Genomic DNA, 57671 nt, shown 5'->3' with positions numbered 1-57671 from the left:
ATCTCCTAGAGTGTCCGAAGTGCATCTTCCAAGGCAGTTTTTTGCTGGGTTTGGGCATCAATTTCCTTTATCACACGCGCAGGAACTCCTGCAACCACTACATTTTCAGGAACATCCTGGGTCACAATGGCACCTGCCGCTACAACAGAGCCACTACCAATCTGCACTCCTTCAATTACCACGGCATTGGCACCGACTAGGACGTTATCTCCTACACGAACAGGCTCTGCGCTCGCAGGCTCAATCACACCAGCCAAGACAGCACCCGCACCGATGTGGCTATTTTTCCCGACTGTAGCACGTCCACCGAGGATAGCTCCCATATCAATCATGGTTCCTTCACCGATTTCCGCACCGATGTTGATGACCGCGCCCATCATGATCACAGCATTGTCGCCAATGGTTACTTGGTCACGGATAATGGCACCTGGTTCAATGCGGGCGTTTATCGAGCGTTTATCGAGCAATGGCACCGCCGAATTCCGCGCATCTTGCTCTACTACATAATCTTTGTTTTCTGTCAAGTTAGCAAGAAGCGGCGCAATATCTTTCCAATCACCGAAAAGGACATTGCCGAGTTTGACCACCGTTTCAGGAACAGCAGTTGCTAATTTTCCCTCAAAGGTAACCTTGACGGTAGTCTTTTTCTCTGCTTGGGCAATAAATTGAATAATCTCTTGGGCGTTCATTTTTGTCGCTGTCATAACATCTCCATTTCTCAAATACATAATACAATTCCTATTCTATCAAATTTTCAGAATATTTGGAAATAATCTTTGTTTTTCAAGCTGCCTTTTCTTCAAAAAAAGACTGAGAAACGGATTTCTCAACCCACTTCTTCAGTCTTCCTATACGTTAACGCTTATTTTAGCATAGACTGAGCTTGTTCTCTGGCTGTGGCCATAGCTTGTTTTAATTGGTCACGAGCTGTTTTCAAGGCTGTCGTCATGCTTTCGCGACCTTCTGCTGGAATTTGAGTGCTATCATCCCCAAGACTCGCGAATTGAGTCGCAATCGTTTCTTGCTGTTTGTCCATCATTTGGGTCAACTGCTCACGAAACGGTACAAGTGCGTTCTTGCCTGATTCTGGTAGTTGAGCAATCAATTCATCAAAATCAGCCACATAGGCGTCTGACAATGATTTAAAGGCTGTCTTCACATCACCCAAGGTTTGGATTGCATCAATCTCTTGATCTGAGAGATAAACGATGGTGGATTCTTTCAATGTTTTCGCCTCAGACGAAGAACTAGTTGATGTTGATTCTTCTACCTTAGACGATTCTGCCGTCATCGAAGATGACGAGCTGTCGCTTTCTGTAGCCTTATTCGTTGAACAAGCTGTTAAAGCTGTTACCGTCAACAGACCAACTAAAATAGGGAATAATTTCTTTTTCATGATAGTCTCCTCTTTTTTCTATCTCCATTCTGCCCTAATCTCCCCAAATTGTCAAGAGTTATACTTATTTTCTCTTCTTGAATGGAAAGAGTTTCGGGACTTGTTGGACAAGGGTGGGCAGCTCTAGCTTCTTGTTTTTGGCATGGCGGAGCTTTTCTTTGCTCTCTCGTAATCCTACCTCTGTCAAATAGTACAATTTGACAAAACTGCCCTTGGGGACAGCTGTAACCAACATATTGGGCTTGGGTTGCATGTCTAAAACGGTCTCTGTTTGCTGATACGCATGCCTTGATTGCCCCTTCACAGGTATGGCAATTGTTCTCAAGCCAAGCTCCTGCAAATGCTGCTGCGCTTCTTCAAGCGCTAGACCGATGACATTGGGTAGGGAAATGGTTACATCACTCGCTGCAATCACCTCTGGGGTCACATAGTAGAGTTTGACCAGCGTTCCTGGCTCGAGATTGCCTGATTTAGGAACCATTGCCACCACTTCGCCAGCTTGCTTGTTGGCATAGCGTTGATGGGGCTTGGCAAGAATCCGTGTGACCACAAAGCCTAACTCTTCCAGATGGTTCTGGGCTTCTGCGATATCCATGTCCACCATATTGGGCAGGCGCACAAGACGATTTTTCTTCTGGTAATTCTGCTCCAAGACCTTATCCACCAGCGGAACAACTGCATGGACAGCCTCACCAATCATCCGTGTTGTATCTGGAATCACATCAAAAATCTTTGCGACTTCCCCAATCATTTTTCCGTTGACTGGTAATTTCTTTTTCGCCATTTACTACCTCTTTTTCCTAATCTATCTCGTCAGTATCAGCGGTGGAAAAAGCCGATCTTCTTGCTTTCTGCCACTACTTCCTTATCTACATAATAGAGCTTAACCAAGCCTTTTTTCTCTACCCAACCTGGATTGTAATCGACCACTTCACCAGCGCGTTTCTTGGCGTATTTGCGCTCGGGTTTGACCAAGACCGCACTCACACGAAAGCCCATGTCCGTTAAGTGTTTCTTGGCTTCCGCTACATCCAACTCAAGGACATTTGGACTTCTTTTTTGCCGATATGGCCAATCCCATTTAAGATGGCACTTCCTACCAGCTACAACCATGATTCCAGCATCGCTGTTCTCCTCATTCTTTCTCTATTATCATTATAAGGTTTTCAAACTAAACTTTCAAGAAAGAGCAAGTAGGGTAGAACGTGCGTTTTCTTCGCGTGGTTCTATATTCAACAAACTATGAAACCAAAAAGGTCGTGACAACACTATCCCGACCTATTGATTCATCAAACCTGTTTCCGCCCAAACGTTTCGTCCCAATCTCTCTTAAAATCCGCCACTGCCTTGTCAATGGAAGGGTGGGCGAGCAATTGATCCAAGACATCGGTGCTTAGGGTGACAAAGCCTGCTCCTGCATGGACAGCATCCAACACCTGTCCGACCTGCTTGAAGCTCGCAGCTAGAAGTTGAGTAGAAGATTGAGTGCGCTCAATTTCCTGTTGAACATGGGCAATCAGTGAAGTGGCGTCCCCATTTAAGACCGAGATACGATTGACATAGGGAGCTAGGAAATCCGCGCTGCTTTCAAGGGCTAAAAGAGCCTGCATTTCTGTGTAAATCGCCGTCGCAGTCACCCCTAACTTGGCTTTTTTAAGAGTTTGTATCACCTGCAGTCCAGCCTTCGTGACAGGCACCTTGATAAAGATTTGATCATCAATACCTTCAATAAGACGGTGGGCATCGGCCAACATTCCCTCATAATCTTGAGCAACGACTTGGACATGGAGACTCCGCTCAAAACCAATCAACTGGCGGAGGCCTTTCATGTGTTCAAAAAAGTCCAGTTCCCCTTCTCTCTTGAGGATACTGGGATTGGTCGTCACACCTGACACCGGAAGATAGGTCAAATACTCTTTGATTTTTTTCCTGATTGACGGTATCTAATAGTAGTTTCATCGTTTTTTCCTTTCAAAACAACATATAAAACAAGATAGAGGCTGGCACAACGTCCAGCCTTGTTAGCATCATTTCGTTTCCTTTTAGTACTCGCTCCAATCGTCTGGAAGACTGTTGGAGGTTGGAAATAAAACGAGTGTAACCCGTGTCAACGAGCTTTTGTGTCTTAGTAATTGAATTCGGGCTAAAAGCTCGGAAAATAGATAGGATCTGTTTCGGCTTTAGCCGATTACAGCTGAGAATCCCTTTAGTGGATAGGTAGCTGTTCTCGCTTTAGCTAGTTACAGCTGTGGCTACCTTTAGGTGTAAACTAAATGACGATATCTTTTGTGGTAGTGTTTGTGAGACATACAGTAAGTGACGTTTGATGGCTAGGCCACCAATTCAATCACGCTGCCTTCTTTGAGCGCAGGGATTTCTCCAGCTTCCACATGGAGGGTACCTGGAAGAGAGCCTTCGCAAGAACCATCAAAAGCAATGGTAATGTGTCCTAGGGCTGACAAATTTTGCTCCACGACATTCCCCACTGCTGTGACGGGATAGACTGCGCCGTCAATGACCAAGCGCACCCCCGGGACGATAGACCCTGACAAATCCTTGTTACTAATCTTGTAGCAGTAATCAGCCAAATCAGCTGGTGCTTCCATCCCGAATAAAATGAGCATATTTGCTTCTTCAATCATGTTTGGAGCCTGTTCTCCGATACTTACAATCTTTGTTTCAAAAATTTTTGTCATTCGTCTATCTTCCTATTCTAATTCTATTATTTGTCGTTCACTATAGAAGTCTATCTTCTATAAAGTCAATAGCTGACGCGTATTAGCTATACAAACCAAAACTTGCCAACCAAGCTACAATCACACGTGGCACACCGTTCAAGAAACGAGAGTAGAGAACAGATGGTACCCCTACCTCAACGGTTTCTGCTTCTGCCTCTGATAAGCCAAGGGCAACCGGGATAAAGTCACAACCATTTTGCGTATTGATGGCAAAGAGCGCTGGAAGAGCCATTTGTGGAGGGATATTTCCTTTTCCGATTTCCACACCGATCAAGGTACCGATGATTTGGCTGATAACCGCACCAGGGCCTAAGAGTGGAGAGAGGAATGGAAGTGAACAGATAAATCCGATAATCACCAAGCCCCAGACATTTCCTGCGAGTGGTACCATGAGTTTTGCAAGCCAATTTCCGACACCTGACCCTTGAATAATCCCGATTAAGAGAGATACAAAGGCCATGAATGGCAAGATGGTGTTGAGCATGGTTTGAATCGCTTCACGGGCTGCTTGGTTAAAGGTTGCAACGACCTTACCAGCTCCCATACCGATACGGGCGATAAAGCTCGATTCAGCGCGCTGTTCCGTAATCTTTTTAGAGGTGTCATAGCTAGGCTTTTTGACCTCAGTTGCTTGAGGAGCTACTGCAACAGCTTCTGAACCGTCTGCTAGGCTAATCTGATCCACACCGACATTTGATACGTAGATGTCTTCGGTGATGTATTGGGCCAAAGGACCACTTTTTCCTGTTGGCACCACGTTGATGGTTGGAATGCCTTTCTTTGGATAAATGCCACAGCGAAGCGTTCCACCACAGTCAACAATCGCAAGGGCAATTTCTTCATCTGGAATCGATGTTTTAAAACCATTGACTGGCTCCATACCTGTCAATTCTGCAATCTTGTCCACAATGGCTGGCTTTTCACCGCCACCTGTAATATAGATAAATTTGTGCTTTTCTTCTGTCGGGGTAATCACCAAGGGACCACCATAACCGCCACTACCTTTTACAACTTTAATGCTCTTGTATGTCATTGTCTCATCCTCTTTTCTTAGTCAAATGTCTTTTTAAGGGTAATTCCTTGTTGTTTTGCAACATAGGCAGTTGTAAAGTCTGTCACCCAACCACCGATAAAGTTCATCACCAAACCAACCAATAGATAGCGGATGGCTAATTCTGTCTGGTTGAGACCAAGCGTTTGGATACCTGTTGCAATACCGAGATAGACAAACAATTCACCCGGATTGATATGAGGGAAGACCCCATTTGAGGTATGGCAGAATTGCATTTGCGCTGCGACAAAACCTGGTTTGTAGTATTCAGGCAAAAAGCGTCCCATGCTGATGGCCATTGGATTTCCAAGCATAAAAGCGGAAATAAATGGCAAAATCATGTAGCGAGTGACTGGATTTTTCGCAGAAACCTGTGCCAAGCGATGGACTTTTTCTTCCCCAAGAAGCGCAATCACCGTATTCATGGCTACCAAGAGCATGAGTACCACAGGGACAATTCCTGTCATCCAGCTAATGAAGGTCTCACCACCCAATTGGAAGAGTTTGATAAACCCTTCAGCAAATTTTACAACATATTCCATAATAAACTCCTCTGTTTATTGATTATTATTTTTTAAATTGAAATTTGATTCGTGCCGAAAGCATTTTTAAGCGAGTGCCGAGGTCCATGACAGGGGCGAATTTTGGGACATCCCGATAATCACCCGCTTCAGACCGGACAAATACTTCCCGCGTATCTTCAATCGCGATTTGTAATAGTTTATTTTCTTTTCGCACAAGAGGGTTGTGGCGATCCAGATAATGAATATCTTGCCCCACATAGTCTGGCATCTCCTTAAAACGAGCTGCAACCGTTACGCCTTGCATTCTACGAGCGGCAAGGACCTGCCCTTTTTGATCCACCGCCATCATGACAATGGTGCCTGCCTTGATACGACCGCTCCTACGACCGATGGCCACCCGTCCTTTTTTTCTCAGTTCTGAATAGGTCTGATTGAAGTGCTTGATTTGGCGCAAGCCAAAGATGATTTGGAAGATGTAAGCCGCAATCACAACCGCCCCTAAGATATACACACTATCCATTGTTATTCCTTTCTTACTTGCTCAAACGAATGGTGTCAGACGAATGAGACAATCCTAGCCGTTCCTTGATATGGGTTTCGCTACTCATGCGGAAGGTATTGTCAAAGATTTTAAAGAGTAAATCCTGATTAAAATCATCCAACTCCATCGGCACAAATAGAAGAATGAAATCCCGAATGGTCTGACCAGATCTGGTTTTTACTGAAAATGGAAAATCCGCTGCTACGATCACAATCAATTGATTCAGACTGGCGTCTGTCAGATGCGGAAAGGCATAGCCGTCTTCTGAAATGGCTGGATTTTTGGCCTCCTTGACCTTCAATTTCTCAACTGCTTCGCTTGAGATAAGGCCTTGAGTTTCCATCACTTTCAGTAAGGCCTCAATATTTTCCTCGTAGGTCGCTTGCTCATCAAAGGCAAGATCGATGACACGACTATACATCTCAAGCTTCCGCCCCAAAACCGTCCGCTCCAAGGCTTCCCGCTCGGCTTGATTCTCCTTGGTCACAAGCGAAAGAGACAGGAAAGGCTGAAAGAGCGTTTGGCTGTACATCAGATTATCCGTGAAAATTAGGTCATAGTGCTTGTTTAATTCTTCGTAGGGAAGATGATTGACAAAGTCGAGAAAATCAAGCTGCACCGCCTCCCCAAAAATCTGACGAATCTGCGTTTCAACCAGATAATTGAACGATTGTCCCGACTGCGTAATGACCGCAACCCGACCGATTAAGGGCTTGCTTTTTCGTGCCATGAGCAATTCCATCCAAGCTGCTAAGAGGACCACCTCTTTTTCGGAAACAGCCACTCCTGTTAGCTCCACCACACGGTCGACAAAGAATTGAGACACGATTTTTGAAAATGAGCTTTGAATCAACTGTTCCCGCAGGCTGACTTCTTCAAATCGCCATTTCATGACACTACGATTGAGCATGTAGACCAAATGTCGCTGCAAGACTTGACCGCTTTCACGAATATCCAGAGTGATGCCAAATTCTTGAACCGTCTGACGCAGAATGGTTTCTGCCATCTCCAGAATTTCGATTCGCGCAATTTCTGCTGGAATCAACCCCAACTGCATGGGAAAGGTCAAAAATATCTGCTCTGCCTTGGTCAATGGCCGCTCCATAAAGTACAATAAAATATCGTAGAAAATAGCTGGCAAATCAAGGGATTGCTGGCTGGTAAACCAAGTAAAATCCGCTTCGTCCAAGGGATGATGACGGCGTAACACCGTCAAAAGCAAGGTCGCATGAAAGGTTCGCTCGACATCAATGGGAAAACGATGATGCTGCACAAAGTCTGTATAGGTTTCCATGAGGTCTTTGGGAAGCTCTAGCTTAGTTTCCAAATAATCCATGACCTCGTAGAGGTAGAGCAAGCGCTTTGCCAGCTCCGACCCCACCAGCTGGATGCCAACACCCGTCTTAGACACCAATTTCAACTGATAGGCTTCCAAGACCATTTTCATTCGATTGATGTCACGGCTTAGACTGCGCCGACTGATACCGACTTCGTCTGCTATCGTATCTGCCGATACATAGCCATCTGCCTCTAAGAGAATCCGAAAGAAGATTGCCTGGCGTTTATGGAAAGAATTCAAATCTGTAGAAAGGAGCAAGTCCTCTGTGACCAAGACCTTAAAGGCCTCTTCATCATGAATCCTAAGCGATAGCTTGCCCCCTACTTCTTGTATCGAAAAGATATGATCATAGCTATATAATAAGGCTTCGATGAGTAATTTAAGGGTACGTCTAGAACATTGAAGCCGATCACTCAACACCTCATAGCTGACACTTGCATGAGATGATAATTGATATAATAATGCCTTTTTGTTTAATTCTAGACTCATAATCCCTCTTTATCCTCTTGTTTTTCCGCCTGCTACGTTTGTGGTGACACCCGTGATATAGCTTGCTCGATCAGACAAGTAATAGCATACCAAGTCCGCCACTTCGCTCAAGCGACCACTGCGTCCCAATGGAATGGTACTGGTGTTGCTGTAACCTGCGCGTAATTCCTCAACCGTTTTTCCACGTGTATAGGCAAGAGCTTCTTCATAAGAAAGAGTACGCAGTCCCGTTGCTTCCATGATTCCTGGAGCAATGCCCACCACACGGATACCATGTTTGGCCAATTCTTTTGCCCATGAACGAGTGAGAGAATAGACCGCACCCTTTGTCGCAGCATAGATACTTTGTCCTTCACTACCTTCTAAACCTGCTTCTGAAGCCATGTTGATGATGACACCTGCTTTTTTCGCCGCAAGGATACGAGCCACTTCTTGCGATACAAAGAACAAGCCCTTGAAGTTGATATTGACCATCTTGTCAAACTTTTCTTCATTGAGCTCATACTGTCCAGCTTCTTCAACCACATCGACCAACAAGCTCGGAATATTGATTCCTGCATTATTGACCAAACCATCTACGGTACTAAAATGTGCGACTACCTTAGCAACCGCTTCTTTGACCGCTTGATGACTGGTCACGTTAGTTTCCACAAATAGCAAATTCTCATGGCTCACATCTGAGTCACGAATATCGAAGTTTGCGACCTTAGCCCCTTGTTCCAACAAGCCTTTGACGATCGCAAGCCCAATCCCTGAGCTTCCGCCTGTCACTATGTACACCTTGTCACGAATCGTTAACCAATCCGACATTTTTTCAACCTCCGTTATCTTTTATTCCCTTTGAAAATCCCTATCAGCCTTCGTTTATCTGTCTGATATTGATTTTCTTTGAGTATTGACTACACACTTATTATAAAACGGAAGCGCTTTAAACTTAAGGACACGATTTTTTGAACCGCTTGCAAGATGTGTCCATAAGTTCAACCTGTCGGTCTGTTTTGAAATTATTTTCTTTTATTTTATCATGTCATGAAAGTTTTTTGACCCCTTGCGATCAAAAAAAGTCTGGGTCCTCTAAACTCGCCCTCACATTTTCTAGCTCGTGAAAAAGAGGTCCACTGGACCTCTTTTTTCATCTTATTTTGAATCGTATCTCTTACAATTCTTTGACTGTCTTCACGACATTTTCAACGGTAAAGCCATATTCTTCAATGACTTTCGCTGCTGGTGCTGACGCTCCAAAGGTATCAATACCAAGCACTGCACCGTCTAGGCCGACATATTTGTACCAGCTTTGAGTCGCCCCCATTTCAATGGCTACACGACGGCGAATAGCATTTGGCAAGATTTCTTCCTTGTAGGCTGCATCTTGCGCATCAAAGAGTTCTGTTGACGGCACGCTGACCACACGAACCTTAATGCCTTCTGCTGCAAGCTGTTTAGCAGCTGTGACTGCCAAGTTCACTTCTGAACCGGAGGCTAGAAGAATGGTATCAAAGCCTGCTTCTTCATAGACCACATACGCCCCTTTTGCGACCTTATCAAAATCTGTCCCTTCTTCTACCGTTAAGTTTTGACGCGTAAGGACAAGAGCAGACGGTGTTGACGGGCTTGTCAATGACAAGTACCAAGCTGCTTGTGTTTCACGCGCATCTGCTGGACGGAAAACGGTCAAGTTTGGCATGGCACGGAGGCCTGCTAGATGTTCAATCGGCTCATGAGTTGGACCGTCCTCTCCAACGGCAATCGAATCATGAGTAAAGACATAGGTCACTGGAAGCCCTTGAAGAGCAGACAAGCGAATCGCTGCTTTCAGGTAGTCTGAAAAGACGAAGAACGTTCCACCATATACACGAAGTCCACCGTGGGCTGCCATACCATTCAAGACCGTTCCCATAGCAAACTCACGCACACCAAATTGGATATTGCGGTTGAGGCGGTGACGATCGTCCTGCAAACCGTCCTCTTTGATATAGGTCATGTTTGAATGCGCCAAGTCAGCAGATCCACCCAAGAAAGTTGGAAGGACTTGCGCTGCCGCGTTAATAGCATCTTGACTGGAGTTACGAGTCGCTTGAGAGAAGCCTGCTTCATGAAGTGGGAAGTCGCTTGGTTTCAACTCCACTGGATCACGACCTTCTAAAATGGCAGTGACTTCTGCTGCCAATTCTGGATAAGCAGTCTTGTAATCTGCAACCATTTTTTCCCAAGCAGCATAAGCAACCTGACCACGGTCAGCGACTTTTTCCTTGAAATCGGCATAGACTTCAGCTGGAACCTCAAATGGGGCATAATTCCAATCCAAGGCCTTGCGCGTCGCTGCTGTTTCTTCTGCTCCAAGTGGCGCACCATGGACTGCATTGGTTCCTTGTTTATTAGGAGCTCCATGTCCGATAATGGTTTTCACTTCAATAAGAGCTGGCTTGCCTGCTGCTTTTGCCTTTTCAATGGCTTGGTTAATAGCTACTACATCTGTTCCGTCTGCTACGAAATCTGTATGCCAACCATAAGCCTCATAACGAGCGCGCACATCTTCTGTGAAGGAATCTTTAGTCTCTCCGTCTAAGTTAATATCATTTGAATCATAGAGAACGATGAGCTTGTCTAATTGTTGCAAACCAGCGTAAGAAGCCGCCTCAGCAGACACTCCCTCCATTAAGTCCCCGTCACCACAAATGACATAGGTATAATGGTCAAAGATGTTATAATCGTCCTTATTATACTTTGCTGCAAGGAAACGTTCCGCCTGCGCAAAGCCTGTCGCAGTCGCAATTCCTTGACCAAGAGGTCCAGTCGTAATGTCAACCCCAGCAGTGTGACCATATTCCGGGTGACCAGGTGTTTTAGAGCCCCATTGACGGAAGTTTTTAATTTCTTCCATGCTGACTTCTTCAAAACCTGAAAGATGAAGAAGGGCATAAAGCAACATCGAACCATGTCCTGCTGACAAGACAAAGCGGTCACGATTGATCCAGTTTGGTACTTGTGGATTGATACGCATTTGGTTGGTAAAGAGACTGTACGCCATAGGCGCTGCCCCCATTACCACCCCTGGGTGACCTGATTTCGATTGTTCAATGGCGTCAATACCAAGGAAACGAATCGCGTTGACTGATAAGTGTGACATAACTTCCTCCTCTTAAAAAAATTATTCTAGTTCTATTATAGCATAAAGCGTTTTCTTTGTTACATATACGTTCAATATTTGGACCAATTTTCAAATAAGAAGGGCGGAGAGCAAACGTTGTCCCCCGCCTATCCATGAAAAGCCTAACTTACAGTTCAATCCTCTATTCAAGATAGTTCTTGCGCTCTGCGTCACTGCTTTTTCACATAACCCCTAGTCCAACTTTGCTCTTTACGTACTTGTGTCTTGTGTCAATCCGAATTGTGTTCGAGCTAAAATTCACTATGAAAAAGATAGGCAGCTGTTCTAACTTTAGTTAGTTACAGCTGAGAATCCCTTTAGGGATAGATTGCTTTGTGTTCGTTGAACACGGCAGCAATCTCCTATTTTCATTAGGACTTTTTTCACGCTCTCACTACTTAAACGAACGCGGGCTACACCTCACTGACAATTAAACTAATCCAGTGGATTAGTTTAACCCGAGCTGAGAAATCGGAAAGCGAGGATAAAGCTCATTTGGTTGCAAGACAACCTGCTTCGCTTGCCTATTTTGTCTAGGAGTTGTTTTACGCCCTTGTATCTTAGTTAAAACTCCCCAGGGTTTGATTCAATCATGACTTTGAATTCTTTTCCACCCATAACTGCTTCAAACGCTTGTCTCCATTCCTCTAACGGGAACTTCTGAGTAATCATTTTATCAATATTGATGGCACCTTTGTTTAAAAGGTGGATCGCAATTGGCCAGTCAAATGGATTTTGTGAACGGCACCCTACGTATTCAATCTCACGTTGAATAATAGATTCTGTATCTAATTCAATGTACTTCTTCGCAAAAAGTCCTACTTGAACAAAACGACCACGTTTTTTGATGAGTGGCAATACCTGATTGACTGCCGGTGCAGCTCCTGAGGCATCGTAAGCTTTATCAACGCCATAACCGTCTGTATAGTGATGCACAATCGCCGCTAGATCTTCTTTTTGTGTATCTACGACTACGTCTGCTCCCAATTCTTTCGCAAACGCTAGGCGCTCTGCATCCTGAGTAATACCAGTCATGATGACAAAAGCACCAATGTCTTTGGCAATTTGTAATAAAAACAAGCCGATTGGACCAGGTCCCATAATGATGATTGTATCGTGCAAGCTGAGTTGGCTCTTTTGATACATGGCATGCACACAACAAGCAAGAGGTTCGGTCATCGCCGCTCCTTCATAACTGAGCGAATCTGGCAAAATGTGGACGCTTTCTTCACGAGTCAAGACATACGTGGCCATGGAACCATTCTGCTGGGTTCCAATCCCCTTACGCTTCATCGCCAAATTATACAATTTATCATGTGTATAAATATCTGTACTTGTTTCAAAGGTTGTCTCACTAGTGACACGATCGCCTACCTTAACCTTGGTTACTTGATCGCCTACCGCTACAACCTGACCGGAAAATTCATGTCCAAGAACGACAGGCGTCGCAGGATTATTGTACTCTCCTTTAAATGTATGGATATCTGAACCACAGATTCCTGTAAAAGCTACTTTGATGAGCACCTTATCTCCTTCTGCCTTTGGAACATCTAATTCTAAGAAATCCATCTTATCATAGCCGGGTTCTGTTTTAAAGACCCCTTTCATTTTAGCTGGAATGGTCATGTTCGCCTCCTTATTTATCCTCTCCAGGGAAAATCATCACTTTATTATAGGATTCTTCCCGATTCACTGTTAGGTTGAACGCTTTCTGAATCTCGTCCAGTTTAAATCGATGGGAAATCATCTCTTTCAGATTCATTTTACCTGCCTCAATAAACTCAACTGAGTGTGTCCACTCTTTACCAGGGAAGGGCGCAGAGTAAGAATTCCAGAAACCTTTTACTGTATATTCTCTTCTAAAGATATTTTCAAAGGCACGCTGACGCAATACGACATCCGTATAAGCGATCCCTTGGTAGCCAATCTGTCCACCTTTTCTGGTAATTAAGAGACACTGCTCTTCGGTTATCTTTGAGCCGGCACATTCTAAGGCAATGTCAACACCTAGGCCATTGGTCAATGTGGCAACCGCCTCCTCTAAGGATTCTTCTAAAGGATTAATCGTATCCGTCACACCATATTTTTTAGCTTCTTCTAATTTGTTCGGGTCAATATCGATACCAATAATCCGTTTAACCCCTGCTAGGCGAAGCCATTGAACACTTAAAATACCAATCGTACCTAATCCAAATACTGCTACTTGATCACCGACCTGTGGATCCAATCCCATGACCCCATGGGCTGCTACCGCAAGTGGTTCAATCATAGCAGCTTCTTCGTAAGAGATTTTTTCTCCAATATTCAAGACATTGGTCTCTGGTACTACCACGTATTCCTCAAAACCACCATAGTAGTGAGAACCAATCATTCGATAATCTTCACACAGTTGATATTTGCCCTCACGGCAATAGATACATTTATTGCAAGGTAAAAAAGGTACAATCGCTACACGATCTCCAACAGATACTTGCTCTACTTCGTCACCTACTGCTTCTACTTGGCCCGAGAATTCATGTCCCATGACCATGGGTAAGTCATACTTCCACTCGCTTTGCATTTTGTGAATATCAGAGCCGCAGATTCCTGCGGCTTTGACTTTTACTAAAACTTCATGTGAATGTGGAGTCGGCTTATCCATTTCATGGATTTCAAAATGGTTTAATTCTGTCAGCAATGCTGCTCTCATCGTTTTCCGCCTTTCCCTTTTATCACAATACTCACAGTCGCATCATTATCCTATTGACTAGATTACAAAGCTCCTGAGAATAATTGCGCAAATTTCAAGATAAGCCAGTTAAGGACGTTCCCACCCATATCAAGACTTGATACAAGAGTCGCCCCTGCTGGGAATTCATATACACCACGCATCATTTCTGTATGTTCTGGCGCAAAGTTTGTTGCCATATAGAGTGCAAAGGTAATAACGATAGCACCTGTAATCACAGATTGAATAATATTTCCTTTGCGGTTCGCTACGATGAGAGAGACATAGAAAGGAATGGTTGCCAAGTCACCAAATGGAAGAACCTTGTTTCCTGGCAAGATAATCGCAATCAACAAAGTGATTGGTACAAGCAACAAACCTGTTGCAAGGTTAGCAGGGTGACCAGTTGTAAGGGCAGCATCCATACCAAGGTAGATTGTACGGTCGCTGTTCCCGTTCCGTTTTTGCAAGAAGTCACGAGCTGCTTCTGAGATGGGAATCAACCCTTCCATCAAGATTTTAACCATACGAGGCATCAAGAACATAACTGCTCCCATGTTGATTCCCATTGTGATGATACCGCCGACATCATATCCACCAAGAGCTGCAATAGCTGCACCGATAATGATCCCCATCATCATTGGCTCACCAAAGATACCAAATTTTTCTTGGATCGTATCTGCACTAACATCAAGTTTATTTAGACCTGGGATTTTACCAACAAGGATTCCTACAGGAATACCAAGCAAACCAAAGGCATCCGTAGAACCAGTTGGAAGGCTGACACCTTCTAATCCATAGAATTTTTCAACCATTGGAGCTGTCCAGTCTGCAATCAGCAAGCAGGCAATTTCATAAAGGACACCACACAAGATTGAGAACCACCAGTTACCACCTGTTACGATGTAACCGGTTGCAGCCGCGGCGATAAAATGCCAGTAGTTCCACAAGTCAATATCGAGCGTCTTAGTGGTCTTCGTGAACAACATGATCAAGTTCACAACCACACAGATAGGAATCATGATGGCAGAAACTGGAGCTGCCCATGCTGCTGCCGCTGCTGAAGGCCAACCAGTATCAATAATATTCAATGATACCCCAAAGTTTTCAACCATTGCTTGTGCCGCAGGGCCCAAGTTGCTAGACAGAACACCGATAACAAGGTTAATCCCAATGAAACCAATCCCTACTGTCAAACCTGACTTCAATGATTTTCCAAACGGTAGTCTGAAAATCAACCCTACAATCGTCAACATGATTGGAAGCATAACAGATGCTCCTAATCCAAGAATATACTGAACAACGTCGTTAATAGCACTCATTGTCTCATCTCCTTTTATTTTGTTATTTTTATCCTAAAATTGAACGTGCAGCTTCTAAGACTTGTTCGTCTACTTTATCTGCATTAATACCTGTTAAGTATCCCATCGCTTTGATTGCTGGAATACTAAATTCACCTAGTAGAAGAGTTGTTGTGATCAACATGTCTGCATCTGCTTCTCTTGCTTTTGCTTCTGCGATCTTGATTTGAATAATATCGACATCAATGTTGTTCGATTTAAACAAATCTTCTACACGTTTCATTACCACTGTTGATGTAGCGATTCCTGCACCACATGCAACCAATACTTTAAGTTTAGCCATAAGCTGTTCTCCTTTATATGTTATAAATTATTATTTTTTACGATAGTCAGTAGCTGCTCTGTTGTTTCAGCAGCTAAGAGTTGAGCTAATACATCTGGATTTTGCAACAAGCCCATCAACGATTGAAGCATCTCTAACTGAGCATGAGGCTGGTTCAAGCCAAGCACAAATACGATATTGACTGCAACTGTTTGACTCAAGTCCTCCATACTCTTGAACTCAACTGGCTCTGTGTTGGTGATGACTGCCACAAATTCCTTATGGACACATTCAGCATCCGTATGGGGAATCGCCACTCCAAAATTCTCCAATTGAATCCCCGTTGGAAACGTCTCTTCTCGCCGTTGTACACGCTCTAAGAAATCTTCTCGTACATACCCTTTTTCAAAAGCAACCGTTGAGACTTCTGTGAACAATTCCTTGTTAGAAGAATAGTGTTTTTGTGTAAAAATCAACGACTCATTCAGATAATCAGATAACTTAATAGCTTCCGTCATTGTTTCAATCTCCTTTTTATATTTCTTACAGACAATCGATGAAATCAGCTTGATTTTCGATGGCATGCAAGGTATCAATGTAGTCTGTACTATCAATTTTTGAGTATAAACTGATCAGTGCTTTCTTATATAGTCCCTCATCTTTTTCTGCAATCGCTATCAGCACCACAACCTTCACCATATTTTGCCCCCATAAGATGGGTTTATCGAGGGTCATGATAACCAGTTGGGACTCTGCTACAAAAGCAGGATCAGCATGAGGTAAGGCAATTCCCGTATACACGCTGGTACTTCCCAGCTTTTCTCTCGCTAGGACTGATTCTAGGAAACGCTTGTTACGCTGATTTCGTAGCGATGTTTTTCCAACCATTTTCCGAATGCAGTCTTCCACAGATTGACAGGACTGATGAAGTAAAATATTGGTCTGTACCAAATCCCGAATCACTGACTTTGAGAAACTCTTGTTGTCGTGAATGGCAGACAACATGTTGCGGTTCCCCTTAGTCAAACTCGAGTAGGCGTGTTGGATAATCTCTAATTCCTCATCTGTCACAATTGGACTCACTTGAATATAGTCAATCGAAAATGGCTCTAAGTGGATGGAACTAATAATCAAATCCGCTTGCTGGAGCTTTTCTTCTGTCAATTCCCTCATATCCATGTTGATCAAATGATCAAAATTAGAGATTGTACGACGTAAGGAACTCATAATTAATTCAGAAGTCGCTAGACCATGCGGACAAATCACATAGATGGTCAACGGCGTCGTCATCTTCTCCACCGAAATCTCAAAATAGATGGTAAGAAAGGCAATTTCTGCATCAAAGAACTCAACAGCATACTTTTCTGATAGAGATTTCGATGCGAGCCAGACAATATAATAGAGAGCACTGTATCTCGTCTTTATATTTTCTGTAATCTGATTTTTGATGTTAATGCCACTCTTCAGACGATAAATCATCGGTTGTGTATGATTGACCAACATTTGAAACAGGTGCTCATCCGAGCGAAAATCAACACCAGATAGTTCAGATACTCTGGCAATAAACTGCTCAACCATCTTTTTAAGATCCGATTGCTGAACCATTTCCGTTTCATAGCCCACGGATAAAAGCGTGTAGCAAATGTTTCGAATCTCTGCATCTGTAATCAGATTCATGGCAATACCCGTTGACTGACTGAGTAATTCTCCTGCGATGATGTAGACTTCATATTGTTGAAGGTTTTCAACACCCACGCTCACATTCGACTCTACCATCGCATGTCCCTGAAGATACCGCTTGACACTAATCAGTAAATCTAAGACTAGATACACTCGATATTGTTCAGATGTTCTAAAATGATAGAAATTAGAAGATTTTTTGACACTTTCTACCACATTCCTAATCAGCTTAGAGGGGAAAAAGTGCGCAAGGCCTTCCTCATACTGCAAGCTACTCAAATCAAAATGTTGAATGATAAAATCTCGGAAAAATTTTCTAATATCCTCTTCTTGTCCAACCAGAGACACTCGACCACTCTTCTTCATCAGTGAGACCTGATAAGCCTTTAAATACTGTTCCAGTCGTTCTAAATCTCGGCGAATAGAGGCTTCGCTGATGAAATGACCTACAGACCAGTCCAGCACATCAATCGTGCCACTGCCTAGAATGAGTTCTTTTAATAAGTCGCATTCTCTATGAAATTGAGAATCTTCATCCATGCCATCATGATTACTTTGTTCCACAAACTCCAAGATTTTTCTCTTGTCATTTTGTCCAACCTGTAATCGAATACCACGGCGTGGTGTTTTTTCGATCGTAACACCAAAAGATGACAGTTCCTCGTTAATAATCTGTAAGTCTGCATAAGCTGTTTTGGTTGAAACGGCGTATTTAGATGATAAGTCCTGCGCTGTTACATAATCGTTCGCAGCCATGAGATCTCTCAGAATATTAGTTTGTCTAGGATTCAAGTCGAACCTCCCCCTGTTACATGTATCATTATAATGTAAGCGTTTTTAGTATCAAAGTCAACTTACTTCCACATTAATCTGGAAGTAATGATATTATATCGGTTGTTTTCAAAAACAAAAAATCTCAGACCTTGATATTTCAAATCTTTCCTTTCTTTTCCTTTTGTTTTCAAAAATGTTTTCAGGCTTTGACAGGGCTTTCATAAGATGATATAGTTATCATGTGAAATAAAATACAATAATAGATAAAGGAGACTGAATCATGACACATTTATTTGATTCACCAGAATATCTTGCTAAAGTGGACGCTTGGTGGCGCGCTGCTAACTATATTTCAGCCGCTCAAATGTACTTAAAAGACAATCCTTTGCTCAAACGCGAAGTAGTCGAAAACGATTTGAAAGCTCACCCAATCGGACACTGGGGAACTGTTCCGGGGCAAAACTTCATTTATGCCCACCTCAATCGTGCAATCAATAAATACAACTTGAACATGTTCTACATTGAAGGTCCCGGTCATGGTGGACAAGTCATGGTGGCAAATTCCTACCTTGATGGAAGTTATACAGAACTCAACCCTGATATTCCACAAACGGAAGAAGGCTTCCAAAAACTATGTAAGATTTTCTCATTCCCTGGAGGAATTGCCTCTCATGCGGCTCCTGAAACACCCGGTTCTATTCATGAAGGTGGAGAACTCGGCTATGCTCTCTCTCACGCTGCAGGATCTGTCTTAGACAATCCAAACATTATCGCAGCAACTGTCATCGGAGACGGGGAGGCAGAAACAGGGCCATTGATGGCTGGATGGTTTGCAAATACCTTTATTAACCCCGTCAACGATGGTGCCGTTTTACCGATCCTTTATCTCAACGGTGGAAAAATCCACAATCCTACTATTTTAGAGCGAAAAACAGATGAAGAATTGGCTCACTTCTTCAAAGGATTGGGTTGGAGCCCAATCTTTGTCGATGTGACAAGTTCAAACTTTGAAGCAGCCCATCAAGCAATGGCTAACACCATTGATAGCGCCGTTGAAATGATTCAAGCTCTGCAAGCAGAAGCACGCAAAGGAGCTGCTGAAAAAGCAACGATGCCTGCTTGGCCAGTGATTATTGCCCGTATTCCAAAAGGATGGACCGGTCCAAAAGCCTGGGAAGGTACTCCAATTGAGGGTGGATTCCGTGCTCACCAAGTACCAATTCCTGTTGATGCACACCATATGGAACATATCGATGCCCTCCTTGACTGGTTGCATAGCTATCGTCCTGAAGAATTGTTCGACGAAAACGGAACATTACTCCCAGAAATTGCTGAAATCTCACCTAAAGGTGAGCGCCGCATGTCAATGAATCCAATCACCAACGCTGGTGTTATCAAACCGATGAATACTGCTGACTGGAAAAAACATGCCTTTGATATTGAAACACCGGGTAGCATCCTTGCGCAAGACATGATTGAATTTGGGAAATATGTTGCTGATTTAGTGGAAGCAAATCCTGATAATTTCCGCGTTTTTGGACCAGACGAAACAAAATCAAACCGTCTCAATGCTGTCTTTACTAAAACCAATCGCCAATGGCTTGGTCGTCGCAAAGAAAGCTATGATGAGTGGCTCAGCCCAGTTGGTCGTGTCATCGACTCTCAATTATCAGAGCACCAAGCTGAAGGACTGTTGGAAGGATATGTATTGACAGGTCGCCACGGGTTCTTTGCTTCTTATGAATCATTCCTCCGTGTCGTAGATACCATGATTACGCAACATTTCAAATGGTTACGAAAATCCAAGACACACACAACCTGGCGTAAAAATTACCCTGCACTCAACTTGATTGCGACATCAACTGTATTCCAACAAGACCACAATGGCTACACCCACCAAGATCCAGGGATTCTCACTCACTTATCTGAAAAAACACCAGAATATATCCGCGAATATCTCCCAGCTGACACCAACAGCCTCTTGGCTGTCATGGACAAGGCCTTCAAAGATGAAGATGTCATCAACTTAGTGGTTACCTCAAAACATCCTCGCCCTCAATTCTACTCAGTAGCAGAGGCAGAAGAATTGATTGAAAAAGGGTATAAGGTCATCGACTGGGCATCAACAGTATCCGCAGAGGAAGAGCCTGATGTGGTATTTGCTGCTGCAGGAACAGAGCCAAACTTAGAAGCTCTCGCTGCTATTTCCATTCTCCACAAAGCATTCCCTGACTTGAAGATTCGCTTCGTCAACGTTGTGGACATCTTGAAACTTCGCCATCCAGAGCTCGATCCACGTGGTCTTTCTGATGAAGAATTCGATGCAGTCTTTACAACAGACAAACCTATCATCTTCGCCTTCCATGCTTACGAAGGAATGATCCGTGACATCTTCTTCAGACGTCACAACCACAATCTTCATGTTCATGGCTACCGCGAAAATGGTGACATCACAACTCCATTTGATATGCGTGTCATGTCTGAACTAGATCGATTCCACTTAGCACAAGACGCCGCTCTTGCTGCACTTGGACAAGAAGCACAAGCATTTGCAGAGAAAATGGATCAAACCGTTGCCTACCACAAGGAATACATCCGTGAACACGGTGACGATATTCCTGAAGTACAAAACTGGAAGTGGGAACCACTCAACCGCTAGGACTCTCACCGTTTGCAACGAACAACCTACCCAATAAGAAAAAAGGCTGGGCAAAAACTACCATTTTATACCCAACAAACATCAAAAGTAGCCCAGCTCAAGAGGTATGTTCTACCTTTTGCGCTGGGAAATAGAGCTAGCAACGCTAGCCCCCTTGAATACTGGCGGTCACCAAGCTGAGTTGACACGGTATTCGTTTGATTTTTGAAGAGCATTAGCCTTCCAATTATCATTTGAATAATAAAAATAGCTTAGAATCAACGTTTCTGATAACGCAATTCTAAGCTATTTTCTACTTTTAAGACTTTTACTCAGCCTCTTTTTTCCGTCTTATTCTTCAAGTTTAAAAAGAGAGACCGTCAACCAGCACCATGCTCCTTAAAAAGCAAACTCTGACCTCCTTCATTCCCCTTGCTGAACAGTCATTTATTAGGAGAGGACTAAGGCTCGGACTATCCTACAATTAGCAATTGTAAGGAACCGAGTGGTTCCTTCTGATAGCCCTTTACACCCTTACAATAAGCCGAAACAGACATGGCAAGCGTTGCACCTCTTACGCTATCAGTATACCAAATATCCAGACAAGTTGAGCCTGTCTGGATAAATCGTTATTTAGGCAATTTTTGATAGGCATTAGACTGTTGAATAGAAATCGAACTTCCACCAGTTAGTTTACTAGAAAGATTTCTGCTTTCAAAATACTAAACTTCGCCTTTTGAATAGGATGAGTGAGCAATCATTTCATCATAACGTCCTGCAAAGTCTCGCTCTGCTTCATTTTCAAATCCTCTAAAGACAACTGTTTCTACATTCTCCCTGTTGAAAAAGAAAACGTGTTCTGGTGTTACCATGCCTTGCGGGATAATCACAGCTCCATAATCATAATAGACTTCTCTGTCTTGTTCAAGAACAACGCTAGCGCGAGCTATCACCATCAACTCTGTTCCATCTCCATTGTTTAAAGAACCACACTACCTAGCGGTAAAATTTGTCTATTCATTTTGACTCCTCCCTTTAGTTGATTCAATATTATCGTTTCTCATATCTTTGCCCCACTTAATTTGCCGTTTCTGATACTTTTCAACGATATTGAAAAAGCGGATAGGATTGTTTTGCCAAATAAGAAGTATTAAACAAAATGGCATAATCCCCCACAAAAATATCATAATAATTTCACTTCCAATTTTCTCACCATTATTGATTAAAGGAAGAAGCATTTTCTGAAAAATAAGAATAAGCCCAACATTTGCTATTAGTATCATCAAAACAAATACCCATGCAACTATTTTTTTCCTACAGTCACCCTCTTGTCACTAAAATTATTCCAAAGAAGATTTCCGTAGACAGCTGACCTAAAATTTTGTTTGTCAGTCGGCTGAGCCTGTTTAACGTTTTTATATAAGGCTCTTTCTAAGAGCCAAACCATACCGATAAATTCAAAGATCCAAGCAAACACTAAGAAGATTAAAGTTTCATAACTATAATAGCCACTGAAAGGATTGGCAACTGTAAAAAAACCAAGCCCTGAACCTCCTACTATAAGAAACCCAACCAATATAGGAATAAAGTAATTGGTCAGACCTGCTTCATCCGTATTGAGTAACTTACTTTTAGGTGCTGAGAGAGCCAAATTGCGCTCTGTATCAAAGTAAACCGCACCTTCCCCAGATTCACCTATATAAATAATTTTTTTTAATATCATTACCATAATGCCCAATTATCTCCATCCCAATCATTACGGACAAAACCATCATATAAAGTATTCACTATCCCACCAAATACATATCCCGCAACAGCACCTGCAATTGTACCAACAACTGGTATTGGAATGATAGATCCTATCGCCGCTCCCACATACATAGCCCCTACTGCTGTTCCCGTATGTGCAACGCCGTCAATGGCAGCACTCGTAGCCCCATATTGATCTACGCGCTCAAAATAAGTAGTCACGCCATCTAGGACAGCCATTGTACCTCCAAAAAGACCGACACTCTTCGCCGCTCCCTTAACTCCACTTCCTTTTACAAATGAGCCTGTACCTGTTCAGCTCTATCTGACAGATAGACTAAATGTTTGAAGCGTTTGAGAGACAAGCCAACACTATCTACATCCAAAAATTCTAACTCTAGTGGCCAATCCCCGCGCACAATACTCGCTTGAACAGATGACATTGCTTGAAAACTCTCAAAAGATAACGTTTCAGGCATAATCGGTATACCTACTGGTACCGTTCCTGTCCAATCGCTAGCCATTTCCTTAGCCTCATACTGTATAGTCTGCACAAGATCACAAGAGTCTTTGGCATAAACTGGAAGGGCGACTTGGAAGATCTCAACTTCCTCAAGATGAACTAAACCACGACCTGGTGTTTCTTCCATCACATACTGGTGGCGACCAACAAGCTGACGAGACTCTGCGTCGTCTGCTAACTTCAAAGCTATCGCATACTGCCCTTCCCACAACGAGACAGCACACGTTTTCTAAACTCAATATAGGCTATAATTCTATTTTACCACGTATTTTAAAGCAAAACAACTATATTTTTGTTTGCTTTTTATTGTGACTACTTTTGAGTGGTTTGTCAATTTATTCTTGTAAAAACATGCTAATTATTTTTCTAAAAGCTGATATTATGCACCATTCAGCTTTACAAAAAAAGAAGGGAGTATGCCCCTTCTTTTAATTGCTATTTAGAACCGTGAATACCTAGATTCAAATGATTGTTTTCGCTCCTCTAGGAGTTTGACTGCATGGTAAAAATAAATGATGAAGACGAAAACAGGACACTAGGTACAATCACAACCCATGAATAAACGTGTCTACTACCCAATCTTATAGCAATGCCTTAAATTGGATATTGGAATCTTCTAAGAAGCAATCATCAAATCCGCGTGGGTGATGGTATTCAATACGATCTTGATCCATTGGATAGGTGTACTTACCACCGACTTCCCAGATGAACGGGTGGAATTGGTATTGCAGACGTTCTTTTCTCATCTTCCACAATTCTAGGATTTCATCAGTTGAAGCCATAAAGTTTGACCAGATGTCATAGTGAACTGGGATGATAACCTTAGCACGAAGATTTTCAGCCATGCGAAGAAGGTCAATTGACGTCATCTTGTCTTGGATTCCAAGTGGGTTCTCACCATAGTTGTTCAAGGCAACATCAATCTTAAAGTCACGTCCATGTTTAGCAAAGTAGTTTGAGAAGTGAGAGTCCGCACCATGGTATACTGTTCCACCCGGTGTCTCAAAGACATAGTTTACAGCCTTGCGCGCCATTTCTTCATCTGTCACCGCAAGTCCAGCCAATTCACCATCTTGGGCATCTGCACCTTCTACTGGAAGGGTCACCAAGCACGTACGGTCAAAAGATTCTACCGCATGAACCGTCATATCCTTGATTTCAAAGCTATCACCTGGTTTTACAATGATAATACGCTCTTCCGGAACCCCCCACTTCTTCCAGATTTCGCCACACTCGTAAGGGCCGACAAATTTCACATGGTCTAATTTAGGATTGTTCACAATAGCTGCTGCCGTATTGATGTCAATATGGTCACTATGGAAGTGAGACACAAGATAGTAGTCCAATTCATTGATGGCAAATGGATCAATAACCATTGGCTGCACGCGCAAGTTTGGTTGGAGTTTGCGAACGCCTGCCATATTTGCCATTTGGTGTCCACGAACCATGTCTTTTACTTTCTTCGTTGATTTACCACGCGCTGACCAAAGATCCATAACAATGTTTGCACCGCCCGGTGTTTTGAGCCAAATTCCACAGTTGCCCAACCACCACATCGAGAAGTTTCCTTCTGGAACCACTTCTTCTTCGATTTCCTCATTGAGCCATGTTCCCCATTCTGGGAATGTGCTTAAAATCCAAGATTCTCTTGTAATTTCATTTACTTTTGCCATAATAGTTCCTCCTGATAGCTTATGTATAGTCATAGTATAACGCTTTCATTCCTCCACAAAAAGACCAAATAAAACACAGGTATGTGTTCACAGCTGGACTGTCATAAAATACGAGGGCGTGAAAAAAGCGACTGAAAATTAGGAAACATGACGAGTGAAAAGCTCCCGTGGAGGTTTTCAGCCTAATCCCTAAAGGCATTTATTTATAACTGCAACTCGCTAAAGCGATAACATCTGCGTCTCTTTTTCGCACAGAGTTTAGCCCGTGTTCGTCTAAGTCGTGAGAGCGTTAAAAAAGTCCTAATGAAAATAGGAGATTGACGATGTGTTCGATGAACACGAGGAAATCTATCTTTTTCATAGTGACTTTTAGCTCGAATACAATTCCACACCACAGGATATGAAGGCGTGAAAAAGCGACTGTACCCTGTTTGAAGAAACTCTCCACCGGATTATTTTACTTTCCCCGACTAACCTCGCTCTCTTATTTCTAGGATCAGGTTCAACTAATCCACTGGATTCGTTGAATCCCCTGACTATTTCTACCCAACAAAAAACACCAGCCTAATAGCTGGTGCAGGAGATATTATGAAAAATTTTAGGGGTGAATACAGTGTAACATAGAGGAATACTGGGCACATCAGTCTAAAGGAGGAGATTTATGACCGATAGAAGTTGAAAACAAAAAATGCACTAGACAAGATAGCTAGCGCCAATCGATAGATTAGCATAACTGTAAACTGGTGCCCTGCACCTCGGATAGCTAGTACGCAGTGCGGCAGGAACCGTTCTGCCCTCAATGGCTCCACTTATCTATCATTACTATCATTCCTTGCCAAATTTAATAAATATCTTTACGATGACCGACCGTTATCGCTAGTACCACTAAGTCATCATCGATAATCTCACAAATAACACGATAATCGCCAATCCGATACCGCCATTGACCAGACCGATTAGCAGTCAATCCCTTTCCCTTTTCCCTTTGGTTATCCGTTCCGTCTACGTGTTTGTATAAGTATCTCACAATTAGGCCTGCAATACCCTTGTCCAGTTTTCGTAACTGCTTTTGTGCCTTTGGCGATAGTTTAACCCTGTAACTCAATACCTAGCTCCTCTGCCATTTCTTCAAGTGTTAATGCCCTATGACCATGTGCTACATCATCCAAATATTCCTGATAAGCTATTTCACCAACTCGTGCATCGTATTCATCTTCCAAAGCTTCCAGTGTTTTTGTACGGATAAGTTCAGACAATGATACTCCTTCAAACTTAGCCATAGCCTTCATAAACGTTTTATCGGCTTCAGATACTTTCAAGGTAATCGTAGTCATAACAAGTCTCCTTACTTTTTCAGTAACACCATTGTATTACGTTTAAAAACAGAAGTCAACTCCTTTACTTTACGAAAAAGTCACTTCCTATATTGCTCTAAGCGGGGGCAGACCACTTATCTACCTACTATCCATTAAAACAACGATTGAACCTCTTCATCAACAATCACGACCACCTTCAAGTTGAAAACTCTCCCTCTCCGTCAATCAAACTCCAATCTAAAAAAGCTGGACATTTCGTCCAGTTCTACACAGGGTTAATATAAGTCTTTTAGTCCGCCCTTTTCGACGGTGGCTAAAAAGAAGTCACTTTGGAATAATTCCTGTATTTTGTCCGCAGCTTCTCTCACATCTTCTTCTTTTGAAATATAGCGTGAAAGAAGGCGCTGTAGCTGAGGCTGCAACTGCTCAGCGTTATCCTTCATCGTATGATAGGTCAAAAAATAATTCAATTTCATGACGTCCTCATAGGTGAGGACAGGGCTAACCTGCAAGATCGGAAAAGAAGCTCGCAAAGTATCACTAGTGGAAATGAGCAAATCCACTTCCAAAATATCTTCCACGCTATGAAATTGTTCTGTTGTAAAGACTGCCTTGATACTATCTGTCGGTAGATAGGCTTGGCATTGTTTATACAATAACTTTTGGACACCTACTCCCTCATCACAGACCAGATAAATATTTCGGAATGTTTTTCCATTAATCGGTCTGTGTTTCAAGGCACCTCCGATATGAACAGTGAAATAAGAGATGTCATCATCATTCATCTGAATCAGCCACTCTGCTTCCAAAGTATACGAGGCAACTACTTTGACAGTGGCAAATAAATCCTTATATTTTTGTCTAATCTGACTCGTCAAGGGGTTTTTAGATAGAATCCCATAAGTCTTTCGAAAAAGCAGAGCCTTGGAGTGCATGACGAGATTGCGTATCAAGGTTTCACGATTATCAATTTCAAAGGCAGAACAGCGCAAAAATTCATCAACAAAACGCTCTAAGCCCTCCTTCATTTCTGCGAAGTCTTGACTATTGGTATGAATATCTTTATCCTTGCGATAGGAGAGGAGAAGCATGGCAATCAAGGAAATCTCAATCTCATCCAGCGCCACCTCAAACTGTTCAAAGAGGGAGGCAGCCAGATTCTGAGCAGCATGGTACTCAATCCGTTTGCGAATCAGCGCAAATTCCTGTAGGATTTCTGCTTGTTCAGTAGCTTCCAAGACCATATTGCGGTAACTTAAAAGCAAATAGGGTAGGACCTTCAGCATAAATTCAATCTCATAATGATTGATTTTTTTACCTAAGTCGATCTCTAGTTGCGTAACCTGCTCTGCTAAGAAGGCGACAATATCTGCGCTAAACAAGCGCTCACATCCTTCAAAACGAGGCACCTTTTTATTGAGAATGGTTAAAAAGCCTTCATTGGGATGTGAAAATACATCATAGAGCAGAGAGTGGATATACTGAATTTTATTGAGTGGATGGCATTTGAAAAAATAACCTTCCGACTTCGTCGCATAGAGGTACACCTGAAATGGCTCCAGAGTCAATTTCGCTCGAATTTCCCCCAAATCATTTAAAACCGTATTGCGTGATACATCGGTTAAATCCATGAGTTTTTCAATCGTCACACGCTCTGAGGTGATTGCAATATAAATGGTCATGAGCTGAATCCGCTCCTCCATGCTCATCACATAGCTGTAGGAATCCACACTATCCAAGAGAAGCTGACAGGCTACCTTTTGGCTGTCAGACAATAAGATACCCTCTCTTGGAATACTGACAATGGGCTCCACATCACTAGGAAGAGAATCATTGATTTTCTCAAGATGATAATAGATTTTTCGTCTGGACTGTCCCAGCGCCCGCGAAATGCTCATGACTGTTTCTGGATTTGTCAGCCGCATTACATACCTTAACAATTCATAGCTACTCTTATCTAGTAAGACCACTTCAATCATCTCCTTTTTCTTCTATAGATAGTATACCACTGTTTCAAGGTAATCTTAAAAAGAAGAAGAGGGAATTTTCCTTTATCCGTATCCCCTCTCTTTTATATACAGCTAACTCTTAATGCGCATCACCCTTTTGTCCATAATAGGCATTTGGACCATGTTTGCGAAGGTAGTGCTTGTCCATGATGTACTTAGGAGCAGGCTCCACACGCGGATTGATTTGCTCAGTGAAGCGGTTCATTTTCGCAACCTCTTCTAGCACGACAGAATGGTAAACTGCCTGTGCAGGATCTTTCCCCCAAGTAAACGGACCATGATTGCGTACCACAATTCCAGGAACTGCAACAGGATCAATCCCACGTTCCGCAAAGGTTTCAATGATGACACTTCCCGTTTCTTTCTCATAAGCTGTATTGACCTCATCAGCCGTGAGCGAACGAGCACAAGGAATGGGACCGTAGAAATAATCTGCATGAGTTGTTCCATAAAACGGAATATCACGCCCTGCCTGCGCCCAGCCAACTGCTTCGGTAGAATGGGTATGGACAACCGCACCGATTTCTGGCCAAGCCTTGTAAAGCGCCACATGGGTCGCTAGGTCAGACGATGGATTGAGGTCGCCTTCAACAACATTTCCGTCCAAGTCTGTTACGACCATATTCTCTGGGCTAAGTTTGTCATAGTCCACACCAGACGGCTTAATGACAATTCGTCCCAACTCACGGCAGACCTCAGAAACATTACCCCAAGTGAACTTCACCAGACCGTGTTCTGGCAGTGCTAGATTGGCCTCATAGACCCGCTTGCGCATTTCTTCTAGTGATTTTGGCATTTAGTTCAACCCCGCTTTCTCAATCAATGGGTAAAGGAAATCTTGGGCTTCTTTAATGGCTGCCCGTGTTTCCTCGACAGTTTCGCAATTTTCAGACCACATTTCAATCAGGAATGGTCCTTGATAGTTGGTTTTCTTCAAAATGGCAAAGGTCGTTTCCCAGTCAACGCAACCCTGTCCAAACGGTACATCACGGAATTGCCCCTTAGAGGTCTCCGTTACAGCATAGGTATCCTTCAAATGAAGGGCTGCAACCGCTTGATGACCGATGACAAATTCGCTATACAAATCATTGTGCCAAGCAGAAAGGTTTCCTGTATCTGGGTAGACAAAGAGATAGGGCGAGTTGATTTCATGAGCAACTGCCAAGTACTTTTCAATGCTGTTGATGAACGGATCATCCATGATTTCAATAGCCAGCATCACCTGAGCTTGCTCCGCCCAATCACAAGCCTTGCGTAAGTTCTTCAAGAAACGCTCACGGGTTGCAGGTGATTTTTCCTCGTAATAAACATCATAGCCTGCCAGCTGAATCACCCGTACTCCCAAGTCCTGTGCCAACTCGATGCACTTTTGCATGGTTTCAAGCGACTTCGCCTCAAGGACAGGATCATTTGAACCGAGCGGGTAGCGACGGTGACCAGAGAAACAAATGGTCGGAATGCGGATTCCTGTTTGGTAAATCGCCTTGACAAGATCCAAACGCTCTTCCTTGGTCCAATCAAGCCGTGCCAACCGGTCATCGCTCTCATCCACTGACATTTCTACAAAGTCAAAGCCTAGTTCTTTTGCAAACTCCAACCGTTCTAACCACGTAAAATGCTTAGGTGTTGCTTTTTCATAAATTCCAATCGGTCTTGCCATAGCCTACCCCCAAATGCGGCGGATTTCATCCTTGAAGGCACGCGCTGCTGCTGCTGGGTCGGGTGCTTCTGTAATACCACGACCAGCGATAAAGGTAAAGACATCTACTCCTTCAAAGAGTTTCAAGGTATCAATATCAAGCCCACCTGTGACAGATACACGGAAGCCCATGTCAACCAATTTTTTCACCTTATTTAAGTCTTTTTCACCCCATGTTTCACCAGCAAGAAGAGCGTCACGAGATTGGTGATAAATAGCTTGAGAAATACCCGCATCAAGCCACATTTGAGCATGTTCATACGTCCAGTCACCGTAGAGTTCCACTTGGATTTCTCCCTTGTCACCCCGAACTTCTTGGATGGCTTTCAAGGCTGCTTTCATGGTTGGAATGGTTGCCGAACAGATACAAGTCATCCAGTCTGCACCACGCACTGCATTGTTTTTCGCAACTGTACCACCAGCATCTGCACACTTGGTATCTGCTACGATGATTTTATCTGGAAACAGACTGCGCAACACTTCGACCAACTCGCTCCCCACTTGGAGCAAGCAAACCGTTCCAGCCTCAATCACATCAACTTCATGACCGACGGACACCGCCGCCTTAATCGCACCCTGCAAATCAGAATGATCAAGAGCAACCTGTAAATTTGGAATATGTTTTGTCATAAAAAATCTCTTTTCTAAAATAAGATACGAGGGCGTGAAGCAACTCCTAGACAAAATAGGAAATCGAAGCAGGTTGCTTGCAACCAATGAAATTTATCTTTTTGTCAGCGAGTTGTAGCCCGAGTTCAATTACATAAGATACAAAAGCCACTGACACGAGCAGAGCTCGTTCTATTTCCCACCTTCAACAGTCTATTCCTAGACTGTTGAAGCGAGCAAGATCGTAACAGACAGTGACGCCATTAGGATTCCAGATCCAATCCTTCAAGATATGGACTGTTCTTAGACTCTTCTACCATGGCAAGAACTTCTTCTTCTGACTGGCAGTTCACCAAGCGCTCGATTGAATTTTCCAATTCAAAGAGGGCGATGATTTGTGGAATGGCAACAGATGTATGAATGTCTGAACTGGTCGCAGCAAGCGTCAAGAGAACGCTAACCTCCTTGCCATCTGAAAAGACAACGGGCTTGGTCAAGGTAATAAGGGAAAAGGAATCACGCACGACCCCCGCTTCTGGACGGGCATGGGGCATCGCCATTCCCGGCATCAAAATATAGTAAGGACCGTATTCCTTGGTTGATTCAATAATAGCGTGGTAGTATTCCTCTGTAACCGCTCCGCTTTCAATCAAGGGAGCCACTGACAAGCGTACCGCTTCCTCCCACGTTTCTGCTGTCAAGCCCAGACGGATTGATTTATTTTCTGTAAAGGCTTTTTTCAAATTCATATCAGTTCTCCTTTCCTTCTCTATCAAAGAAGCTGGAATGACTCATCCCAGCCTCTCCATATCCTATAACCGATTACAAGGCTTCTTGCAATTTTGTTTTGATTTCGTTATCGTCCATGAGATTGTCAAGACCAACTAATTTTCCATTGGTACGCCCTTGCAATTCATCAATCAAATGAACAGATGCAATCACGATGTCATAACCTGCCGCAAGACCTTTTGCCTCACCCACACTACAAGAATTGACGGTAAAATCACTTTGACCAAGATTACGAAGGGCATTTTCTACCTTCATCTTAATCACCATAGATGATCCCATACCATTTCCACATGCTGTCAATACTTTAACCATTTTTGTTTCCTCCTAAAAGATTATTATTGTTTTATTACATAAGATAGAGAGTTGCTTACGCATCCATTTCGTTCATTATTCTTGAGCTTCCCCACGATAATAGGCTTCTTTATCTTTTGCTCTAGCAAACTGAATTTGCGGAATAGCAAGGAAGAAGACACACACCAAGACATAGCCGATAATGCCGAGCGCTTTGAAGAGGTAGCCAAATCCTAACCAAGGAAGTTCAAAGTCAATATTTCCATGGTAACCACCATAAGCTGCCAACTCAAGGAGGGCAACACAGGCAGCACCAAGTGCTACTTGAAGCACACCTGAGATAAAGGACAGAATAACTGCCGCTTTCCAACCTCCGCGTTTATCTGCATACACCGCAATCGCTGCATTGTCAAAGAATACTGGCACGAAACCGGTGATAATCAGAACTGGATTTTTAAAGACAATCAACAGTACAATGGTAACCAGTTGTCCGACCAATCCAATGGCAAAACCAGAAAGGACTGCGTTTGGAGAACCAAAACCGAAAGCAGCTGCAACGTCCACCGCTGGGAATGACCCTGGAAGCAATTTGTTTGAAATCCCTTGGAAGGCATTGGTCAATTCGCTGACGAACATCCGTACCCCCTGCATCAAGATAAAGAGATAGACAGAGAAGGTAAAGGCTGTTTGGATAATATACATGTAAAAGTCTTGTTTCTCTGGGTTGAAAGGAGTTCCTGAGGTGATGACTTCCTTATTTGCCATTACTTCTGGTCCTAAGACGAGGAGAATCGCACCAAAGAACACGAGCATCAAGGTTGCAGAGGCAACCACTGTATCGTGGAAGATAGACAGGAATTTGGGCAACTTCAAATTATCGAGGTTTTCCTCTTTTTTACCAAGTTTTCCGGCAACCTTATCAACAAACCAAATCGCAAACTGTTGTTGGTGACCGATAGCAAAGCCACCTCCGCCTGTCAAGCGCTGAGTAGCTTCTACAGTCATATTAGAGCTGACTGCCCAGTAAAGACCACAGATAATCCCAATCGCAGTGACGCCATACCCATTTCTCAACTGAGGAATCAGAAAGAGAACCATAAGCGAGATGGTGGCCGCTTGTTGTACCATGATATGACCTGTGATAAACAGTGTCCGAACCTTGGTGATTTTACGGAAAGCAACCAACAAAATGTTGACACCAAAACCAATCAAGAGCGCTGTTGTCGCCGCACCAACAAAATCAGGGAACATCTCCTGAATCTTGGTGTTGGCTGCTGTCAAACCGAAGTAGGGGTCAATAACGGCCGCACCGATATTGAATTTGAAGTTGAGCGCTGCAAGGATTGGGCGGAAGGTACTAACCAAGCCCCCTGCTGCTACGTTCAAAATCATATACCCAACTGTCGCCTTGACAAATCCTGCAAAGATGTCATGCCCGGGCTTTTTCAAGAGAGCATAGCCGACAAGGACTAAAAGTCCGACAAAGAAGGCTGGATTCTGCAAGATATTTTGCGAGAACCAATTCAGAATGTCTTTCAAAATCTCCATTCCAGTTTCTCCTTTTCTTTATTTTTTGTTTTCCTACTCTCATTATATTCTTTGTAAACGCATACAAAAAGACCAAATAAAACACAGGCATGTGTTCACGTTTGGACTGTATCGGCTTATCTTTCTCTAAGTACAAAAAAAACCAACCATTTCGGTTGGTCTCAACATATGACACCTTATTCCCCAAACACCGTGACCTGACACTTACGGACACGTTTCCGCGTTTTATCGTAGTCGACAAAATAGAAATATCCTGTGCTGCCGACCCCCAAGTCACCTGCGGTTACATCAACCAATTGGCTAGACCCAATCAAGGTGGCCTTGATATGACTATCACCATTCCACAAGGCGCGACGGTCACCATCTGGTAAATATTCCGCCGCATTCGGCCAAGCCTCTACGCATTTATAATGCTCTTCCCCAGGATAGATATACGTGTCTGCACTCGTATGATCTGGAATCATTTTTTCCAATACATGATTCAAATCGACTTGCAAGAATTCATCACCCTCATCGTTATAATCATGAACAAATTCTTCAAAAAAGACAGCACAGGTCGTATGGGGCGAAATCATGGCCAGTAGCCCATTTTCAACCCCGCTTTTTTTGACAATGTCTCTCAGTTGTGGCGTAATATTAACATAAGTCGCTTTGCCCGCCTCAGTTTCTACTGTAAAGGTTTCTTTGTAAATCTTCATCCTTTTTCTCTCCATGCCTTGTCTGCAGCTTTCACCATGTCTCGTAACATTTGATGGGGATTCTCTGCTTCTGTAATCCCACTCGTACAACCAGAACCATCTGCACCCAATTCAATCACACGATAGACATCCTCAGGTTTGCTGATTCCCGCCGCTTGCATGACGAGGGTCGTTGGCGAAATCGCCTTAATGGCTTCATTTGTCGCAGTAACGTAGGAAGCATCACTGGTATTGCCTGTTCCGATTAATTCTGTTGGTTCACAAAGGATAATGTCTGGTTCTAGGGTTGCAATGGCCTTTGCTTCCTTAAGTGAATTGGCACAAACAATCGTCACCATGCCCAACTCATCTGCCCTCACAACGGTTCGAACCAATTCATCAAAACTCAAAGGGCGTTCTGCATGATTCAAAAAGGTAGCTCTTGCTCCTGCTGCATAGACCGAATCCGCTAGCACATGCCCCATTCCACGACCTGGTTTGATCCCATCGATATGTTGAGCCGAGACAATCGCCTGATTTGTATGCGCTGCAACGCCACGAATATCTGCAAACGGACTCGTCATAAAGACCGAAACGTCTGGGTATTCAAGGGCCAATTCTTCTGCAACCTTTGCAAAACCTTCCAACTCTTCCCCATAAAGGTAGGATTTGGGATTAAACATGAAAAATGGTGCTTTTACTGCTACTTTTCTCATCTAGCTACCCCTTTACTGCTTTGGTACCAAATACATCATAATAGTGATCCAACATCGCTCCCATCGCCTGATCCGCAACCTGTTTTAGACCAATGTAATCCTGCGGCGCTTTATCTTGAATGGCTTCAAAGGCCGACACGATGAAGTCGGTATAGATGTTGATCTTCGTAGTGCCCTCATGCGCACAGCGGCCAAGATTGTCGTCACCTGATGAAGACCCCCCATGCAGAACCAGCGGAACAGAAGTCAACTCCGCAATTTCATGTAGCCGCTCAAAATTGATCTTCGGTACCCCTCTATAAATACCATGAGCTGTCCCAATGGAAATAGCTAAGGAGTCCACATGTGTCTGAGCCACAAAGTCTTGCACATCTTTGACTTCCGTATAGACAGAGTCCGTTACTTGAGTGGCCTCTGAAGTATCATTTGCCCCCACATGCCCCAATTCTGCTTCGACAACGACACCACGCGCATGGGCATATTCGACTACTTCCTTGGTCAAGCGCACGTTTTCCTCAAATGATTTCTGTGAAGCATCAATCATAACAGAAGTAAAGCCAAGCTCAATCGCACGTTTGATAAAATCAAAATCTTCTCCGTGGTCCAAATGAAGGACAATCGGCACGCTGACCGAATCCGCCATAACGTTGCCAATCGCAGCCGCCTCTTCTAAGGACAAGATAGACTGGTGAGACTGGGCATAGGCCAGTAGTAGCGGCAGCCCCCTCTTCTCAGCCGTTTGAACAAAGGCTCTCGCTGAATTTAGGTCAATAAAATTGGCATGAGGGATAGCAAATCCCTGCTGCTTTGCCACTCGATACATCTGTTTTGAATTTGTTTTCATAATGTTTCCTTTTTCATCACTACTAATTAGTACATACCGATACTAAAGATCCAACCAATAATAACAGCTAAGGCACCTGTTACAACACGACTGTATAAGATAGCAGGCACACCGATTGACACTGTTTCAGGCTTTGCTTCTCCCAAAGATAAACCAACTGGAATAAAGTCACAACCTACCTGTGCATTGATTGCAAATAAAGCTGGCAAGGCATAGGTAACAGGTATCGTTCCTCTTGCAATCTGTGTCCCAATCAAAACCCCAATCACCTGAGCAATAACAGCACCCGGTCCAATAACAGGAGAAATCAATGGAATACTACAAATAAAGGCAATAACCACAAAACCAAGGATTGAACCCGACAGAGGCTCAAGGAGATTGGCAATAACATTTCCCACACCAGTGTAATTGATAATACCGATAATGGTACTCATGAAAGCCATGAAAGGAAGGATATTCTTAAATAGCATCTCCATGGTATCACGACCTGCTTGGTAAAAGATTCCCATGACATTGCCTATTTTTCTTGAGAAACGAACTAAAAAGCTATCCTGCATCGCTTGGTTGTTCCGATGTTCTTCTTTTACCGCAGCGTACTTTTCTTTGAACTCTTCCTTATCAAGCAAAACAGGTTCTTCTTGTGCCACACTAACAGGCTCATCAGCACCTACAAGTGCCACACAGTCTGGTTTCACCCCTGAAACAAAGTTACGAACATTGATATGTTTTGACAAAGGACCTGACGGAGAAGATGGCAACACATCTAAGGTCAAAATATTCTTCATTGGATATACTCCAATCCGTGCTGTCCCCCCGCAGTCAATGACAGCTGCTGCGATTTCGCTGTCTGGAACGGCATTTTTAAAACCGTCTACCACTTCCGCTCCTGTCAAATCAGCGACACGTTGTGCCACTGGGTGGATCCCCCCACCTGTTACAGATACGATTTTATTTTTTTCTGTAGTTGGATGGACCCTCAAACCGTCTCCCCAACCATTATCTCCCGGTCTCACAAAGACCGCTTTATATTCAGGCATATTCATCACCTCTTTCTAATACTCTTTGAAAATCAAATTCAAACGTTATCAGCGTCGCCTTGCATAAGATGTGAGAGCGTTAAAAACACAAAGTGAAAATAGGAAATCTGACGAAGAGTCTGTAGACTCTAGGAAGATTTATCTTTTTCACACAGTGCTTAGCTCGAACTCAATTCCGTACTCTACAATAGTTACTTGCTTTCGCAAGTTCTATTTCCAACCTTCTATAGTCCACTGGACTATAGAAGCAGCCTTCGGCTAGCTTCCTGGTTTGCTTTTTGATTTTCTTTGAGTATAAACTATTATTTTTGTATCGCTGTTCGTTGCATCAAGAATTTTGTCAACCGCTCTGTTACTACACCTCTAATCAAAATAACGACTAATCCGGCTAGAAAATAACGTACTGCCAAACTCCCTTGAGAGTAGCCAGCTTCTACGACACCATTTGCGATTCCTAAAAAGACAAACAATTCTCCTGCATTCGCATAAGGAAAGAGTCCTGTTACAGGGTGAACCATACTGACGGCTGCATCATAGAAAGCAGGTTTTTCTTCCTCCTTTAAGAACTGACCAAAAGTATAAGCCATCGGATTGGTCATCAATAATACGGCAAATAACGGCATCAATGTATACCGCAATACCGTATACTTCGCGCAAGCACGGATAAAATGATTGACCTTATCCCTACCAATCAAGGCAATCAAGGCATTTGTAAAGGTCAAGAGAGCCACTAGTAGCGGTACAATTCCTGTTAAATACCCCACAAACTGCTCTCCTCCTGCTTGAAAGATGCCTATAAAATTTTCACCAAACCATTCAATATATTTCATTATTCTACCTCTACCACGAAGGGCAAGCGCTTTCTTTTTGGTTTTTTAGAAGAAACTATTCGTTTCAAATAGCTTCCATTCTACATACTTAATAATTTTTTTGCGGTTTTATCCGTCGTCACCAACATATTGAGCAATTGATTTTCAAGTGCTACTTTAATAGCGTCGGCCTTTTCTTCTCCATAAGAAACAGCCATCACCGCTGGGATATTCTTTATATCTTCAATACTCAAGCCTACCACATGACGATTGATTTCAAAGTCTGATTCTCCGTGACGACCAAAAAATTGAGAATTGATGTCACCAATAATTCCTAATTGCTTGAATTGCTCCACATCATCATGTGAAATATAGCCTGTCCGAGTCATTGTACTCTCTTCAATCAAGGAGGCTAGGCCAACAATCGCAAAGTCAACGTTGCGACTCTCATCCATCACACATGAAATCGTAGAATCGCGCTCCAACTCCTCTTTCAAGCTCACACTAGAAACCATCGCAGGGACATATAAGTAATGGGCTAGTGCTCCCATTTTTTGAGCCAAGGTCTGAACGAGCTGGTTAGAATGAAGATAGAAATACTCATTGCCCATTCCTCCCACCAATGGATAGATATGTATTTGAGGGTAGCTCACATAGGGGAAATAATCAATCATATATTTCAATGTTTCTCCCCACGAAACCCCGATACTCCGAATGTTCGTATTACGCTTGATATAGGATTCACAATGTCCGGCAGCTGCTCGACTCACTTTTCGCTTAATCTCCGCCACACTCAGTCCATCTGTATCAACCACCACTACACTAGATACATTAAACCGTTTTTCAATCTCTCTTTCCAGTTTTGCTGTCACAACGGACTGGCTGTTAATAAACACTTCGACAATTTTTGCTTCTCTAGCATCAATGAGTATCTTCGAAATGAGAGAGCGAGAAACCTTTAATTTTTTAGCTATTTCTGCCTGTGTCATCCCCTCATCGTAATACATCACAGCGACCTTGACATAGTCTTTTTCTGTGTACTTTTCCATAGTTCATTCCCCTTTGTTCGGTTATCTACAGAAATTATACCACAACCCTCAATTATTCATGATGTTTATTGTATCTCCCGGCGCTAATTTGGGAAAAATCATCGGCTCTGCAATTACTGCCCCCGGTAAAATATCATTTTCCCCCTGTCTAAAGTAAATCGAAACATGTCCAAGCTCAGCAAAGTTAGCATTGGCAGCACCTCCCACTTTTGTCAAAGTGTACTCCTGACCACCCATTCGAATTTTTGTTCCAACTTGTAAAACATCATCCTTACTTGCTTGATAATCATGCACCACACAGATTGCCCTCAATTCAGGAGGAGCTTGCTCTCCAAAGAGTACAATCAACATTTCTTCTTCAAATGCCGGTACCATTTCTCCAATTTCTACGACTTTAAATTCTTCCATTTCCACCTCCTACTGACCACTTTTTTCAATCAACATGCTGATGGCTCGTTCTTTCAGCTTATCCCCTTGTACAACTGCTAACAATTGTTTATTTAAACAATGGCCAACAACGGCGTCACAAGGTTTAAATTTAGAAAAAATGGTCATTCCACGTAGATAATACGCCTCTATAATAACCTTATTTTTATTATGTATCAGAGCAAGAGTATTAGATGACAAACGAGACTTGACGACTTCTGATACGAGATAGTAGTCACTTGTATGCTTGTATTTTTCCACCAAATCGCTCATGAATTGCTGGTAATATCGGACTTGATATAAGCTCAGAATCAATTGAAATAGTAAAATCACCGTCAGTACAATTGCCAATTTCGCCATCTAATTCCTCTCATCTCTTTAGTTAAATGTTTCGTCTTGAAGTTTACGTAATTTGTAAACAGTTGTTGTTTCGTCCAATTGGATATCCTCTTCTGTCAAGAAAGTACCATTTGAAATATCGCGTTTGGCAACAGATGCTCCACCAACCAAACCGATTGGAATGTGCCTCATTGCACATGTATTTTCATGTGTTTCAATAACACCCCGAACGCAGTAACCACCGATTCCGTCAATTCGTTCACCTGCTTTGATATCGCGTTTAGCAACAGCAACCGTTTCTGCAACTGGAGCCCCCAATGGAACAATCGCATGGTCATGTTCCAAAACAGCTCTAGCAACTGTCAATGGAGTTTCTAAACTACATAAATGATATGGTCTGAATAGAATATGATGCACTCTATCTCCCACCTTCATCAAGTAGTTCATTTCATGTTTTACGCCTTCATTTTGCCCTTCAACAATGACAAAGACACCAGGTGCAATACCATCAACATACTCCACAACTCCAAACTTGCTGAGAACACCGCCATTTTCTTTCAAGTCTAGCTTTTCAACTGTACCTTGCAAATCGGCAGACACACCATGCATACCCGTCACATCTGGTACAAAGCCAATTGCATTTGACAATAAGTTCATTTCCGCCATTGTCTTTGTGCCATCTTGAAAAGCGGCTAACATGTGGGCACTCATCTTCTTAGAGGCTGCCTCTTCCGCTGTCGTATCAGGATTTGCCTCAACTTTCAAAGAGTTGTTCTTTCCCTTTCCTGCGACCAAAACCTTCATTCCCATGCTTTTTGCAAACTCGTACAATTGAGCAGTCGCTGCTGGCTCATCACCATCTGATCCTGTATAAACAAGACCGGCCGCATCGTACATTTTCTTCATGAGAGGACCTATGGTAATATCTACCTCTACGTTCAAGAGAACAAGATGTTTCTTCGCCATCAAAGTTTCCAACGAAATTTTAGCACCCGCCTCCGGCACACCTGTCGCATCAACAATCACTTCCACTTCTTCGGAATGAATCACTTCCTTAAAATCAGTAGTCAGCAGAATATCTACTTTCTTTTCTGAAGAAGCATTGTAAGCGTCAGCAGCACGCTGAGCGTTTTCCAGACGAATATCGCTGATGCCTCGTACCTCCATACCTGGGATTGTCGAGACTTGAGCCACCATTCCTGTTCCCATTTGCCCAGCACCAATGACACCTACTTTGATAGGATTTCCTTGTGCCTCACGTTCCAACAATTTGCCATATAATGTCATAGCAGGCCTCCTTTTGTCTTTTGACAACCTTTGTGTCAATTGTTTTCAAATCCATTGTAATCGTTTTCTTTCCTTTTGTCAATGTTTTTGTCAAATGTTCTTAAAGTTATTTTGTTCACAAACTTTTGCGACAACGCCCCCTTACTTTATGGCATTTGACAATGTGTCCGTTCTTTTTTCACAAAGAAAAAACCAGCCGATGGCTGGTTTTCATCTTACGATTTAACAATTACAATCGTGCGTTTAATGCGGCACCAAGTTCTTCAAATCCTGGTTTTCCAAGAAGGGCAAACATATTCTTCTTGTAGGCTTCTACACCTGGTTGGTCAAATGGGTTCACCCCATTGAGGTAGCCTGAAAGGGCGATGGCCAATTCAAAGAAGTAGATAGTGTAACCAAGTGTAAACTCATCTTGTTGTGGAAGAGTAACAAACATATTTGGTACGCCACCGTCAGTGTGGGCAAGAAGGACACCGTCAGTTGCTTTTTTGTTGACGAAATCCACATCTTTTCCTTGAAGGTAGCCAAGACCATCCAAGTCTTCTGCCATTTCTGGAATCAAGATATTTTTTCTTGGCTTGTCTACACGGATTACTGTTTCAAAAAGGTTACGGTAGCCTTCTTGGATAAATTGACCAAGTGAGTGCAAATCTGTTGAGAAATTCGCTGAAGTTGGGTAAATACCCTTTTGGTCTTTTCCTTCTGACTCACCAGCCAGTTGTTTCCACCATTCGCTAAAGTATTGCAAAGATGGCTCATAGTTTGCCAAGATTTCTGTTACGTATCCTTTTCTGTAAAGGATATTGCGCACAACTGCATATTGGTAAGCCTCATTTTCAGCAATCTTGTCAGACGCATAGTCCTTACGAGCCGCATTTGCACCTTCCATAAGGGCTGTGATGTCTGCACCTGATGCCGCAATCGGCAGCAAGCCTACAGCGGTCAAGACAGAGAAACGTCCTCCAACATTGTCTGGCACAACAAATGTTTCCCAACCATTGGCATCTGCTTCCACTTTTACAGCTCCGCGCTCACGGTCAGTCGTTGCATAGATTCGTTGATTTGCTTCTTCTTGACCGTATTTTTTCACGAGCAATTCTTTGAAAATACGGAAGGCAATCGCTGGTTCAGTCGTTGTACCTGATTTTGAAATCACGTTGACAGAGAAATCCTTGTCGGCTACATAATCAACCAAATCAGCCAAGTAGCTAGATGAAATAGAGTTTCCTGCGTATAGAATTTGTGGCGCTTTACGCTCTTCCTTGCTTTGCAAGTTTACAAAAGAAGTATTCAAGAAATCAATCGCTGCTTTTGCACCGAGGTAAGAACCGCCGATTCCAATCACAACGAGTACATCGCTATCTGATTGGATTTTGGCTGCCGCTTCTTTAATGCGAGCAAACTCTTCTTTGTCATAGTTTTCTGGTAAATCAAGCCAGCCAAGCATCTCAGCTCCTGCTCCAGTCCCCTTACGCAAGTCTGTATCAAGTGCTGTGACTTGGCTTTGTAAAAAGTCCAATTCTGTTGGAGAAACGAATTGTCCCAAGACTTTTGAATAATCAAATTGGATATGTGCCATTATAAATCCTCCATTTTTTCTACATACTTAATGATAACGCTTTATTGGTTTTTTTTCAAGGAAATTCTATATTTTCATCCATTTTCATAAAACGAAGTGAAGATTTTTCAAAAAAATGTGAAAAAACACATATTACCATTTCCTCCAGCTACCCCCTCATCTTCCTGGGAACACCACCATTAACCTTCGGACTATGGTGAAGACCGATAAGAAAGGAAAACTCCAGTTTCAGGGTGTGTTTGCGGATGGCTTGACTACACCAGGCGCTCAAGTGACCTGTAGCTTGAGCGATGCGTCTAAGAACTATAAGGGAGAAAGTCCCGCTAGCTTCTCTTATAAGTATCCTGACAGTAGTCCCTCTGACGCTGCGTTTGAAAAAGGCATGATACGGTATAAGGATAAACTCTCCAACTGGCAAACCTTGACACCTTTTACAGCCCCAGAGTTGAACAAGGTCTATACGATTGATGCGGAAAGTAAGAAAGACACTCAAACCAGTGGAAAGAAATCCAGTGACACCTTCCTCATTTACAAGGTGACCCAGTACGATACGCTTCCAAAAATCGCTTCTTACTATGGTGTGCCCCTCAAACAAATCGCCTTTGATAACCGCATTCAGGATATGTTGGTGGTGAAGAACAACACCCTCTTTATCCGCAATCCACGAAAAAATGCGACCAAACCCTACCATCCACCTGCGTTAAACAATAAGACAAAAGCAGATGTGGATGCGCTATTGATGGGGCGTGGTCTCCACTGCGAGTTTGGCTTTGAGCCGATTAACATCAATACAGGGAACTTCTATTTGGAACGAACCGATGTCTCCATTCCTGACCTCACTGGTAATTTTGGAAACATAAAAAGCAGTAAGCGTGCCCTTTACTGCCTTTTGCAATCTGCGTTTTTGTCGAACAGACTACGCTAGTTAGACAAAAGCCACGATTATTATTATTTGAGATTTACTTCTCCTTCCAATTTATCCGCCACTTCTTTCATAGCATTAGATAGAAGCTTGCATCTTCAAAATAATCAATAGTCTGTAGACTTTGAGATTTTTTCATAATATCGAAATTTAGTTTAAAAGTTAGAAAATCTGTTAATTTTCCTTGTATAGCAGTCAAGAGAGGAGTTGTGATACTACTGATGAAAAATGTAGTTCCCCAAATAAAAAGTAGTTGATAAACCGAATTTGACTTGGAATTAGATAAATCTTCTATGAGGCGATTGGTAAAATAAATTGTAAAAGAAGGCATTAAAGATTGTAAAGGAATAATAAAAAACATCAAAGTAACATAAATTTTACTTGAATGCCAAATATACGACAAGTTCTTTAAATAAAGTTGTAAATAAGCTGCTTTTTTAGGCATATGAATCTCCTTACTTAAAAATAAGCCAAGGAATGGAAATCCCTTAGCTTATCTTGTTAAATCTCTACATTTTATTCTTAAAAATTTAAGCGCTTACACAATGATAGTACTCTATTTTAATAAAAATTGCTAAAATCAAGATTTTTCAAAAGATTTTGTCTAAATTTTTTAAAAATGATAGAATATCATTGTGAGGAGACTATGATTGAATCTGATTATGCCTCATAATAGTTAATGTGTTCATGAGGAGGTGTATTATGAACATAGTTACAGTAAATCATGTAAGGAAAGAAGTTTCCAATAATCTCCTTTTTGAGAGTGAGCAATTCTATATCCCAGCTGGAAGTATCACAGGTATTATTGGGGACAACGGATCAGGTAAAACAACTTTTCTAAAAATGCTCATGAAGGAAGATGTAAATTATGAAGGTGAATTAAAATTAAATGGTCAATACAGTTATGTTCCCCAGATTAGCCCATATGAGAACAAATCTGGCGGTGAACAAGTTCTTGAAATGCTAAAATTGCACTCAGCAGTCAGAAGGATATATTATTACTGGATGAACCAACGGCTAATTTAGATAAAGAAAACATTGGATGGTTAATCAACAGATTACTAAAGTTTAGAGGCTCCGTCTTGCTAGTAAGCCACGATAGATTTTTTTTTAGAAACAGTTGCTGATAATCTTATCGTTATTAAAAATAAAAAAATTACGCTTCATAATCTGACTTATAAGGATTATGTTTTATCGGTAAAGCAAAAGGAATATCGTCAGAATCTTCAATATAGACAATACCAGAAAGAAGTAAGAAGATTAAGTACTCAGGTAGAGAATAAAAAGAGCCGGGCAAATAAGATTGCTAAACGCAATAGAAAAGTTTCCAATTCAGATTGGAAGGTTAACTCTAAAATGGGAAGCTACGATAGTCAATCTAAATCAATGGCAAAAGCTGCTAAAGCAATTGAAAATAGAATAGAAAAAATGGTGAAGCCAAATAAGCCTCAAAACAAAAGGATATTGAAGTTTAAATCAATTGGGTATCTTGAAAAAAATGTCCATTCTTTAATAAGGATTGAAGAAGGTGTGTTGAGGAGTGATTTCAGAGAATTATTTTCATATCCTATAATCGAAGTCAGATTTACTGATAAAATTATCCTCGAAGGAAGAAATAAAACCGGTAAAACTACATTTGTTGAAGCGCTATATAATAAAGGCGTTGCTGGATATTACTCTCCTGATTTATCAATCGCATATTTTAAGCAAAATATTCGTAATTTAGATGATGAATTATCTATTTTAGAGAATGTAATGAGTACTTCGGCTCAAGATAAAAAAACAATAATTAATCTAATTGCTAAGACTGGTATAGCGTATGAGAAAATAAATTGTAAGGTTAAATATTTATCTGGTGGTGAAAAGGTAAAAGTCTCCTTGGTTAAAGTGCTTTCGTGTGATGCAAATTTACTGATTCTTGATGAGCCTACAAATTTTTTGGATTTAGTGGCATTAGAAGCTGTAGAAGAGTTTCTAAATAGTTATAAAGGCGCTTTTATCCTTATATCTCATGATAGTTATTTGTTATAAAAAGTACATTCTAATAAAATATTAGAAATAAAAAATAAGAAACTTAATGTTATTGAAGTAAATTAAAGATTTGAACTCAAATAATTAAGATTTATTTTTTCACCAAAACTTGAGTTCCAGCGATTAAATCCCCTAAATGTCTTCTATCATTTCTCATGGTTCCCATGAAAAATAGAAATAACATGAGTCCAACTGATAATATATCCAAGACTATGCTAATAGTATCGAATCCGGTATACATCCCCCTAATAGTCCCCATATGCCCTAATTGCCAGGGTAAAAACTTTATTATATTTCGGACTAAGGCAGAGCTATAGTTTTTGTTTTTATAAGCCAGCTTTAGTCCCATCTTTCTTTTTCCAATACTTCCACCATTATAATCAAGATAAGTAAAGAAAAAGATGATCGGAAGAACGGACGAAACAAAAGCGATGATCTGAGACTGTATATGCGTAAATGCGGGAATTCCTTTTAGTACCCATTTGTAAAATAAAATACATACGATAAATAGACATACCAGGTATGCACTTATGACCAACCAGTCTATAAAAAGTTCTTTCGCTCTAGTTGAGAAATCTATTTTATTATTTTCTTTATACATTTCTGCCCCTCCACAAATTTAGATTTATCTACTTATCACTACTATTGTACCACTATCCAACTTAAAAACTGTGCCAAAAGTTTTTTAGATGTCTAAAAATTTTTGGCAAATATCAATTTTTCCTAACATCTCAAGTTGCCTTATTAACAGATTTCACCATAATTTTTTTGTTTATTGCATTAATAATCGGCTCTTAATGTTCGTCTTGCTGAATAGCCACCTCCTTGCTCTTACTATCCGTTTCATGGTACAATACTAGCAAATATTGTTAAGAGGTAAAGATGGACATTCGGGAATATCAGGAGTGGGTCAGCAGGTTTTATAAGGAACGCAATTGGTACGCCTACAATTCCTTTATTCGGACTAATTTTCTCTGCGAGGAAGTTGGAGAGTTGGCGCAGGCCATTCGGAAAATGGAGATTGGGCGTGATCGGCCAGATGAACCCATCAGCAATCAGGAAGAAAATCTCGGCCACATTCGTGAGGAGTTAGGGGATGTTCTGGACAACCTCTTTATCATCGCAGATACCTACCAGATTTCGCTTGAAGACATCATGAACAGTCACAAAGAAAAATTAGAAGAAAGGTTTAAGGGACAATGAAAGTAACGGTTTATTGTGGAGCAAGTTTGGGAGAAAATCCCCTTTATCAAGAAGGGGCCATTACGCTTGGAAAGTGGATTGCTGGCATGGGGCATACCCTTGTCTACGGAGGGGGCAATACTGGCCTTATGGGCTTACTCGCTGATACTGTTCTCGCACACGGTGGGCAGGTCATTGGCATCATTCCAGAATTTCTCAAAGACCGTGAGCTCGCCCACCCGCATCTCTCAGAACTTCGTACAGTTGAGACCATGTCCGAGCGCAAGCTGGCTTTGATTCAGGAGGCAGATGTCTTTATCGCCCTACCGGGCGGTCCCGGTACCTTGGAAGAAATCAGCGAGGTCATCTCCTGGGCTAGGATTGGGAAAAATGATAAACCGTGCATTCTCTTTAACATTGCAGGCTACTATCAAGCCTTGGAGCAGTTTTTTGATACCATGGTAACTGAAGGATTTCTAACGACCGATGACCGTGAAAAAACACTCTTCTCAGATAACTTGGAGGAGATAGAGGGCTTCATCGCGACCTATCAACCACCTGCTGCGCGTGAGTATAAGAAAACCGTTTGCTTCAAAAAATAAACGAATGGGAAGCCGAGCTGTAAAATGCCCTCATCTCTTGTCTCCCCATACTCCATAAACAGCAATATCTGATCCTTTTCCACAAATAGGCGTTCACACAATAGGAGGCTGGGATAAATCCCCGCCTCCTCTCTTATACTTTAGTGTCAACGGACACTGCTATCACATTCAATCGTCACCTGTCCAACGCCGTAATTCTTCAATAAAGCATGAGCCAAGCGCTTGCTTTCAGCCATATCCTCCACTTTCCTTACTTGAAGATGAACCATGGCACAATGTTCTACACCATCTAAACTCCAGACCTGTAGCTGCACAATAGCTTCAATAGGCGGAACAGCCTCCAATTCCTGCGCTACTTTCTCTATATCAACCCCCTTAGGTGTCGCTTCCAGTACAATCTCTATATTGTCCCAGAATTGTCGAACTGCCTTGTATAAAATGAAGCCCGCAATCAAAAGGGAAAAGAGGGGATCTAAGATATACCAATCCGTCCATTGGAAAAGGACAGACAATACAAGAACTAGTAGCCAACCTAAAATATCCTCAAGAAAATGCAGGCTGAGGATTTTTTCATGCTGGCTGTGACCTTTTTCCATCATTCCTTTGGCGACAAGGTTGACCGCAATGGCTACGATTGCCAACACAAACATCCCCTTATGATCCACCTTTTCTGGCGCCAGTAACTTGGGGATATTCTCCCGAATCACAAAGAGGGAACCTGTGATGAGAATGCTCGACACCAGAAGAGCTCCCAGTAGGCTGTAACGTTTGTAGCCTAAGGTATAACGATGAGTAGCCTTTTTCGTCGCTCGGGTCTCAAACAGGGCAGAAAGCCCGATTGCGAGAGCATCTCCTGCATCATGCACAGCATCAGCTAGGATAAGACTGGAACGAAACATAACGCCAAACACCGCTTCCAGTAAAGCAAAGGCAAGGTTCAAACAGCAGGCAATCCAAATATTCTTATAAACAGGCATATCTTTTTCCTCCAAATTGATGTATACTATATTCAGAATCAAACAGTTTGTTCGATTTTATTATCCATTATCAGAAAGGAAAAAACAAGATACAGATTGACCTAGGTGTTTGTTACCAGACAATCTGCTTCATTTGTACGAAAACGATGGACAGACGAATCAAAAAATCACGCGCAGCCATTTACCAAGCCTTTATCCATTTGCTCAATCAACAAAAGTATGACACGATTACCGTGCAGGATATTATTGATTTGGCAGATGTGGGGCGCTCGACCTTTTATGCCCATTTTGAAAGCAAGGAGATGTTACTGGAGGAGGTTTGCGAGGATCTCTTTGCCCATACCTTTGCCAAGCCTCAAGCTAAGCAGGATATCCATGGGACGCTTGCCCATATCTTCTACCATTTTAAGAATAATCAAGATAAGGTAGCGACCCTTTTACTATCGAATAATTTATATTTTACAAAACGTCTCAAGAAAGAACTACACCGCTATGTCTTTCCTCTTATTCAAGCACCGCTCATCCGTCAAAAAGCTACTGTTCCCGAATCCTTTTTGGAACACTTTGTCGCAACAACCTTTATCGAAACGATTAACTGGTGGTTGCAACAGAGAGAACCAATTGATGAGCAGACCATTACCAGCTACTTTCTTGGAGTTATCGCCTAGGCAAGGATTGGGAAAAACGACAAGCCCTGCACTCTCTTTAATATCGCAGGCTACTATCAAGCCTTAGAACAATTCCTCGATGCCATGGTAAATGCAGGATTTTTGACTCAGGAAGATCGTAAAAAAACTCTTTTCAGATCATTGGGGACAAATTGAGCAGTTTATCGCGACCTATCAACCGCACACAGCACGTGAATATCGAACAGAATCTTAAACTGAGATAAAAAGATTTTGATTGTTGAAATTCGCCACCATCAATTAGACATAATAAGCGAACAAGGCCGAATTCTGAGATTCAGAAAACTAACCTTGTTCGCTTGTTCTACTTGAGGTTAGACTTTTGGAATAACCTCTTGTTTCATCCTTCCTGACACAATTTCAAACATTCTTCCAAGTCGACATCACGTTCTAAATGCTCTGGGGTCCATGGAATAAAGATGGTCGGCTCTACTCCCTTGTCATTCATGCCTTCACCTGCATCAATAGCAAGATTACGTGAGGTTGGAAATAGCAGACGATACTCATCAAAATCCACAAAACAGCAATTGGAATAATCCAAAATCCCCATTGTTGATCTACCAAGAACAGTCACCTTGGGCATTTCTTTCATTATCTGGACGAAATTATCCCCTGAAGACCCACACCCCACATCTGATAAGATAAAAACCTTTTCAGGCTTGCCGAGTCCAACAATATCTGCTAAATAAGCCATCTCTGACTCATCATCTTGATGCACGACATACCCCTTACCACGATGGAGGGTTAGTTCCTTGACAAATTCCAGCAAGAACTGGCGACTTTCTTCTGAAAGATGTTCGTCTTCTAATTCTTGCTCAAATAGCGCCCGTCGCAAATCAACATTCCGCTCCGTATAAAGAACTTCCATCCCTGGACTCGGTACATCCAAATCTAGCAGACTTTTCCCCGTTGGCAAGGCATATCTGAGCAAGGGAAAATAGAGAGAATCTGAACCACCATGATTCACACGAACATCAATAATAAGATACTTCGCTTTGTCTAATAAGGGAATTGCTTCCTGATACAGATTGCCAATTTTTTCCTCACTTGAGAAATCTTCCATTTTCAAGTACACAGTATCTGGCGTTAAACACTTCACTTCAAAGTGCGCTTCCTGTACATGGTTGACTTTCTGAACTTGGATTTCTGATTTCTTTCCCGCTCTCATCACAGTCAAACTCTCCGCCTTGAGCATAAAATATTTCCATTCTTGCGCTTGGCGCTCCTCTGTCGGACTAGTGAAATAAGTACGATGCTCTTGATAAAGAGCCATAATTTCTCGGCCATCAAGTGCAATAATCTCATCTCCTTTTTGAAGATTGGTCGCAGGATCAGCTTCTACTACGTACAGCACGTTTCCCTGTCTTCTCAGGCGAAATGGAGCAGGCTTACTATTTTTCTTAAAAAAGCTCACATGTCCGAGAACTCCAAAACTTGCGAGATAACAGTGCATTTGATACAGGAATTCCTCCTCTGACATATCATCTATTATTTTTTTACGATAGATTTCTGGATCTGCTCCTGTCAAATCCTTTTTCGTGGATGAATCTGTCCGCATAATATCTACAACTTGTTCAAAAATAGCTGTCTTCTTCATCTAACCCTCCTAATAATTATTTTCATATTTATTGTACCATACAATGGAAGAAACTAAACATAAATTTGCATATTTACAACACCTATATCTAAAAAAGTAGAACAAAAACACTATTTTCTCTATAAAAACCCTTACATTTTTTGGCTTTTTTTGGTATAGTATAGATTGTGATAAAATTATCAAACAAAAATGAAGCAGGTATCTATTTTGGCAACACAAGAGCAAACATTGATGTATACGATTGATAAAAGTATCAAGAAAAAAGCAGCTTTGATTGAGAGCAACTACTGGGCATATGCGCTACGCTCTATTTTTGCCAGTGTCTACTTGGCGCTGGGAATTACGATTTCGCTCTACACGGCAGACAAGCTAGAGCATGTGGCGGCAGGCCTTGGAAAATTCAGCTACGGTCTCCTGTTTGGTTGGGGACTGCTCATGATCCTCTATATGAATGCAGAGCTCGGCACTTCTAATATGATGTATATGACGGTCGCCATCTACCGTAAGGTCATTCCGACCAAGACTGCATTAAACATCTTAGCCACTTGTATCTTCTTTAACTTTGTTGGCGCAGTGCTGGTCTGCTTCCTCATTGCACAGACAGTCCCTTTTTCAATCGGACATGTAACAGCTGATAGCTACTTGGTACAAGGAACGATTGCTAAAATCGCCAAAGCTCCTCTGACCCAGTTTATCGAAGGGATTTTCGCCAATATGGTGGTCAACATTGCGGTCTTTGCCTTTCTGAAAATGAAAGACGATGCGGGAAAAGCAATCGGAGTTATCTTCATCATCTTTATCTTTGCCTTCCTCGGCTATGAACACGTGATTGCCAACTTCTCGACCTTCTCTCTCGCTATCTTCGCGACAGGTGGTCCAGTAGAAGGCATGACCGTCCTATCCGTCCTATCCAACTTCCTCTTCTCAGGTCTTGGAAACTACGTCGGTGGCGGACTGGTCATCGGACTCATCTATAGCTGGTTGAATAAACAATCAAGCGTTTATGTAGACTAATTGAAGAAATACAGTCTTTCAGTTTTAGAGCAGTAATTATGATATACTAACGTTATGGCATGTGATTTAGATTTTAGAAAATAAGTCATTTCCTTTGTTCAAGATAAAGGTCTCACTCGCAAGGAAACTTATCGGCTCTTTAACACTAGCATCAATACTCTCTATTTATGGGAACAACCGTTCAACGTTGACAGTAAAAAGCGTTCTCCACGTCCTAGAAAATTGCCACTAGAGTAACTTCAGAAGTTTATCTTAGACCATCCAGATGCTTTTCTTCGCGAAATAAGCAGGACGCAGTAAAAGTCCAGCAATTCTTAACCATTCTCCAACACCTATCCAGTCGTTTATAGTGACGAAACCGGTATTGATATCTGACATGTCCACGAGCGAGAGCACTTAGAGGCCATAAGATTAGTGGAAGAAGGTTTGAACGTGTTTCGGTTTTAGCTGGTCAAATTGTAAATCACTTTATAGCTCCAATGATTTACAAAGAAAATATAACAAGTGACTTTTTTATGAAGTGGTTTTCAGAGTAGCTGTTCCCCTCCTATCTGAAACTCATGTTGTGGTAATGAATCATGCTCGTTTTCACCCTTAGAAACAAATAGATGTTGTACTTCATTCTGCCTTTACCGCCTTATTCACCAGAATGAAATCCAATTGAAACTGCTTGAGCAAACTTAAAGAGAGAAGTTATCAAATGATTAAGACAATTTGAATCTATAAAGGAATCTCTTTGTTACTATTTTAAAACTTAATCACTATACCAAGAGACTAGCCACAACCAATCGAGTAGGGGTTAATCGCTAGTCCCTCTCACACCACCGTGCGTGCCATTCATCAGCACACAGTGGTTTAACCAACTTTTAACACATGTCGTTCTAGATAATAATCCAAGTAAGAAACCAGTCCACGTTTTGATGAGGGCTGGTTTTGATATAGCTCGTTTTACAGACACGAGTGAAGTAGGTATACTTCTACCTAGTGTTTTTTTATTTTCAGCACCAGACTTAAAACAGTCTATCCCCCGCCACCTCACAATAGTCAAGCTTAATAGTCACTATTGACTTCACCGGTAGCGGAGGCCCACAGAGGACGTTCACATCCGTTGTACAACATGCCAGTCGTACTGCAAAAAGCAACGGGCAAACCGTTGCTTTTTTATCTTGCTAGGACTTTTGGCCCAGCCTCATCTATTTTATTGGGGAACTATCACGATTATTTGATACGACCTGGGCGTTCTTTGTAGCCATAGTAAGCATCGGCTAAGATTTCTTCCATGTCTGCGACCATTGGCAAGCGTGGGTTTGCTGGTGAACATTGATCTTCGTAAGCAAGAAGGGCAATCTCATGCAAGCTATCTTTCCATGCTTTTTCATCGATACCTTGATCTTTGAAGTTCATCTTAATACCAACCGCTTCACCAAGCTCGTAAACAGCATTTGCATAGGACGCTACTGCTTCTTCTGGAGTTGAAGCAGGAAGCCCTAACATACGAGCGATGTCTTGGAATTTCTCATCCGCTTTCCAGTAGTTGTACTTAGGCCATGTAGTCGTCTTAGCTGGGCGAGTACCGTTGTAACGGATAACGTATGGAAGCAAGATAGCATTCGTACGCCCGTGAACAGTATGGTGCATTCCACCAATCTTATGCGCCATTGAGTGACTCATACCAAGGAAGGCATTCGCAAAGGCCATACCAGCCATGGTTGAGGCATTGTGCATTTTTTCGCGAGCTTCTGGGTCAGCCTCAAGCACTGATTTCTTGAGGTATTGGAAGACCAGTTTAATCGCTTGAAGCGCAATACCGTCTGTATAATCATTTGCAAAGTTAGAAGTATAGGCTTCTGTTGCGTGCGTCAATACATCCATACCAGTGTCTGCTGCAATGAAACCAGGAACAGATTCTACCAAAGCTGGATCAACAATCGCAATCGTTGGGGTCAAGGAGTAGTCCGCAAGTGGGTACTTACGGTTGTTTGCCTTATCAGAAACGACCGCAAACGGTGTCACTTCTGAACCTGTACCAGAGGTTGTCGGGATACCGATGTATTTCGCTTTTTTACCCAGTGACGGGAATCTGAAGGCCCGTTTACGGATATCCATGAATTTTTGTACCAAATCACGGAAGTCCACTTCTGGTTGCTCATAGAAGAGCCACATGATTTTTGCGGCATCCATCGGAGAACCACCACCGAGGGCAATAACTGTGTCCGGCTCAAAGGCTTTCATCACTTCCGCACCACGGCGAACTGTTGTAATATCTGGATCTGGCTCAACATCCGAAAAGACTTGAACCGTCACTTGATTGGAACGCAGGTTCAACTGATCAATCACCCGTTGCACAAAGCCGAGTTTTTCGATTGATTTATCCGTAACAATCATAACACGCTCTAAACCTTCCGCTGTTTGGAGGTATTGAATAGAGTTACGCTCGAAGTAGATTTTTGAAGGAACTTTAAACCATTGCATATTATTTCTACGTTTCCCTACTTTCTTGATATTAAGAAGGTTGATAGCAGATACGTTATCACCAACTGAGTTGCGTCCGTATGAACCACATCCAAGTGTCAATGACGGCAAGAAGGCGTTATAAACATCTCCGATACCCCCGAATGTAGAAGGTGAATTCCAGATAATACGCATCGCTTTCATTTCTGTACCGAAACGTTTTGCAAGCTCCTCGTCTTTTGTATGAATCGCTGCCGAGTGACCAAGACCATTAAATTCCACCATTTGACGGGCTTTTTTTAGACCGTCCTCCACATCATCCGCTTTCAATACCGCGATAACTGGAGATAATTTTTCACGAGTTAATGGCTCATTTGGTCCAACTTCTGCACATTCAGCAGCTAGAATATTGGTTCCTTCTGGGACAGTGAAACCTGCTTGTTCCGCAATCCAAGCGGCTGGTTTTCCAACGATGTCTGCGTTTAATTTCGCACCAGCACAGTCCTTGCTATTGGCTTTTACACCAAAACAGAATTCTTCAAGGAGGGCTTTTTCTTTCTTATTCACAAAGTAAGTCTTATAAGACTTAAATTCTTCTACAAATTCTTTGTAGATTTCCTTGTCAATGATAACCGCTTGCTCAGACGCACACACCATACCATTGTCAAATGATTTAGACATGACAATATCATGAGCTGCTTGGCGAATATCCGCTGATTTTTCAATGTAGGCAGGAACGTTACCAGCACCTACCCCAAGAGCAGGTTTCCCGCATGAGTAGGCAGCGCGCACCATGGCATTTCCACCTGTTGCAAGGATAGTTGAGATTCCATCGTGGTTCATAAGAGCGTTGGTTGCCGCAATAGAAGGCTCTGAAATCCATTGGATACAGTCTTTTGGTGCCCCTGCTTTCACAGCTGCCTCATACACGATTCTTGCCGCATGCGCAGAAGATTCCTGTGCAGAAGGGTGGAAACCAAATACAATTGGATTGCGTGTTTTCAAGGCAATCAAGGACTTGAAGATTGCAGTTGAGGTTGGATTCGTTGTTGGCGTTACCCCACAAATCACACCGACTGGCTCTGCAATTTTCGTCAAACCTGTAATCGGATCATCTTCGATGATACCAACTGTTTTGACACCACGCATATTGTTCACAACATGTTCACAAGCAAATAGATTTTTCGTCGCCTTGTCCTCAAACACACCACGCCCCGTTTCTTCAACAGCGTGGGCTGCCAAGATACCATGTGCATCAAGTGCTGCTACCGAAGCCTTCGCTACAATATAGTCCACTTGCTCTTGGTTCAAGCTACGAAATTCTTCGAGAGCCACAAGACCTTTTTGGACCAATTCGTCCACATGTGCTTGTGCAGCTTGCAATTGTTCTTCTGGTGATTGTTTTTTATCAGCCATTTGGGGTTCCTCCAAAATTGTTTTCTGTCAACTTTTATTTGTTAACTTTTTCACAATATTATTCTACCTCATTTCTTTTGTTTTGTAAAGAGTTTGTTAAACATTTCACAAATTGTTTTTTAAAAGATTGTGAGATGTTTTCAAATTCCCTGCAAAATCAACGTTTTTCTTTTATGTTTGTGAATATTTTCTCAAATTTTTTTTCTTTCACAAATAAAAAATCAGGAAATACACCTTATTTTTCCTGATTTACTCCAAATTAACACTCTAACTGGTCAACAATATCTGTGAAATTTGTCCCTACCTGCTCCAGAGAGACCGTCAGCTCTTCTCGCGTTTGGTTATTCTTCACGGTCACTTGACCCTGCTCCACTTCACTTTCCCCAAGTGTGATAATGATTTTCGCTTGGAATTGATCCGCCGACTTGAACTGGGCTTTCAGTTTACGCCCCAGATAATCACGTTCCGCTTTGAAACCTTGATTGCGGAGAGCCTGTACCAGTTCTAAGGCCTTACCATTCACCTCTTGGCCCAAAACAGCAATATAGACATCCAACTCTTCTGCCAGCGGAAGTTCTACCTCCTGCATCTCAAGCACAAGGAGGAGGCGCTCAATCCCCATACCAAAGCCAAAACCAGGCGTTGCTGGTCCGCCAAAATACTCGACCAAGCCGTCGTAGCGACCACCTGCACAGATTGTCAGCTCGCTTCCCGATACCTCTGTGATAAATTCAAAAATCGTATGATTGTAGTAGTCAAGACCACGCACCATATTGGTATCGATCACATAGTCAATCTTCAAGGCCTCAAGCATACCACGCACAGCATCAAAATGCGCTTGGCTTTCCTCATCCAAGTAGTCCAAAATAGACGGAGCATTGGCTACTGCCACCTTGTCCTCCTTTTCCTTACTATCCAAAACGCGAAGCGGATTTTCTTCCAATCGGCGCTGGCTATCTTTTGAGAGGGTCTCTTTAAGTGGTGTCAAGTAGTCAATCAAGGCCTTGCGATAAGCCGCCCGGCTCGCACTGCTCCCTAGCGTATTCAAATGCAGGCGTATGTCTTGAATGCCAATTTCTTTGAAAAATTGCGCCGCCATGGCAATCGTCTCCACATCTGTCGCAGGATTGCTGGAGCCAAAACACTCCACACCAATCTGGTGGAACTGGCGCAAACGCCCTGCCTGCGGACGCTCATAGCGAAACATAGGTCCCATATAGTACAACTTAACAGGCTTTTGCACCTCTGGTGCAAAGAGTTTGTTTTCAACATACGAACGGACCACAGGAGCTGTTCCTTCCGGACGAAGGGTGATGTGACGGTCTCCCTTGTCATAGAAATCATACATTTCCTTACTAACGATGTCGGTCGTATCTCCCACAGAACGACTAATCACCTCATAATGCTCAAAAATAGGCGTACGGATTTCTTGATAGTTGTAGTTGCCAAAGGTTTTACGGGCAAATTCTTCCACATACTGCCACTTGGCAGACTCTCGGGGTAAAATATCTTGGGTTCCTTTAGGTTTTTGTAGTTTCATTCTATTTCCTCTTTTACTAGTATCTGTCTATTCTACCATAGAATAGCTTCATTCGTCTGTCAAAGTGCAGAAAAGCTACGAACAAGTTTCCCATCTTGAATATCCAGGACAATCATATCTTGTATATCTCCATTCCGACTAGTTCTACTCACCCTGTCAAAACCTACTATATAATAGCCGTCCCATACATGGGTAAAGTCTAGTTTTTCCACTCTCCTAACAAAATCTAATCTGGGAGTATTGACATCTTCTTGTTCTTCTTTTGACAGTTGCCAATCAAAATCTATACGAATTTCCAATGCATGCTTTTTCAAATACTTTTGAACATCAATAGAATAATAGCCACCTATCGGTAGACCGGACTCTCTGTTGTTTGCTGCCTCCTGAGACAATTCAGCCTTACTTCCTACAACATCTTCCCAAACCAGTTCTCTATCCGAGCTAGAAATAGCCTCAACACTTTGTCCTGCTACAGATACAAGTTTCAAATCCTTGGTCTCCAGCCCACTAAATACTTGTTTTATCTGAACAACCTGCTCCCTGACAGCCGGTTGCTGCCACATTGCTTCTTCCTTGATATTCATATCAACTTCTACATCAGCCAAGTCTTCCTCGGGTGATTGATTGGTATCAATTGAAATACTGGCCTCCATGATAATAACCTCGCCCTCTACTTCTTCACTATAGGTGAAAATAAGTCTCTCACTGCCTGTCTCTAGCATCTTGCTATAGTTGTCTACGGAAACTTTTCCTTTATATCCTAAAGCTTGAAATTTTTGAACAATAATTGGGCTATATTCTGCTTTTATCTGTTCCTTTTTTACTGGCGAAACACCGCAACTAGTCAAAATAACAACCAAACTTAACAAACTCAGTAGTTTTATAGACATTTTCTCTCCTCAAATGACCACCATTTCCTCATTTTATCATGTTTTTAGAATTTTTGAAAAAATAGTAGAGCTTTTTTCAAAAAAAATCTGTCAAGTAACTTTACTTTACAAAAGAAATATGATATTCTAATACAGTTGGCAAAAGCCAAATGAATAGGATAGTCTTTCTGTTTTCATTTAGCACTGAGCAATGACATCGCAGGCATAACTAGAGTTAGGCAAGATGCACTAACGACGTAATGAGTGAAAAATAGACGGACTATGAAACGAGCTAGGCTCGTACCACTATAACGGAGGATAGAAAGAAATGGCAGTACCTGCACGTCGCACATCAAAAGCGAAGAAAAACAAACGTCGTACACACTACAAATTGGCAGCTCCAACTGTGAAATTTGACGAAACTACTGGAGATTACTCACGTTCTCACCGTGTATCTTTGAAAGGATACTACAAAGGACGTAAAATCGCTAAAGCTGCTGCAGCTGAATAATAGAAGGGAGATACCATGCGCGTAAACATTACACTTGAACACAAAGAATCTGGTGAACGCTTGTACCTTACTTCTAAAAACAAACGCAACACTCCAGACCGTCTTCAATTGAAAAAATACTCACCAAAATTGCGTAAACACGTGATTTTTACTGAGGTGAAATAGGGATTCACTATACGTCAATAGACCATAGAAACCTTGATTTTATGCGATTTTTGAAATATTGAATTTCATTACATTGCAATATAAATCAATC

At 42.3% G+C, this 57671-nt stretch carries 61 protein-coding genes; 11 read left to right on the top strand and 50 right to left on the bottom strand.

Features of this window, described 5'->3' with window-relative positions:
- Positions 1-5: 5 nt before the first annotated feature.
- The 18 genes from dapD to E4T82_RS04350 all read right to left on the bottom strand — a co-directional run bounded on the left by dapD (position 6) and on the right by E4T82_RS04350 (position 18028).
- Complete coding sequence (gene dapD, locus E4T82_RS04435) at positions 6-704, bottom strand: 2,3,4,5-tetrahydropyridine-2,6-dicarboxylate N-acetyltransferase (protein WP_135181659.1); 699 nt, start codon at positions 702-704, stop codon at positions 6-8.
- A gap of 158 nt (positions 705-862) precedes the next feature.
- Positions 863-1396: a hypothetical protein gene (locus E4T82_RS04430; RefSeq protein WP_135181658.1), complete on the bottom strand. Its 534-nt coding sequence runs from the start codon at positions 1394-1396 to the stop codon at positions 863-865.
- Between the two features lie 64 nt (positions 1397-1460).
- Complete coding sequence (locus E4T82_RS04425) at positions 1461-2180, bottom strand: PASTA domain-containing protein (protein WP_135181657.1); 720 nt, start codon at positions 2178-2180, stop codon at positions 1461-1463.
- Positions 2181-2215: 35 nt separating this feature from the next.
- Positions 2216-2509 (bottom strand): DUF2396 family protein, encoded by a 294-nt coding sequence (locus E4T82_RS04420; protein WP_135181656.1) that lies wholly within the window; start codon positions 2507-2509, stop codon positions 2216-2218.
- A 176-nt stretch (positions 2510-2685) separates the two neighbouring features.
- The gene (locus E4T82_RS04415) at positions 2686-3306 is read right to left on the bottom strand and encodes a fructose-6-phosphate aldolase (protein WP_322783536.1); all 621 of its coding nucleotides are present in this window, start codon (positions 3304-3306) and stop codon (positions 2686-2688) included.
- A gap of 420 nt (positions 3307-3726) precedes the next feature.
- Positions 3727-4092 (bottom strand): PTS glucitol/sorbitol transporter subunit IIA, encoded by a 366-nt coding sequence (locus tag E4T82_RS04410; RefSeq protein ID WP_075105229.1) that lies wholly within the window; start codon positions 4090-4092, stop codon positions 3727-3729.
- 82 nt (positions 4093-4174) lie between these two features.
- Positions 4175-5167, bottom strand: a complete 993-nt coding sequence (srlE, locus tag E4T82_RS04405; protein WP_135181655.1) for a PTS glucitol/sorbitol transporter subunit IIB — start codon at positions 5165-5167, stop codon at positions 4175-4177.
- 17 nt (positions 5168-5184) lie between these two features.
- Positions 5185-5727 carry a PTS glucitol/sorbitol transporter subunit IIC gene (srlA, locus tag E4T82_RS04400; RefSeq protein WP_075105227.1) on the bottom strand — a complete coding sequence of 181 codons (543 nt, stop codon included), beginning with the start codon at positions 5725-5727 and terminating at the stop codon, positions 5185-5187.
- A gap of 25 nt (positions 5728-5752) precedes the next feature.
- The gene (locus E4T82_RS04395) at positions 5753-6229 is read right to left on the bottom strand and encodes a transcriptional regulator GutM (protein ID WP_135181654.1); all 477 of its coding nucleotides are present in this window, start codon (positions 6227-6229) and stop codon (positions 5753-5755) included.
- 13 nt (positions 6230-6242) lie between these two features.
- Positions 6243-8078, bottom strand: a complete 1836-nt coding sequence (locus E4T82_RS04390) for a BglG family transcription antiterminator (RefSeq protein ID WP_135181653.1) — start codon at positions 8076-8078, stop codon at positions 6243-6245.
- A gap of 9 nt (positions 8079-8087) precedes the next feature.
- On the bottom strand, positions 8088-8888 hold the full coding sequence (locus E4T82_RS04385; protein ID WP_135181652.1) for an SDR family oxidoreductase: 801 nt from the start codon (positions 8886-8888) through the stop codon (positions 8088-8090).
- 346 nt (positions 8889-9234) lie between these two features.
- Positions 9235-11205, bottom strand: a complete 1971-nt coding sequence (gene tkt, locus E4T82_RS04380) for a transketolase (RefSeq protein ID WP_135181651.1) — start codon at positions 11203-11205, stop codon at positions 9235-9237.
- A gap of 585 nt (positions 11206-11790) precedes the next feature.
- The gene (locus E4T82_RS04375) at positions 11791-12852 is read right to left on the bottom strand and encodes a zinc-binding dehydrogenase (RefSeq protein WP_135181650.1); all 1062 of its coding nucleotides are present in this window, start codon (positions 12850-12852) and stop codon (positions 11791-11793) included.
- A 10-nt stretch (positions 12853-12862) separates the two neighbouring features.
- Positions 12863-13915 (bottom strand): galactitol-1-phosphate 5-dehydrogenase, encoded by a 1053-nt coding sequence (locus E4T82_RS04370; protein WP_135181649.1) that lies wholly within the window; start codon positions 13913-13915, stop codon positions 12863-12865.
- Positions 13916-13977: 62 nt separating this feature from the next.
- Positions 13978-15255: a PTS galactitol transporter subunit IIC gene (locus E4T82_RS04365; RefSeq protein ID WP_135181648.1), complete on the bottom strand. Its 1278-nt coding sequence runs from the start codon at positions 15253-15255 to the stop codon at positions 13978-13980.
- A 28-nt stretch (positions 15256-15283) separates the two neighbouring features.
- Positions 15284-15577, bottom strand: a complete 294-nt coding sequence (locus tag E4T82_RS04360) for a PTS sugar transporter subunit IIB (protein ID WP_135181647.1) — start codon at positions 15575-15577, stop codon at positions 15284-15286.
- A 20-nt stretch (positions 15578-15597) separates the two neighbouring features.
- Positions 15598-16074, bottom strand: coding sequence for a PTS sugar transporter subunit IIA (locus E4T82_RS04355; RefSeq protein WP_135181646.1), 477 nt, complete (start codon positions 16072-16074; stop codon positions 15598-15600).
- Between the two features lie 25 nt (positions 16075-16099).
- Complete coding sequence (locus E4T82_RS04350; protein ID WP_135181645.1) at positions 16100-18028, bottom strand: BglG family transcription antiterminator; 1929 nt, start codon at positions 18026-18028, stop codon at positions 16100-16102.
- 262 nt (positions 18029-18290) lie between these two features.
- Here E4T82_RS04350 and E4T82_RS04345 point away from each other — a divergent pair, with 262 nt between their 5' ends.
- Positions 18291-20669, top strand: coding sequence for a phosphoketolase family protein (locus E4T82_RS04345; protein ID WP_135181644.1), 2379 nt, complete (start codon positions 18291-18293; stop codon positions 20667-20669).
- Positions 20670-21370: 701 nt separating this feature from the next.
- Here E4T82_RS04345 and E4T82_RS04340 read toward each other — a convergent pair.
- From E4T82_RS04340 to E4T82_RS04225, 25 genes are all read right to left on the bottom strand, one after another.
- A complete protein-coding gene (locus E4T82_RS04340) occupies positions 21371-21604 on the bottom strand; it encodes a DUF4176 domain-containing protein (RefSeq protein ID WP_228065051.1) in 234 nt (77 codons plus the stop codon).
- Positions 21605-21661: 57 nt separating this feature from the next.
- On the bottom strand, positions 21662-21931 hold the full coding sequence (locus tag E4T82_RS12660; protein WP_194185870.1) for a hypothetical protein: 270 nt from the start codon (positions 21929-21931) through the stop codon (positions 21662-21664).
- A gap of 20 nt (positions 21932-21951) precedes the next feature.
- Complete coding sequence (locus E4T82_RS04335) at positions 21952-22377, bottom strand: hypothetical protein (protein ID WP_194185869.1); 426 nt, start codon at positions 22375-22377, stop codon at positions 21952-21954.
- Positions 22371-22637, bottom strand: coding sequence for a phage tail protein (locus E4T82_RS04330; protein ID WP_228065050.1), 267 nt, complete (start codon positions 22635-22637; stop codon positions 22371-22373). The genes E4T82_RS04335 and E4T82_RS04330 overlap by 7 nt, the downstream gene beginning before the upstream one ends.
- Positions 22638-22690: 53 nt before the next feature.
- The gene (locus tag E4T82_RS04325; RefSeq protein ID WP_135181643.1) at positions 22691-23104 is read right to left on the bottom strand and encodes a hypothetical protein; all 414 of its coding nucleotides are present in this window, start codon (positions 23102-23104) and stop codon (positions 22691-22693) included.
- A 397-nt stretch (positions 23105-23501) separates the two neighbouring features.
- Complete coding sequence (gene ulaG / locus E4T82_RS04320; protein ID WP_075098602.1) at positions 23502-24593, bottom strand: L-ascorbate 6-phosphate lactonase; 1092 nt, start codon at positions 24591-24593, stop codon at positions 23502-23504.
- Positions 24594-25434: 841 nt separating this feature from the next.
- Positions 25435-25698 (bottom strand): type II toxin-antitoxin system RelE family toxin, encoded by a 264-nt coding sequence (locus tag E4T82_RS04315; RefSeq protein ID WP_135181642.1) that lies wholly within the window; start codon positions 25696-25698, stop codon positions 25435-25437.
- Positions 25682-25927, bottom strand: a complete 246-nt coding sequence (gene relB / locus E4T82_RS04310) for a type II toxin-antitoxin system RelB family antitoxin (protein WP_135181641.1) — start codon at positions 25925-25927, stop codon at positions 25682-25684. The genes E4T82_RS04315 and relB overlap by 17 nt, the downstream gene beginning before the upstream one ends.
- Positions 25928-26184: 257 nt before the next feature.
- On the bottom strand, positions 26185-27879 hold the full coding sequence (locus E4T82_RS04305; RefSeq protein ID WP_135181687.1) for a BglG family transcription antiterminator: 1695 nt from the start codon (positions 27877-27879) through the stop codon (positions 26185-26187).
- A gap of 118 nt (positions 27880-27997) precedes the next feature.
- A complete protein-coding gene (locus E4T82_RS04300) occupies positions 27998-28714 on the bottom strand; it encodes an L-ribulose-5-phosphate 4-epimerase (protein ID WP_135181640.1) in 717 nt (238 codons plus the stop codon).
- Positions 28715-29578 (bottom strand): L-ribulose-5-phosphate 3-epimerase, encoded by an 864-nt coding sequence (locus E4T82_RS04295; protein ID WP_135181639.1) that lies wholly within the window; start codon positions 29576-29578, stop codon positions 28715-28717.
- A gap of 3 nt (positions 29579-29581) precedes the next feature.
- Complete coding sequence (locus tag E4T82_RS04290) at positions 29582-30247, bottom strand: 3-keto-L-gulonate-6-phosphate decarboxylase UlaD (protein WP_135181638.1); 666 nt, start codon at positions 30245-30247, stop codon at positions 29582-29584.
- Between the two features lie 242 nt (positions 30248-30489).
- Entirely contained in the window at positions 30490-30975 is a 486-nt protein-coding gene (locus E4T82_RS04285; RefSeq protein WP_135181637.1) for a PTS sugar transporter subunit IIA, read from the bottom strand.
- A 73-nt stretch (positions 30976-31048) separates the two neighbouring features.
- Complete coding sequence (locus tag E4T82_RS04280) at positions 31049-31327, bottom strand: PTS sugar transporter subunit IIB (RefSeq protein WP_135181636.1); 279 nt, start codon at positions 31325-31327, stop codon at positions 31049-31051.
- A gap of 75 nt (positions 31328-31402) precedes the next feature.
- Positions 31403-32854: a PTS ascorbate transporter subunit IIC gene (locus E4T82_RS04275; RefSeq protein ID WP_135181635.1), complete on the bottom strand. Its 1452-nt coding sequence runs from the start codon at positions 32852-32854 to the stop codon at positions 31403-31405.
- Positions 32855-33030: 176 nt separating this feature from the next.
- A complete protein-coding gene (locus E4T82_RS04270; protein WP_135181634.1) occupies positions 33031-33552 on the bottom strand; it encodes a YjbQ family protein in 522 nt (173 codons plus the stop codon).
- Entirely contained in the window at positions 33549-34247 is a 699-nt protein-coding gene (locus E4T82_RS04265) for a triose-phosphate isomerase (protein WP_135181633.1), read from the bottom strand. Before E4T82_RS04265 ends, E4T82_RS04270 begins: the two co-directional genes overlap by 4 nt.
- A 4-nt stretch (positions 34248-34251) precedes the next feature.
- Positions 34252-35091 (bottom strand): class II fructose-bisphosphate aldolase, encoded by an 840-nt coding sequence (locus tag E4T82_RS04260; RefSeq protein WP_194185868.1) that lies wholly within the window; start codon positions 35089-35091, stop codon positions 34252-34254.
- 26 nt (positions 35092-35117) lie between these two features.
- Positions 35118-36128: a PTS glucitol/sorbitol transporter subunit IIB gene (gene srlE / locus E4T82_RS04255; RefSeq protein WP_135181631.1), complete on the bottom strand. Its 1011-nt coding sequence runs from the start codon at positions 36126-36128 to the stop codon at positions 35118-35120.
- 302 nt (positions 36129-36430) lie between these two features.
- Positions 36431-36958: a PTS glucitol/sorbitol transporter subunit IIC gene (gene srlA / locus E4T82_RS04250; RefSeq protein WP_135181630.1), complete on the bottom strand. Its 528-nt coding sequence runs from the start codon at positions 36956-36958 to the stop codon at positions 36431-36433.
- An 80-nt stretch (positions 36959-37038) separates the two neighbouring features.
- Positions 37039-37986, bottom strand: coding sequence for a sugar-binding transcriptional regulator (locus E4T82_RS04245; RefSeq protein ID WP_135181629.1), 948 nt, complete (start codon positions 37984-37986; stop codon positions 37039-37041).
- A 48-nt stretch (positions 37987-38034) separates the two neighbouring features.
- Positions 38035-38394 (bottom strand): PTS glucitol/sorbitol transporter subunit IIA, encoded by a 360-nt coding sequence (locus E4T82_RS04240; RefSeq protein ID WP_135181628.1) that lies wholly within the window; start codon positions 38392-38394, stop codon positions 38035-38037.
- 9 nt (positions 38395-38403) lie between these two features.
- The gene (locus tag E4T82_RS04235) at positions 38404-38772 is read right to left on the bottom strand and encodes a transcriptional regulator GutM (RefSeq protein ID WP_135181627.1); all 369 of its coding nucleotides are present in this window, start codon (positions 38770-38772) and stop codon (positions 38404-38406) included.
- Between the two features lie 18 nt (positions 38773-38790).
- Positions 38791-40038 (bottom strand): NAD(P)H-dependent oxidoreductase, encoded by a 1248-nt coding sequence (locus tag E4T82_RS04230; protein ID WP_135181626.1) that lies wholly within the window; start codon positions 40036-40038, stop codon positions 38791-38793.
- A 229-nt stretch (positions 40039-40267) separates the two neighbouring features.
- Positions 40268-41617, bottom strand: a complete 1350-nt coding sequence (locus tag E4T82_RS04225; RefSeq protein WP_135181625.1) for a glucose-6-phosphate isomerase — start codon at positions 41615-41617, stop codon at positions 40268-40270.
- Positions 41618-41810: 193 nt separating this feature from the next.
- On the opposite strand from E4T82_RS04225, the gene E4T82_RS04220 reads away from it, so the two are divergent.
- Positions 41811-42542, top strand: a complete 732-nt coding sequence (locus E4T82_RS04220; protein ID WP_228065048.1) for a hypothetical protein — start codon at positions 41811-41813, stop codon at positions 42540-42542.
- Positions 42543-42609: 67 nt separating this feature from the next.
- Here the strand turns inward: E4T82_RS04220 and E4T82_RS04215 are convergent, their stop codons facing one another.
- A complete protein-coding gene (locus E4T82_RS04215; RefSeq protein WP_135181624.1) occupies positions 42610-42984 on the bottom strand; it encodes a hypothetical protein in 375 nt (124 codons plus the stop codon).
- Between the two features lie 257 nt (positions 42985-43241).
- Between E4T82_RS04215 and E4T82_RS04210 the strand changes: the two genes are divergently transcribed.
- Together E4T82_RS04210 and E4T82_RS04205 are read left to right on the top strand one after the other, a co-directional pair.
- Entirely contained in the window at positions 43242-43565 is a 324-nt protein-coding gene (locus tag E4T82_RS04210) for an ATP-binding cassette domain-containing protein (protein WP_167753560.1), read from the top strand.
- A 330-nt stretch (positions 43566-43895) separates the two neighbouring features.
- Positions 43896-44570, top strand: a complete 675-nt coding sequence (locus tag E4T82_RS04205) for an ATP-binding cassette domain-containing protein (protein ID WP_135181622.1) — start codon at positions 43896-43898, stop codon at positions 44568-44570.
- Between the two features lie 91 nt (positions 44571-44661).
- Here the strand turns inward: E4T82_RS04205 and E4T82_RS04200 are convergent, their stop codons facing one another.
- Complete coding sequence (locus tag E4T82_RS04200) at positions 44662-45171, bottom strand: RDD family protein (protein WP_135181621.1); 510 nt, start codon at positions 45169-45171, stop codon at positions 44662-44664.
- A 281-nt stretch (positions 45172-45452) separates the two neighbouring features.
- On the opposite strand from E4T82_RS04200, the gene E4T82_RS04195 reads away from it, so the two are divergent.
- A complete protein-coding gene (locus E4T82_RS04195) occupies positions 45453-45773 on the top strand; it encodes a MazG nucleotide pyrophosphohydrolase domain-containing protein (RefSeq protein ID WP_135181620.1) in 321 nt (106 codons plus the stop codon).
- Positions 45770-46354: a TIGR00730 family Rossman fold protein gene (locus E4T82_RS04190; protein WP_135181619.1), complete on the top strand. Its 585-nt coding sequence runs from the start codon at positions 45770-45772 to the stop codon at positions 46352-46354. The genes E4T82_RS04195 and E4T82_RS04190 overlap by 4 nt, the downstream gene beginning before the upstream one ends.
- 146 nt (positions 46355-46500) lie before the next feature.
- Here the strand turns inward: E4T82_RS04190 and E4T82_RS04185 are convergent, their stop codons facing one another.
- The gene (locus E4T82_RS04185) at positions 46501-47331 is read right to left on the bottom strand and encodes a cation diffusion facilitator family transporter (protein WP_135181618.1); all 831 of its coding nucleotides are present in this window, start codon (positions 47329-47331) and stop codon (positions 46501-46503) included.
- A gap of 146 nt (positions 47332-47477) precedes the next feature.
- Here E4T82_RS04185 and E4T82_RS04180 point away from each other — a divergent pair, with 146 nt between their 5' ends.
- Positions 47478-47999 (top strand): TetR/AcrR family transcriptional regulator, encoded by a 522-nt coding sequence (locus tag E4T82_RS04180; RefSeq protein WP_135181617.1) that lies wholly within the window; start codon positions 47478-47480, stop codon positions 47997-47999.
- A 6-nt stretch (positions 48000-48005) separates the two neighbouring features.
- Positions 48006-48155 carry an LOG family protein gene (locus tag E4T82_RS13160; protein WP_135181686.1) on the top strand — a complete coding sequence of 50 codons (150 nt, stop codon included), beginning with the start codon at positions 48006-48008 and terminating at the stop codon, positions 48153-48155.
- Positions 48156-48357: 202 nt separating this feature from the next.
- Here the strand turns inward: E4T82_RS13160 and E4T82_RS04170 are convergent, their stop codons facing one another.
- The gene (locus E4T82_RS04170; RefSeq protein WP_135181616.1) at positions 48358-49614 is read right to left on the bottom strand and encodes a S41 family peptidase; all 1257 of its coding nucleotides are present in this window, start codon (positions 49612-49614) and stop codon (positions 48358-48360) included.
- A 231-nt stretch (positions 49615-49845) separates the two neighbouring features.
- Here E4T82_RS04170 and E4T82_RS04165 point away from each other — a divergent pair, with 231 nt between their 5' ends.
- On the top strand, positions 49846-50628 hold the full coding sequence (locus E4T82_RS04165) for a formate/nitrite transporter family protein (protein WP_432422580.1): 783 nt from the start codon (positions 49846-49848) through the stop codon (positions 50626-50628).
- A 1218-nt stretch (positions 50629-51846) separates the two neighbouring features.
- On the opposite strand, the gene adhE is transcribed toward E4T82_RS04165, so the two are convergent.
- The 3 genes from adhE to E4T82_RS04145 form a co-directional block, all read right to left on the bottom strand.
- Positions 51847-54495 (bottom strand): bifunctional acetaldehyde-CoA/alcohol dehydrogenase, encoded by a 2649-nt coding sequence (gene adhE, locus E4T82_RS04155; protein WP_135181614.1) that lies wholly within the window; start codon positions 54493-54495, stop codon positions 51847-51849.
- Between the two features lie 259 nt (positions 54496-54754).
- A complete protein-coding gene (hisS, locus tag E4T82_RS04150) occupies positions 54755-56035 on the bottom strand; it encodes a histidine--tRNA ligase (protein ID WP_135181613.1) in 1281 nt (426 codons plus the stop codon).
- A gap of 59 nt (positions 56036-56094) precedes the next feature.
- Positions 56095-56925, bottom strand: a complete 831-nt coding sequence (locus tag E4T82_RS04145; protein WP_135181612.1) for a hypothetical protein — start codon at positions 56923-56925, stop codon at positions 56095-56097.
- 307 nt (positions 56926-57232) lie between these two features.
- Between E4T82_RS04145 and rpmF the strand changes: the two genes are divergently transcribed.
- Positions 57233-57415: a 50S ribosomal protein L32 gene (gene rpmF / locus E4T82_RS04140; protein ID WP_135181611.1), complete on the top strand. Its 183-nt coding sequence runs from the start codon at positions 57233-57235 to the stop codon at positions 57413-57415.
- A gap of 15 nt (positions 57416-57430) precedes the next feature.
- The gene (rpmG, locus tag E4T82_RS04135; protein WP_002262412.1) at positions 57431-57580 is read left to right on the top strand and encodes a 50S ribosomal protein L33; all 150 of its coding nucleotides are present in this window, start codon (positions 57431-57433) and stop codon (positions 57578-57580) included.
- The last annotated feature ends 91 nt before the right edge of the window (positions 57581-57671 follow it).

Origin of the sequence: Streptococcus cuniculi (genome assembly GCF_004570575.1) — a bacterium.
Classification (GTDB): Bacteria; Bacillota; Bacilli; order Lactobacillales; family Streptococcaceae; genus Streptococcus; species Streptococcus cuniculi_A.
The sequence above is the reverse complement of the archived record's forward strand: the minus strand, read 5'-3'. Positions and strand labels throughout refer to the sequence as shown.

What these genes read in the sequence shown, in the direction of transcription:
- E4T82_RS04290 (WP_135181638.1), bottom strand. Translation starts at nt 30,247, where the DNA reads ATGACAAAACATATTCCAAATTTACAGGTTGCTCTTGATCATTCTGAT.
- E4T82_RS04185 (WP_135181618.1), bottom strand. Translation starts at nt 47,331, where the DNA reads ATGCCTGTTTATAAGAATATTTGGATTGCCTGCTGTTTGAACCTTGCC.
- E4T82_RS04345 (WP_135181644.1), top strand. Translation starts at nt 18,291, where the DNA reads ATGACACATTTATTTGATTCACCAGAATATCTTGCTAAAGTGGACGCT.
- E4T82_RS04330 (WP_228065050.1), bottom strand. Translation starts at nt 22,637, where the DNA reads ATGGCTGTCCTAGATGGCGTGACTACTTATTTTGAGCGCGTAGATCAA.
- E4T82_RS04355 (WP_135181646.1), bottom strand. Translation starts at nt 16,074, where the DNA reads ATGACGGAAGCTATTAAGTTATCTGATTATCTGAATGAGTCGTTGATT.
- tkt (WP_135181651.1), bottom strand. Translation starts at nt 11,205, where the DNA reads ATGTCACACTTATCAGTCAACGCGATTCGTTTCCTTGGTATTGACGCC.
- srlE (WP_135181655.1), bottom strand. Translation starts at nt 5,167, where the DNA reads ATGACATACAAGAGCATTAAAGTTGTAAAAGGTAGTGGCGGTTATGGT.
- E4T82_RS04225 (WP_135181625.1), bottom strand. Translation starts at nt 41,617, where the DNA reads ATGGCACATATCCAATTTGATTATTCAAAAGTCTTGGGACAATTCGTT.
- E4T82_RS04235 (WP_135181627.1), bottom strand. Translation starts at nt 38,772, where the DNA reads ATGGCGAAATTGGCAATTGTACTGACGGTGATTTTACTATTTCAATTG.
- rpmG (WP_002262412.1), top strand. Translation starts at nt 57,431, where the DNA reads ATGCGCGTAAACATTACACTTGAACACAAAGAATCTGGTGAACGCTTG.
- srlA (WP_135181630.1), bottom strand. Translation starts at nt 36,958, where the DNA reads ATGAAATATATTGAATGGTTTGGTGAAAATTTTATAGGCATCTTTCAA.
- srlE (WP_135181631.1), bottom strand. Translation starts at nt 36,128, where the DNA reads ATGCCTGAATATAAAGCGGTCTTTGTGAGACCGGGAGATAATGGTTGG.
- E4T82_RS04165 (WP_432422580.1), top strand. Translation starts at nt 49,846, where the DNA reads ATGTATACGATTGATAAAAGTATCAAGAAAAAAGCAGCTTTGATTGAG.
- E4T82_RS04430 (WP_135181658.1), bottom strand. Translation starts at nt 1,396, where the DNA reads ATGAAAAAGAAATTATTCCCTATTTTAGTTGGTCTGTTGACGGTAACA.
- E4T82_RS04180 (WP_135181617.1), top strand. Translation starts at nt 47,478, where the DNA reads ATGGACAGACGAATCAAAAAATCACGCGCAGCCATTTACCAAGCCTTT.
- E4T82_RS04170 (WP_135181616.1), bottom strand. Translation starts at nt 49,614, where the DNA reads ATGAAGAAGACAGCTATTTTTGAACAAGTTGTAGATATTATGCGGACA.
- E4T82_RS04295 (WP_135181639.1), bottom strand. Translation starts at nt 29,578, where the DNA reads ATGGCAAGACCGATTGGAATTTATGAAAAAGCAACACCTAAGCATTTT.
- E4T82_RS04385 (WP_135181652.1), bottom strand. Translation starts at nt 8,888, where the DNA reads ATGTCGGATTGGTTAACGATTCGTGACAAGGTGTACATAGTGACAGGC.
- E4T82_RS04200 (WP_135181621.1), bottom strand. Translation starts at nt 45,171, where the DNA reads ATGTATAAAGAAAATAATAAAATAGATTTCTCAACTAGAGCGAAAGAA.
- srlA (WP_075105227.1), bottom strand. Translation starts at nt 5,727, where the DNA reads ATGGAATATGTTGTAAAATTTGCTGAAGGGTTTATCAAACTCTTCCAA.
- E4T82_RS04340 (WP_228065051.1), bottom strand. Translation starts at nt 21,604, where the DNA reads ATGGTGATAGCTCGCGCTAGCGTTGTTCTTGAACAAGACAGAGAAGTC.
- E4T82_RS04390 (WP_135181653.1), bottom strand. Translation starts at nt 8,078, where the DNA reads ATGAGTCTAGAATTAAACAAAAAGGCATTATTATATCAATTATCATCT.
- E4T82_RS04285 (WP_135181637.1), bottom strand. Translation starts at nt 30,975, where the DNA reads ATGAATTTGAAAAAAGCCTTTACAGAAAATAAATCAATCCGTCTGGGC.
- E4T82_RS04425 (WP_135181657.1), bottom strand. Translation starts at nt 2,180, where the DNA reads ATGGCGAAAAAGAAATTACCAGTCAACGGAAAAATGATTGGGGAAGTC.
- E4T82_RS04280 (WP_135181636.1), bottom strand. Translation starts at nt 31,327, where the DNA reads ATGGTTAAAGTATTGACAGCATGTGGAAATGGTATGGGATCATCTATG.
- adhE (WP_135181614.1), bottom strand. Translation starts at nt 54,495, where the DNA reads ATGGCTGATAAAAAACAATCACCAGAAGAACAATTGCAAGCTGCACAA.
- E4T82_RS04190 (WP_135181619.1), top strand. Translation starts at nt 45,770, where the DNA reads ATGAAAGTAACGGTTTATTGTGGAGCAAGTTTGGGAGAAAATCCCCTT.
- hisS (WP_135181613.1), bottom strand. Translation starts at nt 56,035, where the DNA reads ATGAAACTACAAAAACCTAAAGGAACCCAAGATATTTTACCCCGAGAG.
- E4T82_RS04375 (WP_135181650.1), bottom strand. Translation starts at nt 12,852, where the DNA reads ATGACCATTCCAGCTAAAATGAAAGGGGTCTTTAAAACAGAACCCGGC.
- ulaG (WP_075098602.1), bottom strand. Translation starts at nt 24,593, where the DNA reads ATGGCAAAAGTAAATGAAATTACAAGAGAATCTTGGATTTTAAGCACA.
- E4T82_RS04270 (WP_135181634.1), bottom strand. Translation starts at nt 33,552, where the DNA reads ATGAAGATTTACAAAGAAACCTTTACAGTAGAAACTGAGGCGGGCAAA.
- E4T82_RS04210 (WP_167753560.1), top strand. Translation starts at nt 43,242, where the DNA reads ATGAACATAGTTACAGTAAATCATGTAAGGAAAGAAGTTTCCAATAAT.
- E4T82_RS04195 (WP_135181620.1), top strand. Translation starts at nt 45,453, where the DNA reads ATGGACATTCGGGAATATCAGGAGTGGGTCAGCAGGTTTTATAAGGAA.
- E4T82_RS04215 (WP_135181624.1), bottom strand. Translation starts at nt 42,984, where the DNA reads ATGCCTAAAAAAGCAGCTTATTTACAACTTTATTTAAAGAACTTGTCG.
- E4T82_RS04145 (WP_135181612.1), bottom strand. Translation starts at nt 56,925, where the DNA reads ATGTCTATAAAACTACTGAGTTTGTTAAGTTTGGTTGTTATTTTGACT.
- E4T82_RS04365 (WP_135181648.1), bottom strand. Translation starts at nt 15,255, where the DNA reads ATGAGTGCTATTAACGACGTTGTTCAGTATATTCTTGGATTAGGAGCA.
- dapD (WP_135181659.1), bottom strand. Translation starts at nt 704, where the DNA reads ATGACAGCGACAAAAATGAACGCCCAAGAGATTATTCAATTTATTGCC.
- E4T82_RS04265 (WP_135181633.1), bottom strand. Translation starts at nt 34,247, where the DNA reads ATGAGAAAAGTAGCAGTAAAAGCACCATTTTTCATGTTTAATCCCAAA.
- E4T82_RS04240 (WP_135181628.1), bottom strand. Translation starts at nt 38,394, where the DNA reads ATGGAAGAATTTAAAGTCGTAGAAATTGGAGAAATGGTACCGGCATTT.
- E4T82_RS04370 (WP_135181649.1), bottom strand. Translation starts at nt 13,915, where the DNA reads ATGAGAGCAGCATTGCTGACAGAATTAAACCATTTTGAAATCCATGAA.
- E4T82_RS04420 (WP_135181656.1), bottom strand. Translation starts at nt 2,509, where the DNA reads ATGGTTGTAGCTGGTAGGAAGTGCCATCTTAAATGGGATTGGCCATAT.
- E4T82_RS12660 (WP_194185870.1), bottom strand. Translation starts at nt 21,931, where the DNA reads ATGATACTAATAGCAAATGTTGGGCTTATTCTTATTTTTCAGAAAATG.
- E4T82_RS04260 (WP_194185868.1), bottom strand. Translation starts at nt 35,091, where the DNA reads ATGAAAACAAATTCAAAACAGATGTATCGAGTGGCAAAGCAGCAGGGA.
- E4T82_RS04220 (WP_228065048.1), top strand. Translation starts at nt 41,811, where the DNA reads ATGGTGAAGACCGATAAGAAAGGAAAACTCCAGTTTCAGGGTGTGTTT.
- E4T82_RS04205 (WP_135181622.1), top strand. Translation starts at nt 43,896, where the DNA reads ATGGGAAGCTACGATAGTCAATCTAAATCAATGGCAAAAGCTGCTAAA.
- E4T82_RS04360 (WP_135181647.1), bottom strand. Translation starts at nt 15,577, where the DNA reads ATGGCTAAACTTAAAGTATTGGTTGCATGTGGTGCAGGAATCGCTACA.
- E4T82_RS04335 (WP_194185869.1), bottom strand. Translation starts at nt 22,377, where the DNA reads ATGGTAATGATATTAAAAAAAATTATTTATATAGGTGAATCTGGGGAA.
- relB (WP_135181641.1), bottom strand. Translation starts at nt 25,927, where the DNA reads ATGACTACGATTACCTTGAAAGTATCTGAAGCCGATAAAACGTTTATG.
- rpmF (WP_135181611.1), top strand. Translation starts at nt 57,233, where the DNA reads ATGGCAGTACCTGCACGTCGCACATCAAAAGCGAAGAAAAACAAACGT.
- E4T82_RS04230 (WP_135181626.1), bottom strand. Translation starts at nt 40,038, where the DNA reads ATGACATTATATGGCAAATTGTTGGAACGTGAGGCACAAGGAAATCCT.
- E4T82_RS04245 (WP_135181629.1), bottom strand. Translation starts at nt 37,986, where the DNA reads ATGGAAAAGTACACAGAAAAAGACTATGTCAAGGTCGCTGTGATGTAT.
- E4T82_RS04300 (WP_135181640.1), bottom strand. Translation starts at nt 28,714, where the DNA reads ATGCCAAAATCACTAGAAGAAATGCGCAAGCGGGTCTATGAGGCCAAT.
- E4T82_RS04275 (WP_135181635.1), bottom strand. Translation starts at nt 32,854, where the DNA reads ATGGAGATTTTGAAAGACATTCTGAATTGGTTCTCGCAAAATATCTTG.
- E4T82_RS04410 (WP_075105229.1), bottom strand. Translation starts at nt 4,092, where the DNA reads ATGACAAAAATTTTTGAAACAAAGATTGTAAGTATCGGAGAACAGGCT.
- E4T82_RS04395 (WP_135181654.1), bottom strand. Translation starts at nt 6,229, where the DNA reads ATGGATAGTGTGTATATCTTAGGGGCGGTTGTGATTGCGGCTTACATC.